We start from the raw sequence: 57,671 nt of genomic DNA on the forward strand, positions 1-57,671 counted from the left end.
GGCGTCAACGGTACGCCTGCCATCGTCCTTCAGGACGGCAATCTGATCCCGGGCTATCAGGGGCCGAAAGAGATGAAAGCCTTCCTCGATGAGCACCAAAAACAAACCAGCGGTAAATAATTCGCGTGAAACAGCCGATACAACTACGCCGCCGTGAGGTGGATGAAAGCACGGAACTGCCTGGCGATTTATCTCCCCTGCTGCGGCGGCTGTACGCCAGCCGTGGCGTGCGTGGCGCGCAGGATCTGGAGCGCAGCGTGAAGGGAATGCTGACGTGGCAGCAGTTAAGTGGCATCGATAACGCGGTTGTCATGCTTTATGACGCGATCCGTGAAGGGCTGCGCATTATGGTGGTCGGCGACTTCGACGCTGATGGCGCAACCAGCACGGCGTTAACCGTGCTCGCACTGCGAGCGATGGGCTGCGACAGCGTGAGCTATCTGGTGCCCAACCGGTTTGAAGACGGCTATGGTTTAAGCCCGGAAGTGGTCGATCAGGCGCACGCACGCGGTGCGCAGATGATCATGACCGTCGATAACGGCATTTCCTCCATCACCGGGGTTGAACGGGCGCACGCGCTGGGGATCCCCGTTCTGGTCACCGATCACCACCTGCCGGGCGACACTCTCCCGGCGGCGGAAGCCATCGTTAACCCGAATCTGCGCGACTGCGCGTTTCCGTCGAAATCGCTGGCGGGCGTTGGCGTGGCGTTTTATCTGATGCTGGCTCTGCGCGCGCACATGCGTGAACAGGGCTGGTTTGAAGCGCGCGGTCTCGCGCCGTTTAATCTGGCGGAACTGCTGGATCTGGTGGCGCTTGGCACGGTGGCAGACGTCGTGCCGCTGGATGCCAATAACCGTATTATGACCTGGCAGGGACTTAACCGCATCCGCGCGGGAAAATGTCGGCCCGGCATTAAAGCGCTGCTGGAAATCTCCCGCCGCGAAGCGCACCGGCTGGCGGCAAGCGATCTCGGTTTCGCGTTAGGGCCGCGCCTGAACGCGGCGGGGCGGCTTGACGATATGTCGGTCGGCGTGGCATTGCTGCTGTGCGACAACATCGGTGAGGCCCGCGTGTTGGCGAGCGAGCTGGACGCCCTCAACCAGACGCGCAAAGAAATTGAGCAGGGGATGCAGGTCGAAGCGCTGGCGCTGTGTGAAAAACTGGAGCGCAGCCGCGAAGCCCTGCCCGGCGGGCTGGCGATGTATCATCCCGAATGGCACCAGGGGGTGGTCGGCATTCTGGCCTCGCGCATTAAAGAGCGTTTCCACCGCCCGGTGATCGCGTTTGCCCCTGCCGGTGACGGCACCCTTAAAGGCTCCGGGCGCTCGATTCAGGGGCTGCACATGCGCGATGCGCTGGAGCGTCTGGATACCCTTTACCCGGATCTGATCATCAAGTTTGGCGGTCATGCGATGGCGGCGGGGCTGTCGCTGGAGGAATCGCGCTTCGACGAATTCCAGCAGCGCTTTGGCGAGCTGATCACCGAATGGCTGGACCCCGCGCTGTTGCAGGGCGAAGTGCTCTCCGACGGGCCGCTTGCGCCCGCTGAGATGACGCTTGAGGTTGCCGAGATGCTGCGCGACGCCGGGCCCTGGGGGCAGATGTTCCCGGAACCACTGTTTGACGGGCGTTTTCGCCTGCTTCAGCAGCGCATCGTCGGCGAGCGCCATCTGAAAGTAATGGTCGAGCCGATCGGCGGCGGTCCGCTGCTCGACGGTATCGCATTTAATGTCGATACCGCCTGCTGGCCGGATAACGGCGTGCGCGAAGTGGAGCTGGCCTACAAACTGGACATTAACGAGTTTCGCGGCAACCGCAGCCTGCAAATTATCATTGACAATATCTGGCCGATTTAGCACGGCAGATGCTGTAAATAGGGGGCGAAATCCGCTAAGATTCCGCTCTTATACGCAAAATTTGACTCCTTATAAAAGAAATCAGGCCATGTTTGAGATTAACCCGGTAAAAAACCGCATTCAGGACCTCACGGATCGCTCCGGCGTTCTTAGGGGGTATCTTTGACTATGATGCGAAGAAAGAGCGTCTCGAAGAAGTAAACGCCGAGCTGGAACAGCCGGACGTCTGGAACGAACCCGAACGCGCGCAGGCGCTGGGCAAAGAGCGTTCCTCGCTGGAAGCTATCGTTGATACGCTCGATCAAATGTCTCAGGGTCTGGAAGACGTTTCCGGGCTGCTGGATCTGGCCGTTGAAGCCGAAGATGAAGAAACCTTCAACGAAGCCATCGCGGAACTCGACGTGCTGGAAGAGAAGCTGGCCCAGCTTGAATTCCGCCGCATGTTCTCCGGCGAATATGACAGCGCCGACTGCTATCTTGATATCCAGGCCGGTTCCGGCGGTACTGAAGCGCAGGACTGGGCAAGTATGCTTGAGCGTATGTACCTGCGCTGGGCAGAAGCACGCGGCTTTAAAACCGAGATTATCGAAGAGTCAGAAGGTGAAGTGGCGGGTATTAAATCCGTAACCATCAAAATTTCTGGCGATTACGCCTACGGCTGGCTGCGTACCGAAACCGGCGTTCACCGCCTGGTGCGTAAAAGCCCGTTTGATTCCGGCGGCCGTCGCCATACCTCCTTCAGCTCTGCGTTCGTCTACCCGGAAGTGGAAGACGATATTGATATCGAAATCAATCCTGCCGATCTGCGTATCGACGTCTACCGTGCGTCCGGTGCCGGTGGTCAGCACGTTAACCGTACCGAATCCGCAGTGCGTATCACCCACATTCCGACCAATACCGTAACGCAGTGTCAGAATGACCGCTCCCAGCATAAAAACAAAGACCAGGCCATGAAGCAGATGAAAGCGAAGCTTTATGAACTGGAAATGCAGAAGAAAAATGCTGAGAAGCAGGCGATGGAAGACAACAAGTCCGATATCGGCTGGGGTAGCCAGATCCGTTCTTATGTCCTTGACGATTCCCGCATCAAAGATCTGCGTACCGGCGTTGAAACCCGTAACACGCAGGCGGTGCTGGATGGCAGCCTGGATCAATTTATCGAAGCAAGTTTGAAAGCAGGGTTATGAGGAACCAAAATGTCTGAACAAAATGTACAGACCGCTGATGATTCAGCCGATCTTAATAATGAACTGAAAGCGCGCCGTGAAAAACTGGCAAACCTGCGTGAGCAGGGCATTGCGTTCCCGAATGATTTTCGTCGAGACCATATTTCTGACGATCTGCACGCTGAATTTGGTGCAAAAGAGAACGAAGAACTTGAAGCCCTGAACATCGAAGTCTCCGTGGCCGGACGCATGATGACCCGTCGTATTATGGGTAAAGCCTCTTTCGTGACCTTGCAGGACGTCGGCGGTCGTATTCAGCTGTACGTTTCCCGCGACGATCTGCCGGAAGGCATCTATAACGAACAGTTCAAAAAATGGGATTTGGGCGACATTCTCGGCGCGAAAGGTAAGCTGTTTAAAACCAAAACCGGCGAGCTGTCTGTTCACTGCACCGAGCTGCGTCTGCTGACCAAAGCCCTGCGCCCGCTGCCGGATAAATTCCACGGCTTGCAGGATCAGGAAGCGCGCTACCGCCAGCGCTATCTGGACCTCATCTCTAACGATGAATCCCGCAACACCTTTAAAATCCGCTCCCAGATCCTCGCGGGTATGCGCCAGTTCATGGTCGGACGCGGCTTTATGGAAGTCGAAACCCCGATGATGCAGGTGATCCCTGGCGGCGCTTCCGCGCGTCCGTTTATCACCCATCATAACGCGTTGGATCTGGACATGTACCTGCGTATCGCGCCGGAACTGTACCTGAAACGTCTGGTGGTTGGCGGCTTCGAGCGCGTGTTCGAAATCAACCGTAACTTCCGTAATGAAGGCATCTCCGTGCGTCATAACCCAGAGTTCACCATGATGGAACTCTATATGGCGTATGCAGATTACAAAGATCTGATCGAACTGACCGAATCCCTGTTCCGCACCCTGGCGCAGAATATTCTGGGCAAAACCGAAGTGCCTTACGGCGATGAAACCTTCGATTTCGGCAAGCCGTTTGAAAAACTGACCATGCGCGAAGCGATCAAGAAATACCGCCCGGAAACCGAAATGGCGGATCTGGATAATTTCGACTCGGCAAAAGCGATTGCTGAAGCGATCGGTATCAAGGTTGAGAAGAGCTGGGGTCTGGGCCGTATCGTGACCGAAATCTTCGAAGAAGTGGCCGAAGCGCATCTGATTCAGCCGACCTTCATCACCGAATACCCGGCAGAAGTGTCTCCGCTGGCGCGCCGTAATGACGTGAACCCGGAAATCACCGACCGTTTCGAATTCTTCATCGGCGGCCGTGAAATCGGCAATGGCTTTAGCGAGCTTAACGATGCAGAAGATCAGGCGCAGCGCTTCCTGGATCAGGTTAACGCCAAAGAAGCGGGTGACGACGAAGCGATGTTCTACGACGAAGACTACGTGACCGCGCTGGAGCACGGTCTGCCGCCGACCGCAGGTCTGGGTATTGGGATCGACCGTATGGTTATGCTGTTCACGAACAGCCACACCATCCGCGACGTGATCCTGTTCCCGGCAATGCGTCCGACGAAGTAAGCGTAACGCGTTGAAGATAAGCCCTGGCTTTTAGCGCCGGGGCTTTTTTATGGCTGTTGGATAAACGCCGTTAACGCGGCGCGCGCGTCGGCAGAAGAAGCCTGCTGTACCATCCACGGGCTGAACGCCCACGGGGTGGCGGCTATGGCGTGAAACATATCATCCAGCGCCACCCACTGATAGCCCATCACCTCATCAGGATTGGCGTGGATATCGCTGATAACCCGCGCGGCATACACCGGGCAGACTTCGTTTTCCATAATGCCGGACGGATCGGTTTCACAGTAGCGAAACGCCGGATAGACGGGGACCAGATCGGCAATTTCCACGCCCAGCTCGAAGCGGCAACGGCGGGAAACCGCCTCTTCCAGTGTCTCTCCGCTTTGCGGATGTCCACACGCCGAGTTGGTCCACACGCCCGGCCAGGCTTTTTTGCCCAGCGCGCGGCGCGTCACCAGAAACTGCCCCTGCGCGTTGAACAACCATGAGGAAAAAGCCAGGTGCAGCGGCGTTGTGGCTGTGTGCGCGGCATATTTCTCCAGCGTGCCGGATGGCTGTCCCTGCGCATCCAATAAAATGACATGTTCCCTGATCATAAATGCTCCTGACGATAAAAAGTGACCCGCAGGCCACCGTGTCTTCAGGCAACAAGGGTAGCCCAAAAATGGGGGAAAGGCATTACCAATACAGGCTCTGGAGCATACAGGCGAACCGCCTGGCGTTTATTATCAAAGGTCAATCTGGTTGATACTCGCGTATAAAGATGTCTCCCGTAAGGGTAAGGGCGCCCAGGCTGCCGCAGATGACGCATCCGCCCGCGAGGGTTATCCGATTCCGGTGGTTTAAGTACGCTAATCATTGGCATCTTTTGCCAGGCTGCTATCATAAGTCACCCGATCTACTGTACCGAGGTTACGTTTTGCGCGCAGGAAGCCTGATCACCCATCGTTTTCGTCCTATGTGCTGCCTGGCGGCGGCGCTGTTTCTGGCAGGCTGTTCGGGCAGTTCGGACTCCGACGGCAACGTTTATACCGTCAAGCGCGGCGATACGCTGTCGCGCATTTCCCGTCTCACCGGCACCAGCGTGAAAGATCTGGCGCGGATGAATAATATTTCCCCGCCCTATACCATTGAAGTGGGGCAGCGGCTGAAGGTGGGAGGCAAATCCACCGCCGGGAAAAAATCAGCGTCCGGCAGTGGCACGAAGACAGCCTCACGGCCTGCATCGCTGCCGCCCGTCAGTTGGCCCCCGGTTGGCGACCGCTGCTGGCGATGGCCGACCAGCGGCAAGGTGATCCTCACCTATTCAACGGCGGATGGCGGCAACAAGGGGATTGATATCACGGCACCGCGCGGACAGCCCATTTACGCGGCGGGATCGGGGAAAGTGGTTTACGTCGGCAACCAGCTACGCGGCTACGGTAATCTGATCATGATTAAGCATGGGGAAAATTACATCACCGCCTACGCGCACAACGAAAAGTTAATGGTCAACAACGGGCAGAGCGTGCAAATCGGGCAGCAAATTGCGACGATGGGCAGCAGCGACACAGACTCCGTGCGGCTTCATTTCCAGATCCGCTACAAGGCCACGGCTATCGATCCGCTGCGCTATCTGCCGCCGCAGGGCAGCAAACCGAAATGTTAACGGCGAATTAATCGCCAGTCAGACCTGAGGTCTCTTGTCAGACAGAGCGTAAGGTTTATAATGCCTTACGCACCTCAAAGCGGGCGTAGTTCAATGGCAGAACGAGAGCTTCCCAAGCTCTATACGAGGGTTCGATTCCCTTCGCCCGCTCCAGATCTCTCCCTTTGTGGCAAAACTTCGATAAAACTCGCTTTTCTTTCAACAACTTACTGAACATGGGTTGTCGTGATCGTTCTACCATTGAACGGCGAACTATCATCACAAGGTACACTTTTAGTTGTCACGGATAGTTACTCGGAAGTAAGAGTATAACTATTCGGCGGCGGCAGTTTCAACCTCACACCGCGACAGTACAACGTGAAGGAAAAGCCTGATCCGGGCATTGTCTCTTACACCAGACTCATCATACGCATTTCAAGCCCGATGTGCGGCTCTTAGAGCCACGTAAACAGGTTTATGGTGATAACTCCCATCCTTGGCTCACGGTTTCTGAGAAGTTAACGGCGAAGACCAGATCGAAATACAGCACGATAACGTAATACGCTATGCAGATCAGTGTGATACTCCCCCACCTGATCCAGAATTTCTTATTCATCATCTCACCTTTTTAAAGATCAGCAGGATGAGAGGCATGCAGATCGCAAAGCCAAACAGGGCGACAGTAAAAACGCCATCAGTGGCTTGCATGATCGAGTCTATAGAAGCCTGGTACTCTTTTAATGGGATTGGGCCAGAAAACCGCATACTTTCACTCTCGCTGAATGCGGAAAAAGAGAAGGTAGATAGCACCAGCGCGATAAAGTAGCATAGCGATACAATGACAATCCCACCCCATCGGAAAACGGTTTTAGTTCTATTCGTCATCGCCATAAGATCCCCCTGATATGCCACCTACAGTGCCGCCGGAATACGGAGACAATGAATCGCCAGTGGCTGCACCTTCCGCAGCAACATGTTGAACTACCCCGCCGGGAGTTTCCTGGAATGGTTGTAAGTTACCTGAATTAGGGTATTGCTCTTTGAATACACCTGTCATCTCAACGACAAGCATTGAGGATATGTCTCCACCCTTCGCGATGAGAAATCTTTGCAGCGATACCGGAACGGTGAAATCTTCCTCGGCTTCAATAGGTAGTTGGGTCGTCGTAGATGTGTAACCGTGCTCAAATACCGTAGAGCCAGCAAACTTAATCGCCGCAACTGAATGTGTGGTGCAGTTGCTGCCAGTAACGTCATACTCATCAATGGTATGGCCTCTCCTCCTTGTGGTTTCTGGCATTTTTGATGTTTGGATGGCTGGCTTACTGCTGTTCCATAGGTCTTCGAAGAACGTTCTTGTCTTCACCGGGTCTGCATCGTCTATGCGGAAAACACGAGCACCCATCTCATAGAGTTCAGAACGATAGTAAACCCTTGCGTCTTCATCTTGCAGGAAGTTAAGAACACCATCTCCCGTAAAGCCTCCACGATTGGTTCTGCCATAGCGACCATACGTGTAGAGATAGACATTGTTATTCTCGTGCACCGAAACGAAAGCGTGACCTGCGTTTTTGATTTCAGTCCAGATGTAAACACCGTTCAATAACGGGTTATCTTCTGGCTTGCAGGTGTCAGCAAAATTATCAGTTTCAGGATTTGCAATCGAGCCTGGGAGCACAGGCATCTTGACGAGGTGAGATAGATCGGTGTGCGTTACTGTTGGTTCTCCACCCAGTTCGTAATAATCATCCCAATTCGAAGGAACGAACTTCGATTTGCAGGGGCAGGAGCTATAGCTGTCCAGAGTTCCGGCAATCCTTTTACCATGTATGTCATCGTCATTAAGCCCGCCGCAAATACGGTAATGGCCTGGATGTTTGCCGCAGGTAACTTTATGACCTTCGCACGCCATGTCTTTATCGAAAAACTGGTGATCGGTACAACCTTCGAGGATTCTTCCGCCGCAAACAGTCTTATCACCTCTGAACAGAAAGTAACCTTTGACCCCCATTAGTGTTTACTCCCTGGCATGGTCAGGAATCCTTCCGGGAGTATGTCACCTTCACGAAAAGCCAGTTTGCTAATTGATTGAGGGGTAGAAATTATCTCATCACCATTATCGAGCATACTGCCAACGAGTGCAGCAGATGCGCCCTGCACAACACGCGCTTTTTCACCAACCCGAGCAACTCGATACCCTCCGGTAGTTGCACCACTTGAAGCATCTCGAATAACTCCACCGCGACGAGTCAAACTCCTAACGACTACATATCGGAAAATGTGGGCTAATGTACGGCTTAAGCGCTGCTCGTTAATTTCTTCAAGTTCTTTCCGTGTTTCGTTGTCGCAATCGGACAAAAGTTCCTTGTCGTATGGCGGCTGTAAATAAGATTCACGGATTTCGGGCGTTATTTCGTTGGTATATTGCTGCATAAGTCCCTCTACTTATTATTAAAATAATCACAGCGGTCATTTTAATAACAATGACCATATGCGCAACAAGTAGTAGACTTAAGCGAAACTTCGTTTCGTAACAGAAGGTTATCCGGCAAAGTGGTGAGCGTTAATCTTCAATAAATCTTAGGCAGGGGATGTTATGGCAGGTGTATTGGCAAGCACGGCGGCGGCAGTAGGGATTCTTGATAAAGCGGTGAGTATCACTCAGAAGCTGGCGAATAACAGCGATGAACTGGACAAAGCAACGCTCAAACTTGAGTTGGCTAATCTGATGGTTGAACTTGCTAACGCCAAAATCGAAGCGATAACTACCCAGACTTTGCTTTTCGACGCTGAACAAAAAAAAAAGCAGCTTGAAGAACAGTTGGTAGATAAATCAACGTTCGTATTTAAGCCGCCGTTGTACTGGAAAGAAGGTGATGAAACTCCTTTCTGTCCGAGATGCTACGAAGGGGACAATAAGAAGCACCACCTGCGCTCTGTCGTTCATAACGGTGTACCAGGATACGGGATTAAGCCGACCAATAATTGGTCATGTATGCACTGCAAGTTTTCCCAAAAAAAGAGTAGTTAAAAACCCACCCCGTTTAGCTGCTTAGGATTATTCCGGGGGGTGATTACGGTCACGTAGAAGAGATGATCGGTGGGAATGGAGTGTTTACCAAGGCAAGGAGGTGATGCTCTGCGCCATTGCTTGCGCTATTAAGCACGAATTTTGAGGCACTCCCGGTTTTTACCCTGACAATCCCCAAATATCCGAGGGGTGAATAGTGGTAAACGTACCTGCACACGGCATGCAGGCTCTGCCAGCGCTTCGCTCACGCTCCTGACGGTACACGAGCACCCTGATAAGGTGTGATCCTTCTGACAATCTGATGAACTCGCTACGCTTGTTGCTTGTACCACTAATGGGGCTTTATGGCTTCTATTGTTAAAAATCAGATAGTTAATCTGGATAGCCTACAGAACAACTTGTAACATACCCCTAAATCATAAATGGGTATCAGGTGGTTTATGGCTCTACATGGAAAGTTTGTAATCAACGATGCTTACTACTCCCCGCTATCGTTTCCAGGAGTTGGCACGTTCTTAGCGTTTTCTGGTAATGATGCTTACCGTAACCGTGGGGCATGTGGAATGATCCCCAAAGAGGGGCCAGTGCCAGCGGGTAAATACTGGATTGTTGACCGCCCAGAAGGTGGACTTAGATCGCAAGTTAATGCAGGGATGCGGGACATCTATAATTATGTCGCTAACGGCGCTACATTCAGGCATAACGAATGTTTTGCACTATGGCGGGATGATTGGGGAATCGACGATTACACATGGATTGAGGGTATTAAGCGTGGCAACTTCCGATTGCATCCAGGCTTTTTATCTGAAGGTTGTATCACTCTTCCGCATGATTCTGATTTTGCCATGTTAAGTAATGCCCTACTTCGGACGCAGCAGATAGATGTTCCTTGCATGAGAAAACTCAAGGCATACGGTACGATTGAGGTGATCGCCAATGGCAAGACATGCCCTTAGTTTGTTCATCAAGATAGCACTGTTCGTTGTGGTTATGCTGATCGTCGCAAAAGTGGTTCCGTATGATGGGTTGGTTAATTCTATTACGGGGCTTTTTGATTTCCAGAGTGCTAACAAGTTTACCCACTTTATTTTGGGGGAGCCTGATTTAGAGGCCTGGGAATCGTTAGGCGACTATTTCAGTATTCTGATCAACACACTGATCAGCGTACCTGGCATGAGCGCCATTATCACAGCGTACAGTGTCGTGACACACAAAGTTAGTCCAGCAGGTGTTCCCAGAGAGTGGGCCAGTTCTACATTGCGGCGGTTCGCTAAAATCTTCGGGTTTACCTTCCTGTTTTGGGCGCTGTTCCGCTTGCTGCCTTACCAGTCCGTATTCCCCGATCAAACGTATTCGAATTTCACTATGGCGGCGATTGTGGGCTTCCAGTTGCTCTTAACGATTGTTTGCTACTGGTTCATTACGAAGAAAATCACAACCAAAAGGAGTTTGATAGCTCCAGCCCGTATCTCTACAAAGCTGTAGCCACTGGTCAGACGTTGAAAAGTGCGGAGATCCGCTGGTATCGCATCAACCACGCAGGGCAGGAGGAATGCTACTTCGTTATGACCATTGAGGGCGTGAAAGTTACAGGCATTAACCCAGGGATGCCAAACGCTAAAATGGCGGGGAACTCGCAGATCAACCACATGGAATCTGTTTCCCTGATGTACGACAAAATCACCTGGCGTTATGTTGATGGCAATGTTCAGTATACGGACGATTGGAACGTGAGAGCGTAACCGCATAACACCAGAGGGGCCGCAACGGCCCCTTTACTTTTCACAACCCGCCCCCGTGGGTGATCTGTCTCTCTTCGTTCCAGTTTACAAGGCCCGTTAGGGTGAACATACAGTTCATCATGATTCTTCATTCCGGCATTTGAAGCCGGAGACTCAAGACCGGATAGCATCCTCTTGCTGATAATATTCCCGGCTGTATTGGTGCACGGTTAGGTAACTGATCAGACCACTGGCTATTTTGCTGGGATCTGCCAAAAATATCGTAAGGCCGACCCACACAGTGACACAGCCTCTTGATCATAACTACAGCCTGTTTAACACTCCGCAGAGCCGTTATTCACCAGGCCACGACACAACAGCACGTCAGAATGGTAAAGATTACCTTATTGAGATCCCTTGGTTTGCAAGGGAAGATGAGTTTAAACCTGTAGACGTACAAGGCCGCAAAGCGCAGGGGACGGACTACGAGCAAACCGTTACCGACCTGTACACCGAATACACCGGAAACATAAGATTGCCTGTCTTCGTACCCGTGAATCTAACCTGGCCCTCGCTTCGAGGTTGTGACCGTGAAACGGGTTATCTGATGCTGTGTCGTTGTAATTTCTCCGCGCATACTCATACAGACTTCCTGGGCGTTTCTGTTCGATTTCCTTCGCCCGCTCCAGATTTTCTCATCCTTTCATTTCCGAATTAAGCCGTTTACCTTCGCGTTCCCGATCGATGCTGTGCCGCTATTACCAGTCAGACAAGCGCTTTACCTTATCCCCCTACGGTTGCCAGGTTTGTTCTTCGCCGGTCATTTTTTTATTCAGATAATAAGCGGCGCTGATTAGCGCCAGATGGGACAGTGCCTGGGGGAAATTGCCCAGCGCACTGCCCCAGGCGTCGAACTCTTCTGCGTACAGGCCGAGGTGATTGGCATATTTCAGCATTTTATCGAACTCTTCCCGCGCCTCTTCCAGCCGGTCCGCCCTGGCAAGGCATTCGATATACCAGAATGAACAGGCCACAAAATAACCTTCTTCGCCGTGCAGGGAATCTGCTGGCGTCTCGCTGGCAATGTAGCGCCGGACCATTCCGTCACGGACCAGTTTTTGCTTAATCGCTTCAAGCGTGGAGAGCCAGTCAGGATCTTTGGCGCTGACGAAACGTAGCAGCGGCATCAGCAGCATTGAGCCATCAAGATCGGTGCCGTGACGGGTGGAGGTAAAATGGCCGAGATCCTCATTCCAGAAATGGGTCCAGATATCTTCGCGAATGGCCTGGCGCACGCTCTCCCAGCGCTGGTACGGCATTGAAAGCGAGCGCTTGGAGCCGAGACGCAGGGCGCGATCCAGCGCAACCCAACACATCAGCCGGGAATAAAGAAAATGCTCGGCTTCACCGCGCATCTCCCAAATCCCCGCGTCAGCGGTATCCCAGATATCACAAACATGATCGACCAGCTTAATCACATGCTCCCAGCCACGATGAGGAATGCCGTCACCGTATTTGGTTGCCAGATAGAGCGTATCCAGAAGTTCGCCGTAGATATCGAGCTGGTGCTGCTTGTAGGCATCGTTACCAATTCTGACGGGCGTCGAGTTGCAGTAGCCTTTCAGATGCGTAAGTTCTTTCTCTGCGAGGTCGGTACTACAGTCCATCCGGTACATGACCTGCAACTTATCAGGTTCGAAGCGGCTGTTTTCCATGCAGCCACGCACCCAGCGACCGAAAGCAGCAACCTCTTCAATGTAGCCCAGCCGGATCAGGGCATAACAGCTAAAGGAGGAATCCCTGATCCACGCGGCGCGGTAATCCCAGTTGCGCTCGCCGCCGGGCAGTTCCGGCAGGCCAAAGGTCGCAGCGGCGGCAATCGATCCGTAAGATCGTGAACTCAGCACTTTGAGCACCAGCGAAGAGCGGATCAGAATGTCGCGCCAGCGTCCGTGATATTTGTTTTTACCGACCCACTGCTGCCAGAACGTTAAGGTATCGCGCTGTAAACGGATAATATCCGCCATTTTCCATTCCTGGACCTCCTCACCGCCGAGGACAAAAAACGCTTCTTCCCCGTCGCGCAGAGTGAAAGTGGCATGTAAAAAGCCATCGCTTTGTTGCAGAGGAACCGAGGCGTGCAGGGAGATTTTTTCATCTTCCGCGCTGGTCCAGACGGCGGATTGATGCTCGATTTCGGCGTCCGGGGCGTCGCGGGCATAATCAAAATTCACCCGGCAGCGCAGGGTCAGGCTGGCTTCTCCCTGCGCCATTCGCAGGCGGCGAACGATGCAGGGCAGGGCGGTATGATCTTCTCTGACCGGCATAAAATCCGTCAACTCCACCACCGCGCCCTCATTCAGCCAGCGGGTTTGCAGCAGGTTGCTGTCCGGCAGGTAAGACTGCACCGCGCGCCACTGTTCGCCTTCCGGGGCGAGGGTAAAAATGCCCGCGCGCTCATCGTCGAGCAGGGAGACAAAAAGGGAAGGACTATCCAGATTCGGCCAGCAAAAGAAATCAATCGCGCCGTCAGAGGAGACAAGCGCACAGGTCTGCAAGTCGCCAATAATGCCGTGTTCATCAATCGGCCGTGGCGCGGAGGGGGGCGTTTTTTTCATCATATGATGATGAGCTTAGTACAGCGGGTAAGAATTAAACAAGGCGGTGGGAAACTTCCCGCTGGCGGGTGGCAACGCGGGAAGAGAAAATGCCTGCGCCAGAGGCTTAGCTGTGGCGCACTACCGTGCGGTCCGGGCCGCAAAGCATGACCGGTTTACCGGCACCGATGCTATGACTGAAATGCTGCTGCATATCAATGCTGATACCCGCGCCGCACCACATTAAATGATGCTCGTGTCGGTTACTTACCGTAGCTGGCGCGTTGCTGACGCTGGGCGATACTTCGACGCAAAATCCCTGTCCGCTCAGGCGGATAGCTTCCAGCCAGATCTCGTTGTCGTCTTTCACGCTGATCGCTTCGAGAAAAAGCGGAATATTGCCGCTGCGACCGGACATGCGCGTCAGCGTGTCTGCCCGCTGAACCACACATTGATGAAAACGTTGCAGGCGACGGCAGGCACCCTGGCGGGTATCCTTCTGTAGCCAGAGATTAGCCGGGCGCAGCAGGGAGTTAATCATATCGTCGCTGCTGTAATCGCGAACGATACCTCTGACATAGCGGATTAGCGCCCGGTCGGAGCCAAATTCCAGCAGCCAGAGCAGTTCACCCTTAAGCGCCGTCCAGCCAAAAGAACGCACCGGGCTGCCGGACTGGTGACTGTCACGGATTTCGCTCAGCGTAGCGCCACGCGCGGTCTGTGATTTTACGTTGCGAATATCCTCAAGCTGGGTTTCATTCCAGCCTTCGGTGAAATCGCCAGCGCTAATTAGCCCGTAACGATGCCAGCGATAAAGATTCGCAGGATGGATTCCGGTGATTGTGCATATATGATCGGTGGAGAGATGTTTCATAGAAGCCCCCTTAAAAGGGATGCCACTGGAGGATCCCAATGACTGTGAGCCATTATGGACGGGTCGCTTTAAAATTAATACAGTGAATTATGCTGATTACAAAACTTCACGCGGCTTTTTACTATTAAAATGAGTTAAATCAGGTGAATATGACAATATAATGAAAAGCGGAAAACGTTATTATTATAAATAATATTGTTATTGCGCTGCTTTGCCAGTCATTTCATTAAGGTTATTTTTCTCCCCCCGGCCTCATTCCGCTGCCGGGGGAAAAATTCCCTCACGCTTTTAACTAAAAAACATCACCGAAACGCAAAGTAAACCTACCGTCAGCGTAATCAGATTCGACAGCGAGCGCCAGGGTTTAAGCGCGGGAATGAGATAAGTCGAAAGTGTCGGCATAATAAACAGGATGATCGCAATCAACGGGCCGCTGATCGCGTAAATCATTGAAATGGCGTTAGGATTGATGCAGCAGATGATAAACGTCGTGACGGATATCAGGAAAATAGACAGCGCGCGATGCCATGAGCGGCTTTTTTTGACCCCCACTGAATCCAGAGCCGATTTTACTATCTCCGTCGCCCCTTCAATCACCCCAAAATAGGTGCCGAGAAAAGATTTTGACATCGCCACTACCGCCACAATGACGCCGGAAATAGCCAGCCAGGCGGGCGCATGAGTCATCATCGACAATGCCGAAAGGATAGTGACGCCTTGCTCCTTCGCGGACTCGATATATACCGATGGAATGGACAGCAGGCAGCTAAAGACAAAGAACATCACGCTCAGGCAAATCACCAGATACGCCACTTTCATAATTTTTTTGCATTTACCCATGGCCTGCTCGCCATATTTTTCGCGTCTGTCTACGGCAAACGTGGAAATAATTGGCGTATGGCTAAAAGCAAAAACCATCACGGGGATTGAAAGCCAGACCTGATGCAGCGTATGGCCATCAAACGCCATCTGGCTGGTCAGGTAAGCGGGCTGCCAGCTGGCGGTCAGGTACAGCGAAAGAAACAGAAAATAGGCAATCAGCGGAAAGACCAGCAGACCCATCACCCGGATAGTCGCATGGCGGCCCATCAGAAAAATCAGGTTCAGTACGATGACCACGCCCAGGCTGACCAGCATCCGAATGTTAGCGGTGATCTCGCGGTATTTAGCAATCTGTTCGCTCACCGAATTGGTGATCGCCACCGCATAGATCAGCACGACCACGAAAAAAGCGACGAAATAGAGGCTGGTGATCAGATTGCCGACTTTTTTGCCGTAATAGTGAGTCACCGCGCCGGTAATGCCTTCTCCGGCGGGCGTCGGCGCGGAGAGAATAAACTGGCACAGGGCTTTGTGCGGCCAGTAAGTCAGAGGATAAGCCACCAGCGCCGTTAACAGCAGCACGATTGCGCCTGCCGACCCCAGTTGGATGGGAAGAAAAAGCGTTCCGGCACCCACGGCCGTCCCGTACAGAGCAAAACTCCAGAGAGTCTCTTCTTTCGACCAAATTTTCGACATCAGTTAAATTTTAATACCAGATAATCAATAAAAAGGAGCGCAATTTACCATAAATTTGCCCCGGTCGGGCGTATTGACAGGGGCCGGTTAAGGCGATTCTGACGATGATTTGCATTTATGTAACAATCTATTGTGATAAATCTCACTTATTTTAAACAATTAAGAAAAGTGAAAATAACAATGCACTACTATAGCGAGGGTTATTTTCGCAGAGGTAGTCATGAAAGAGGTTGTCATCGTCGGCGCCGTGCGCACGCCTATCGGCTGTTTCCAGGGCGCGCTGTCGCGTCTTACCGCTGTAGATCTGGGCAGCACGGTAGTTAAAGCGCTGGTCGAACGCACCGGCCTTCAGCCGCATATGGTGGATGAAGTGATTTTCGGCCAGGTGCTGACCGCCGGGGCGGGGCAAAATCCGGCCCGCCAGTCGGCGCTGAACGGTGGCCTGCCGAATACGATCTCCGCCATTACCATTAATGACGTCTGCGGCTCCGGGCTGAAGGCGCTGCATCTGGCAACCCAGGCCATTCAGTGTGGCGAGGCCGACGTAGTGATTGCCGGAGGCCAGGAAAACATGAGCCGCGCGCCGCACGTTTTAACCGACAGTCGGACCGGGGCGCAATTAGGCAACAGCCAGCTTATCGACAGCCTGGTGCATGACGGCCTGTGGGACGCGTTTAACGATTATCACATGGGCGTGACGGCGGAAAATCTGGCGCGTGAATACGGCATCAGCCGCGAACTTCAGGATGACTGGGCGTTAAGCTCACAGCATAAAGCGCGTCTGGCTATTGATTCCGGGCGCTTTAAAGACGAAATCGTCCCGGTGGCTACCGTGCGCGCGGATGGCGTCAGCCAGATTGTCGATACCGATGAACAGCCGCGCACCGATGCCAGCGCGGAAAATCTCGCCCAACTGGTCCCGGCGTTTGACCGCGCCGGTTCCGTCACCGCAGGCAACGCCTCGTCGATTAACGACGGCGCGGCGGCCGTAATGATGATGAGTGAAGCGAAAGCGCAGGCGCTGAATCTGCCTGTTCTGGCGCGTATCCGGGCTTTTGCCAGTGTCGGGGTCGATCCGGCCCTGATGGGGATTGCCCCGGTGTACGCCACCCGCCGCTGTCTGGAAAGAGCGGGCTGGGCGCTGGAAGACGTCGATTTGCTGGAGGTAAACGAAGCCTTTGCCGCGCAGGCGATTTCCGTCGGTAAGATGCTGGAGTGGGACGCCAGCCGGGTCAACGTCAACGGTGGCGCTATCGCCCTGGGCCATCCCATCGGCGCGTCGGGATGCCGCATTCTGGTGTCGCTGGTGCATGAGATGATCAAGCGCCAGTCCCGCCGGGGCGTGGCAACGCTGTGTATTGGCGGCGGGCAAGGCGTGGCGCTGGCGATTGAGCGGGACTCGCCGCCATAAAAAAAGCCCTCAGCAAAGAGGGCAAAGGCCAGTTACAGAAATAGTTATTCAGGAGGATGTCGTCTTCATTCAGGGGATGGTGTGTCCTGCTTTGAAAACATGAACGCAATTTATCAAAACAATGTTTCATATTGTGTGACGCTTCGCCCATTTCCCGCCAAAACCCTGCCATCCCCTTTTATCCAATGCCTGTTGATACCACCATCTTTAATTTCATGCCGTTTTTTATCCGTTGTGCGATCTTTTTCAAAGATGCATTTAACGTTTTGTAATTTATCATTTTTATCAGGAACTTCCGTGCGCATTTCTGCCCCATTCGTGATCCCCTCTGCATTTTCACCATTTTAATGCAAAAAAATTGAAACATCGTTTTATTCATAATTGAAAACCTGTTTCAGGCGGGATAAGATGACCCTATCGACAGAGCGGAACTGGATTTCGCTTTCGTAACGTTATCGCAGACGCATTTTTCTTTGGAGGTTGATGTGGACGTCAGACAAAGTATCCACAGCGCGCATGCCAAAAGCCTTGATACCCAGGGGCTGCGCGGTGAATTTTTGATTGAAAAAGTATTTGTAGCCGATGAATACACAATGGTTTACAGCCACATCGACCGTATCATCGTGGGCGGAATTATGCCGGTCACTAAAACGGTCTCCGTGGGCGGTGAAGTAGGCAAACAGCTTGGCGTCAGCTATTTTCTGGAGCGCCGCGAGTTGGGGGTGATCAATATTGGCGGCCCCGGCACGATTACCGTTGACGGCACCTGCCATGAAATCGGCCATCGCGACGCGCTGTACGTCGGCAAAGGCGCGAAAGAAGTGGTTTTCGCCAGCATTGATGCCAGCAAACCGGCGAAGTTCTACTACAACTGCGCCCCGGCGCACACGGCGTATCCGACCAAAAAAGTGACGCCAGCGGACGTTTCCCCGGTCACGCTGGGAGATAACCTCACCAGCAACCGCCGCACCATCAATAAATACTTCATCCCGGACGTGCTGGAAACGTGCCAGCTCAGCATGGGCCTGACCGAACTGGCGCCGGGCAATCTGTGGAACACCATGCCGTGCCATACCCATGAGCGCCGGATGGAAGTGTATTTCTATTTCAATATGGACGAAGACACCTGCGTATTCCACATGATGGGACAGCCGCAGGAGACGCGCCATATTGTGATGCAAAACGAGCAGGCGGTGATTTCACCGAGCTGGTCTATTCACTCAGGCGTCGGGACCAAAGCCTACACCTTCATCTGGGGGATGGTGGGCGAGAACCAGGTCTTTGATGACATGGACCACGTAGCCGTTAAAGATCTGCGCTAGGCGCGATCGGCATCATTAAAACCCATGCCTGTCGTGACAGGCGCTGAAAGATTAAGGAACACAAAATGATTCTGGATGCATTTTCTCTTCAAGGTAAAGTTGCGGTGGTATCGGGTTGCGATACCGGTCTGGGGCAGGGGATGGCGCTGGGTCTGGCGGAAGCCGGATGTGATATCGTCGGCATCAATATCGTCGAGCCGACCGAAACCATCGAGCGCGTCACCGCGCTGGGCCGCCGTTTTCTCAGCCTCACCGCCGACCTGCGCCAGATCGACGGTATCCCGGCGCTGCTGGAACGTGCGGTCGGCGAGTTTGGGCATATTGATATTCTGGTGAATAACGCCGGGCTGATCCGCCGTGAAGACGCGATCGACTTCAGCGAAAAAGACTGGGATGACGTGATGAACCTGAACATCAAGAGCGTATTCTTTATGTCCCAGGCGGCGGCGAAACACTTTATCGCCCAGGGTAACGGCGGCAAAATTATCAACATCGCCTCTATGCTTTCCTTCCAGGGCGGCATTCGCGTGCCTTCCTACACCGCCTCGAAAAGCGGCGTAATGGGCATTACCCGCCTGATGGCGAACGAATGGGCGAAGCACAATATCAATGTGAACGCTATCGCACCGGGTTACATGGCGACCAATAACACCCAGCAACTGCGTGCGGATGAACAGCGCAGCGCCGAAATCCTCGATCGTATCCCGGCTGGCCGCTGGGGTCTGCCGAGCGATCTGATGGGGCCGATCGTCTTCCTGGCATCCGGCGCATCGGATTACATTAACGGCTATACCATTGCGGTCGACGGCGGCTGGCTGGCGCGTTAATAGCTCTGCTCGTTGCTTAGAAAAACCTGCCGCCCGGCAGGTTTTTTTTCGTCCGCAGACGAATACGTCACGCTGGAGCATATCGAACGCCCTCTGAGGCCGGGGAGAAACGGTGGGATATCGGGTGCTGAGTAGCGTTGGGATATGAGTTTCTCCCGCAAAGGAGAGAGTAAATATGTGGCTGAGAGGGCGCGTTTTCCCCCTCACCCTAACCCTCTCCCTAAGGGAGAGGGAACTGTCCGAGTGCGGGGTGCCGTCCGGCGGCGGTTTTCTCCCTCTCCCGCGGGAGAGGGAACTGACCGAGTGCGGGGTGATGTCCGGCGGCGGTTTTCTCCCTCTCCCGCGGGAGAGGGCTGGGATGAGGGGGAATTGCCGGTACGGTGCCGCCTTCTCCCGCGGGAGAGGGAACTGTCCGAGTGCGGGGTGACGTCCGGCGTCAGTTTTCTCCCTCTCCCTAAGGGAGAGGGTCGGGGTGAGGGGGAATTGCCGGTACGGTGCCGCCCTCTAAAGGGAGAGGGAACTGTTCGAGTGCGGGGTGACGTCCGGCGGCGGTTTTCTCTCTCTCCCGCGGGAGAGGGAACTGTCCGAGTGCGGGGTGACACCCGGCGGCGGTTTTCTCCCTCTCCCTTAGGGAGAGGGTCGGGGAGAGGGGGAATTGCCGGTACGGTGCCGCCCTCTCCCAAAGGGAGAGGGAACTGTCCGAGTGCGGGATGACGTCCGGCGGCGGTTTTCTCCCTCTCCCTAAGGGAGAGGGTCGGGGTGAGGGGGAGCAACAACCCTGAAGCCCCTTTACAGCGAAATATTCTGCTCCGTATCCGCATCAAAAATATGGCACCGGCTCATCTCGAACCTGAAATACACCTGCCCGTTCAGCCCCAGCGCCAGTATCGGCTTTGCGTCATCGGACGGAATACGCGCCGTCAGTTCATACTCCCCCACCTGCAAATAAAGGAAAAATTCGTGGCCCATATTCTCGATGCGCACCAGCGTCCCTTTGCCGCAGGAATCGGTGAACGGCTCGGCGGATACTGCGACATATTCCGGGCGAATACCGAAAAACACCTCACTCCCCACATAGCTGGCGACCTTCTCCTGCTGCTGCGCGTTCAGCGGCAGCGTGTCATCACCTACCGTCACATGCAGGCCGTCTTCTTTCCTGACGATGTTAGCCGGTTTGATATTCATCTCCGGCGCGCCAATAAACCCGGCGACAAACATATTTTTCGGGAAGTGATACAGATTATCGGGTGTATCCACCTGCATAATGTGCCCCAGCTTCATCACGCAAATCCGGTCGCCCATGGTCATTGCTTCGGTTTGATCGTGGGTGACATACACGGTCGTCGCCGGTTTCCCGGAACGTTTGAGCTGCTTATGCAAATCAGAAATGCGGATGCGCATCGACGCACGCAGTTTGGCATCCAGATTCGACAGCGGTTCATCAAACAGAAACACGTCCGGTTTTTTCACAATCGCCCGGCCGACCGCCACGCGCTGGGCCTGACCGCCGGAAAGCTGACGCGGCAGCCGGTCGAGCAGTTCCTCCAGCTCGAGAATTTTCGCCACTTCATTCACCAGGCTGGTCATTTCCGCCTTCGGCATCTTGCCGAGCTTCAGGCCAAACGCCAGGTTTTCGCGCACCGTCATATGCGGATAGAGCGCGTAATTCTGAAACACCATCGCGATGCCGCGCGCTTTCGGCGCGAGATTATTCACGATTTTCTCGCCGATACGGATCTCACCGCCGCTGACGCTCTCCAGCCCCGCCAACATTCGCAGAGTGGTTGATTTCGCGCAGCCTGACGGCCCGACAATCACCATAAATTCTCCATCGGCGATGTGAAGATCGATACCATGTACCGCTTTGAAACCGTTGGAGTAGACCTTTTCCAGCTTATTAAAAATCACTTCAGCCATGATATTTCCCTTTTAGCCCTTAATCCCGCTGCTGGTAACGCCCTGTACGAAGTAGCGCTGCGCCAGGAAGAAAACAATAATGGACGGCAGAATGGCAATACTTGCCATCGCCAGAATTTCATTCCACGGCGCGCCTTCGGTAACGTCGATGGACATTTTCAGCGCCAGTGCGATGGGGTATTTATCCACGCTGTAGACGTAAATCAGCGGCCCGATAAAGTCATTCATCGACCACATGAACTGGAACAACGCCACGGAAATAATCGCCGGTCGCAGAATCGGCACCACCACGTACCACAGCACCTGAGCAGAGTTGCAGCCGTCAATCTGCGCCGCCTCTTCCATATCGCGCGGCACGCCGCGCAAAAACTGGATCAGCATGAACACGAAGAAACCCTGGGTGGCAAAAGCGGTCGGCAGGTACAGCGGCAGATAGCTGTTCAGCATTCCCATTTCACGGAACATCAGGTACTGCGGGATCAGCAGCACGGTGCCCGGCAGCAGCATGGTGGCGATGAGCGTGGAAAACCAAAATTTTTTCCACGGAATTTCAAAACGGGCAAAACCATACGCCACGAGGGTGGAGGAGATAATCGTCAGGATCACTTTCGGGATCACATACTTCAGCGTGTTCAGCATATAGTGACCGAATGTGTATTCGGTGCCGGTTTTCCAGCCGTTAATAAAGCCATCCCACGTCGCGTTGGCGGGCCACAGACTCAGAGTGGTGAAGATCTCGTGATTCGGTTTAAACGCCGCCGAGAACATCCATGCCAGCGGATAGAGCATCAGCAGGCCGATGAACAACAGAATGGCGTAACGCACGCCAGCGTTGATCTTCTGGCGGCGCAGCGTGCGTGCCACTTCCCGCTGCGCGTCGCTCATCGTCGACGTATTAAGTTGTATATCAGCCATTTTTGCCTCCCTTATCAGCGGAATAAAACACCCAGTATTTCGACGTTTTACAGGCGACGGAGGCAAAGACCGCCACCACCAGGAACAATATCCACGCCAGCGCTGCGCCGTAGCCCATATCGAAATATTTGAACGCGGTGTCGTAGATATAGAGTGAGAACAGATAGGTGTAATAGGTCGGGCCGCCGCCGGTGATGACGTAAGGGCCGGTAAATTCCTGGAAGGTGCCGCTGGTCTGCATAATGAAATTAAAGAAAATCACCGGCGTGATCAGCGGAATAGTGACCCGGGTAAACATCTGCCATTTGCTGGCACCGTCGATCATCGCCGCTTCATATTGTGACTGCGGAACGTTTTGCAGCGCCGCGAGGAAAATCACCATTGATGAGCCGAACTGCCAGACCGAAAGCAGCGTGACCGACAGCAGAGCCAGCGGTGGTTCGCCCAGCCAGTTGATCGGGTCCATACCAACCAGGCTGCAAAAATTATTCAGCAAACCATCGATGGCAAACAGCGCGCGCCATAATACGGCGATGGCGACCGAACTGCCGAGAATCGACGGAATATAGTAAGCGGTACGGAAAAAGCCGATCCCGCGCAGTTTAAAATTGAGCACAAACGCGATGCCTAACGCGAAGGCCAGCTTAAGAGGAATGGTTAAAAAGACATAGGCAAAGGTCACGCCCATTGATTTCCAGAACAGCATATCGTCGTTCAGCATATAACGATAATTTTCAATGCCGTTAAAGACCGGAGGACTCATCAGGTCATACTCAGTAAAGCTGAGTATAAAAGAGGAAACAAAGGGGAACGCGGTGAAGATAATGAGTCCGATGATATAGGGTGATATCCATGCCAGCCCCAGCAGCCTGTTTTCATTCATGCTTATCTTCCTGGTGATGAAATGTTAAGTTTCTTATTTAATACCGTGTATTTAATGGGTTAAATGTATAAATAAATTAACATTAAAGTGGTTTTTATAGTGATATGTTACCATACAAGTTATTTAGTGATAAAATTCAACATGTTGAATGCCTTTATTCATAATTGAAAAGCGGTTTCAGTGGATTTTATGGGTATTTTGTCAGGCGCGATCTGTTTGATGGTGAAAATGTGATCAAAGTCGGAATGTTATTTCCAAATAGTGATGCGCGTAGAGATTATGAACATTTCTTCTTGCGGTAAAAGCGGAAAGATAATTTCAGAATAATGAAAGAATTATACATAAAAACATTCAGGTATGTTAATAAGGGCGAAAAATGCGGAATGGCGTTACGGTATTAACGAATAAAAATCCGCGTCGGGAAATTGTGGCAAGAAATAAATTTTCCGTAGAGATGATATCAGGCTGACACCGCCGTGGGTGAAAAGCGTCTCCCGGCTCTTTAGTTTCCTTTAATCTAGCGCAGCAGGAGCAAGAAAAAGCAGTAGCAAGCCGATCGCAACTTTGTTTTACTGGCGTTTTGCCTACAAAAGGATGACAGGATGAAAACGCTGGGTTTGCTGGGCGGCATGAGCTGGGAATCAACCATTCCTTATTATCGGTTACTCAACGAGGGCGTGAAGCAGCGTCTGGGCGGTTTGCACTCCGCCAGCCTGCTGTTGCACAGCGTTGATTTTCACGAGATCGAAGCGTGCCAGGCCAGCGGCGAATGGGATAAAGCCGGAGAAATACTGGCGCAGGCGGCGCTGGGATTGCAGCAGGCTGGCGCAGAAGGCATTGTGCTGTGTACCAACACGATGCACAAAGTGGCAGAACAGATCGAATCACGCCTGGCGGTGCCGTTCCTGCACATTGCCGACGCGACCGGGCGAGCCATTGTGAAACAGTGCAAAAGCCGGGTGGCGCTGCTCGGCACGCGCTATACGATGGAGCAGGATTTTTATCGCGGGCGACTGGCGCAGCAGTTCGGCATTGAAACCGTCATTCCGCCAGCCGACGATCGCCAGCGCATTAACCAGATTATTTTCGACGAACTGTGCCTCGGCGTCTTCACCGACAGCGCGCGCGATGAGTATGTCCAGATCATCGAAAGCCTGGCGGAGCAGGGCGTGGAAGGCGTCATTTTCGGCTGTACCGAAATCGGCCTGCTGGTGCCGGTAGAACGCAGCCCGTTGGCGGTCTTTGATACCACCGCCATTCACGCCGCAGACGCAGTGGATTTTATGCTCTCTTAAGCATCGCCTCCAGCGGCGCGGTAATCCCCGGCAGGCTGGCCTGAAGATGATGGGTAAACGCCTCTACCAGCGCTGAAACCGGGCGATGCAGCGGGCGGATCAGACTGACGGTAAACGGCACCGCCACGCTGAACCGTCGCACCGCCACGCCGCTGCTGGCATAATCAAGTGCGGTCAGCGGATTAACCACTGAAATGCCTGCGCCCGCCCGCACCAGCGCGCAAATCGACGCCGCGCTGTGCGTCTCGACCACCATCCGCCGTTTCACCTGATGCTCGCTGAATAATGCATCCAGCAACTGCCGATAGCTGTCCGTGCGCGACAGGCTGATGTAATTCTCGCCGTGGAAATCAGCGGGCGTCAGCATTTCACGGGCGGCCAGCGGGTGATCCTGCGGCAGCACGCACACTTCATTCAGCGTCAGCAGCGGCGTGCGCTCGGTGCCCGCTGGCGTATGCAGGGTTTCGGTCAGTCCCAAATCATGACGCTGCGCGGACAGCCACTCTTCCAGCAGTGGCGACTCCTGCGGCACAATATTCAGACTGACTTCCGGGTAGCGCGCCAGAAATGGTTGCAGCAGCAGCGGCAGAAACGACTGGGAAAATACCGGCAGGCAGACCACCGACAGCTCGCCCTGACGAAACTCGCGCAGGCTCTCCGCCGCGCTGACGATGCGGTCCAGCCCGTACCAGGAGCGCTGAACTTCCTCAAACAGCCGCAGCCCCTGCACCGTCGGATGCAGCCTGCCGCGCGCGCGTTCAAACAGCTTTAACCCCAGCACTTTCTCAAAGCGGGCCAGCTCGCGGCTGACGGTCGGCTGGGAGGTGTGCAGGATCTGCGCGGCCCCGGTGACGTTGCCGGTGGTCATGACCGCGTGAAAAATTTCGATATGGCGCAAATTAACGGCGGGCATACAGGCTCCGGTCGAATGAATAATCCATATCATTTTTGCATAGACTCACGATAAAACGATATTTTTTATTCGCTCTGACCTGTGGCGTAATGCTGAAAAGCATGATTAATGGAGTTCTTTATGCCACGCTCGTTGCATACCACCGACAGCGACCTCAACGCTGAAAACCTGTTACGCCTCCCCGCCGAATTCGGCTGCCCGGTCTGGGTCTATGACGCGCAAATCATTCGCCGCCAGATCGCGCTGTTAAGCCATTTTGACGTTGTGCGCTTTGCGCAGAAAGCCTGCTCGAATATTCATATTCTGCGTCTGATGCGCGAGCAGGGCGTGAAGGTGGATTCCGTTTCGCTGGGTGAAATCGAGCGTGCGCTGGCGGCAGGATACGATCCACAGGCGCACCCGGACGACGTGGTGTTCACCGCCGATCTCATCGACAGCGCGACGCTTGCGCGGGTGCGTGAATTGCAGATCCCGGTTAACGCCGGGTCGGTGGATATGCTGGAACAACTGGGACAGGTTTCGCCGGGGCATCGCGTCTGGCTGCGGGTCAATCCTGGCTTCGGTCACGGTCACAGTCAGAAAACCAATACCGGCGGCGAAAACAGCAAGCACGGCATCTGGTATGGCGATCTGCCTGCGGCGCTGGCAACCCTTGAGCGCCACGGCCTGAAACTCATCGGCATTCATATGCACATTGGCTCCGGGGTGGACTACGGCCATCTGGCGCAGGTTTGCGGCGCGATGGTGCAACTGGTGATCGACTCCGGGCAGGATCTGCAAGCCATCTCCGCAGGCGGCGGTTTATCGATTCCGTATCACGAAGGCGATGAAACCATCGATACCGATCACTATTTTGGCCTGTGGGATGCCGCCCGTCAGCAAATCGCCCGCCATCTTGGGCATCACGTTAAGCTGGAAATCGAGCCGGGACGTTTTCTGGTGGCGGAATCCGGCGTGCTGGTGGCGCAGGTGCGCAGCGTCAAAGCGATGGGGGCCCGCCACTTTGTGCTGATTGACGCGGGCTTTAACGATTTAATGCGCCCGGCGATGTACGGCAGCTATCACCACATCAGCGCGCTGGCGGCGGACGGGCGCGATCTCAGCGCTGCGCCGACGCTGGAAACGGTGATTGCCGGGCCGCTGTGTGAATCCGGCGATGTCTTCACCCAGCAGGAAGGGGGCAAAGTGGGAACCCGCGCGCTGCCTGCCGTGGTGCCGGGAGATTATCTGGTGCTGCATGATACCGGTGCTTACGGCGCGTCGATGTCGTCCAACTACAACAGCCGCCCGCTGCTACCGGAAGTACTGTTTGATGGCGGTCGCGCACGGCTGATTCGCCGCCGCCAGACCATTGAAGAATTACTGGCGCTGGAATTACTTTGAATTGAAGTACGGCCCCGTCGTGACCGAATCGCGCAGCACCAGCTTGCCGGTAAACGGCGGGATCGGCTCCGGCGGTTCGCCGCTGACCAGTTTCATCGCCTGATCAATCGCCGTGGCTATCATCGTGTCGATGGGTAAATACACGGTCGACAGCCCCGGCTCCAGCCAGCGGGCACTGGGGGCATCGTCGAAGCCAAACAGGGACACATCCTGCGGAATACGCAGCCCCGCCTGGTGCAACGCCTTCGACGCGCCGAGGGCCATATCGTCGTTACAGGCGAACAGCGCGCTGAACCTGACGCCTTCCGCCAGCAGTTCCCGGCTTAGCTCGTAGCCGCCGGTCATGCCTGAATCACCGTATTTGATCTTCGCTTTATCAAGCGGAATACCGTGTTTTTCCAGCGCTTTACGATACCCCATCAGCCTTGCTTTGCCGGTCGGCGTATGGATCGGCGCGGTAATACAGGCGATATCGTGGTGGCCCTGGGCGATGAGAAAATCCACCGCCTGAAACGCCGCGTCCTGCTGCTCGAAGAAAACGCAGCGCTCACGCGCCTGGCTGACGTCGCGGTTTACAATCACCAGCGGCATCGGCAGCGACTGGATCAGCGACATCATCGTTTTTTCACTCATAAAGCGGGTATAGAGAACGATGGCGTCACAGTGGCGGTCCGCCAGCATTTGTATCGCCTGCTCTTCGCACTCCGGCGTGTCATGACCGTCGGTCACAATCAGTTGTTTACCGTAAGATTCTGTCTGCCGCGCCGCCTGCTGAAGCAGACGACCAAAGTAGAAGCCGTCAAAGGTAGAGACCACCAGGCCAATGCTGTTACTGGTACGGTTAGCCAGCGAGCGGGCAAGAAAATTGGGCCGGTAGCCCAGTTCTTCCATCGCCTTAAAAACCTGCTGACGGGTGCTCTCTTTCACCTGACCTGTGCCGTTCAGTACGCGGGAAACCGTCGCTTTCGACACCCCGGCGCGTAGTGAGACATCCAGCATTGTTGCCATTATTTATTCCTGATGCCACATGATAAGCCGCAGTTTAACACAGGGATTGTGTGGAAAAAGAACGGCTTCGCCAGGATTGTACATGGATCAACATAACGCTACGTCAGCCGGGCGATCCCGTCCTCAACGCTGACCCGATGGCAGGCCACGCGGTGCTCGCGCGACACCTCGCGCAGCGCGGGGATCTCCTCATGGCAGCGCGCCACGGCGTGCGGGCAGCGTGAAGAAAACCGGCAGCCAGCAGGCGGGCGCGAAGGGTCGGGAATTTCGCCCTGCACCACGGCGACCGGCTCGCTGTCCGGGTCGAGCGTCGGCACGGCGGCGAGCAGCGCCTGGGTATACGGATGCAGCGGCTGGCTGAACAGCGTATCGCGGCTGGCGGTTTCGACCAGTTGCCCCAGATACATCACCGCCACGTCATCGCACAAATGTTCCACCACGCCGAGATCGTGGGAAATAAACAAAAACGTCACCCCGCGCTCATCGCGCAGGTCGGAAAACAGATTGATGATCTGCGCCTGAATGGAAACGTCGAGCGCTGAAATCGGCTCGTCGGCGATGATAAAATCCGGGTTGAGGATCAGCGCGCGGGCAATGCCGATGCGCTGCCGCTGGCCGCCGGAAAACTCATGCGGGAAGCGATTATAGTGCTGGGCCGACAGGCCGCAGATAGCCATCACCTCGGTCACTTTCTCACGCAGTTGCGCCCGTGAACACAGGCGGTGCTCCAGCATCGCCTCACCGATAGCATCCCCCACGCGGATGCGCGGGTTGAGGGAACTGTACGGGTCCTGAAAGACCAGTTGAATTTTTGGGCGCAGCGCCCGCAGTTCCCGCGCCGACAGATCGTGCAACTCCCGGCCGCGATATTTCACGCTGCCCGCCGTTTTGTCGTACAGGCCGAGCAGGGTGCGGCCAACGGTGGTTTTGCCGCTGCCGGATTCGCCCACCAGGCCAAAAATAGTCCCCTGGCGGATCTTAAAGCTGACCCCGTCCACCGCCCGTAGCTGCCCGGTTTCCTGACCAAACAGCCCGTCGCGCAGCGGAAAGTGCTTCTTCAGGCCGTCCACTTCAATCACATATTCATGGCTCATAGACCAGACTCCGCAAGACCACTGTAAAAACAGGCCGCCTGCCGGGTCTGCCCGACCAGCGGCGGAACGCCCTGGCGGCAACGCTCGGTGGCCCGCGCGCAGCGGTCAGTAAACGCGCAGTACGGCGGCAGAGCGGCGAGATCCGGGACCTGACCGGGAATGGAATACAGCCGACGCTGGCGCTGACCGGGCACCGGACGCGAGGCAATCAGCCCCTGGGTGTACGGATGCAGCGGATGGCGCAGCACGTCGGCGGTGGCTCCCTGCTCGACCACCCGTCCGGCGTACATCACCACCACATGCTCCGCCATCTGGGCGATCACCCCCAGATCGTGGGTGATCAGCATCAGCGCCATATGATGCTCGCGCGCCCGATCGCGCAGCAGACGCAGGATCTGCGCCTGCACCGTCACATCCAGCGCGGTGGTCGGCTCGTCGGCAATCAACAGTTTGGGACGACAGCTTAAGGCCATCGCGATCATGATCCGTTGCAGCATTCCGCCGGAAAGCTGGTGCGGGTAGCTGGTCATCAGGCTTTCGGCGCGCGCCAGTCCGACGTGGGTTATCAGCCGGGTCGCGTGCTGCCACGCGGCTTTTGGCGATTCTCCCCGGTGGCGGATCAGCGGTTCACAAAGCTGTTCGCCGATGGTCAGCACCGGGTTAAGCGCGCTCATCGGCTCCTGAAAAATCATCGCCAGCTCGTTGCCGCGCAGATCGGCCATCTGCGATGGCTTCAGGGTTAGCAGGTCGCGCCCCTGAAAGCGGATTTCTCCGCCGTCAAGCCGCGCCGCCTGCGGAGGCAGCAGGCCCATCAGCGACATGGCGGTAACGCTTTTTCCGCAGCCGGACTCGCCGACCACGCCCACGGTCTGTCCGGCATGAACGGCAAAGGAAACCTCCTGCACCGCGCGCACGCGGCCCTGATCGGCGGCGAATGAGACGGAAAGATGATTGAAAGCGACCAGGGGTTCGCTCATTTCAGGCTCCTGCGTTTCATTTTCGGGTCCAGCGCGTCGCGCAGGCCGTCGCCGAGAACATTAATGGCGATGACGGTAATAAAAATGGCGATCCCCGGCGGCATCCACAGCCACGGGCGACGTTGAAAATCAATCAGGCTGTTGGCGGCATCCATCATATTGCCCCACGAGGGAGTGGGCGGTACCACACCGAGGCCGAGATAGCTGAGCGCGGATTCGGTCAGAATGGCGTTCGCCACCGCCATCGTCGCCATCACCACCAGAATCGGGATGGTATTAGGCAGCAGATGCCCCAGCAGACGGCGGCGCGAGGACAGACCCAGCACCTGCGTCGCCAGCATAAAATCGCGTTCGCGCAGGGAAAGAATTTGCCCGCGTACCAGCCGCGCCAGCTTCGGCCACTCCAGCAGGCTAAGCATGACAATCACCATGTAAATGCGCGATTCCGGCGAAAAATCCAGTTCCGACAGCATCGCCCCGGCGACAATCAGCAGCGGCAGGCTGGGAATGGTCATTACCAGATCGGCGAGGCGCATCAGCAGCTTATCGGTCAGCCCGCCGACATAGCCTGAAACCGCGCCGAGCAGATAGCCGAGCGCCACCGACAGCAGCATGGTCAGCAGGCCGATAATCAGCGAAATGCGCCCGGCCAGCAGCAGGCGGGTATAGACGTCGCGCCCCAGAAAATCGGTGCCAAGCCAGTGTTCCGCGCCCGGCGGCTTGTTGATCATCAGCACGTCGGTGGCGTCATCTTTCCACGGGGACCAGACTGGCCCCAGCACGCACCACAGCGCCATGACGATCAACAAAATCAGGCACAGCATCGCCAGCCGGTTTTGCCGCAGCGCGCGCCACGCCTGACGCCACGGGGAAGGCGTCACCTGCGCCAGTGTCGGGATTTCAGCTTTGCGCAGTCGGCGCTGGGTGGAAAACAGTGAACGCAGCATCACGACCTCACCCGAATGCGCGGATCGGCCCACGCGTAAAGCACATCGGCCAGCAAATTGCCGAGAATGGTTAACACCGCCAGAAACAGGGTAAATCCCATCAGCACCGGATAATCACGGGCCGCCAGCGAATCAATATGAATATGCCCGGCACCCGGCCAGTTGAAGACTTTTTCGGTGATGATCGCCCCGGAAAACAGGCCGGGAAGCTCAAAGCCGAGCAGGGTGATAATCGGCAGCAGGGCATTGCGCAGCGCGTGCTTAAAAATGACCGTCCGCTCGCGTAATCCTTTGGCGCGGGCGGTACGGATAAAATCCATCTTCACCACGTCCAGCATACTGGCGCGAAAATAGCGCGTCAGGCTACCGGCCTGGAGCATGACCAGCGCCAGCACCGGCAGCACCAGATGCGCGGCAACCTGCATCATCCATGCCCAGCCGCTGTCATCGCTGCCGGTATTCGTCATCCCGCCGACCGGGAGCCAGTGTAGATCCACCGCAAACCACTTGATGAGCAGCAGGCAGAGAAAGAAAGTCGGAAACGACATCGCCGCGAAGACCAGCACGCTGACCAGATGGTCGAACAGCGAATTGGACTTCAGCGCCGAAACAATGCCGACCGTCAGGCCAATGCCCCAGTAAAACACCAGCGCGATGATTGCCAGCAGAAAGGAATTCCAGATGTACTGATTCAGCAACTGGCTGACCGGGATTTGATATTGCAGCGAGAAACCCAGATCGCCCTGTAAAAGCTGGCCCAGCCAGTGCAGATAGCGGCTAAACAGCGGCTGATCGAGTCCGTAAATCGCTTTCAGTTCGGCGGCGCGGGCGGCGGTCAGGGTGATGTTGCCATCAATAAAGTCGCCAGGCGTTTTGGCAAACAGCATAAAGATGATAAACGAGGCGAGCAGCAGCATCGGCAGGGTTTGCAGCAGTCGCCGCAGGATAAAATTTCTCATGGTTCTCTCACGGCCGCCGCCGGATTGTCCCCGGTGGCGGCGATGGTTACGGCATCACTTGACGATTTTTACATCCGGCAGGCTACCGGTCAGCCCGTTATAAATGTCCGGTTTAAAGCCGGTCACGCGGGCGCTGCTGGCAGAGAGAATTTTACGGTTGCCGAGCAGGATCACCGGCGGATCGTTCGCCAGCACTTTATACAGCTGGTGGTAGATCGGCTTGCGTTTTTCCACGTCGAGCGTGGCGTTGCCTTCGTTAATCAGTTTATCGACGTCAGGATTGTTATAGCCTGACTCTTTCGCCTCGGTGCTGTAGAAATCCCACACCCCGTCGTGCGGATCGTTCAGCGTGCTGGTGCTGAAAGAGGCCAGATCGTAATTGCCCGATTTGCGCTGCGCCATCAGGGCGTTAAAGTCCACCACCTGCGGTTTAAGCAGCACGCCGATCTGCTGCCAGTTCTCTTTGGCGATGGGGATCAGCGCGTCGTTCAGCACTTTCTTGCTGACCAGCAGCGTCAGTTCCAGGCGTTTACCATCCTTCACCCGGATGCCGTCCGCGCCCGGTTTCCAGCCCGCGTCATCCAGCAGCTTTTTCGCCTGCGCCGGATCGTATTTGTAAGGATTCACGCCTTCCGGGTTATAGGCCCACGAAATCGGCGCAATCGGCTCAACGGCGACGGTGCCGTACCCCTGATACACCACGTCGATCAGCTTCTGGCGATCCAGGCCGTAAATCAGCGCCTGACGGACCTTCACATCCTTCAGGGCAGGGCGGCGGACGTTGAATTCCACCTCGCTGTAATCGCTGGATCCGTACAGATTAATATTGGCGAAGCCAAGCAGCTTCAGCTGTTCAATATCATCCGGGCGCGAGGTGAATGCGTCATAATCCGTTTCGCCGGTCTGGAAAAGCTGGAAATTGGTGGACGGATTAGTCACGCGATAAATAAAACGCGGCGTGGGCGGAGTGCCACGGTAAAAGTGCGTATTGGCGTGGAAACGGATCTCCTGGCCCGGAATGTATTTGTCGTAAACATACGGGCCGTTGCCCAGCGGTTTTCCGTGCAGGGTGCGCAGATAATCGAGATTGCCGCGCTGATAATTTTTGCCGTAGTAGGCTTTCGACAGTACCGGCCCGCCGATTTTCGCCAGCGTCGTCGCGCCCGGCTGGGTGGTGGTCACTTCAAGCGTCAGTGGGTCAATCACCTTCAGACCGCTAACGCTGTCCGCTTTTCCTGCTTTGTACTCTGCGCCACCGGCGATATTGGCAAGCGTGATGTCGGTGTCGCCGTCATATTTTGGATCGGAAAGCACGGTCAGGGTAAACGCCACGTCTTCGGCAGTGAGCGGCGAGCCGTCGCTGTAAGTCAGATTCGGGCGCAGTTTGATGGTGTACACCTTACCATCGGGGCTGACGTTCCAGCTTTCCGCCAGACCCGGCACCAGTTTGCCCTGGCTATCCCAGTCAATAAGGCGCGAGAAAATCACGTTGGTGACGTTCTCATCCCAGCCGTTAACAAAAAAGTAAGGGTTAAAAATCCCCTGTGGTTCGGAGATCCCGGCCACCACCGTATCCTTACGCAGCTTCGCCGCTGCCGGAACCTGGCTTGCGTCAGTGGCGGGCGTGATGCCTTCTTTTAACGTCTCTTCAGCGCCTGCCAGTGAAGAAAAAGCCACCGCGCCGCCCAGCAGCGCGATTTTCAGAGCAAGGGTAAAGCGCGTGGGTTTTGTTGTTAATGTTTTCAGTAACCTGGCCAAAAGGAATCCCTCGTCAATTTACAAATAATGACGAACGATAAGAGCCGCGCCACGCCCTGTCTAACAACGAAAACGTCTGGCTTATAGCCATTTCTCCTTAGAGAAAAAGCGGTAATGCATTGCCGGAAAACAAATATCGCGTTTCCTCTGCCTTATTTGGTATGCCAAATGGATTTAAATGGCTTATCTGGAATACCGCTTGCCGGGTTGCGACCGCAGTCACAGAACTTTTCTCCCCTTGTGACTATTTTTGGTATGCCAAATGGGTGTCAGCCGTCCCCGTTTCGCTCATCAGCCCTTAAAATACTGAGGTACTTCCCGATGGCATTTCAGGACAAATTGATCGACTCGCTGGGCAGTTTTGCGACAAAATTCAACAGCTATCGCTATATCATGGCGATCAAAGCCTCATTCATCACGCTGATGCCGGTGATCATCGTGGGTGCTTTTTCCGTCCTTATTTCCAACATGGTGCTGGACCCGAAAAACGGGCTTGCCAGCTTTCAGGCGCTGTCCTTTCTCGCCGCGCTCAAACCCATCACCAGCGCCATTAACTATGCCACGCTGAACTTCCTCAACATCGGGGCCGTGTTTTTGATCGGCATTGAGCTGGGCAGGATCAACGGTATCAAAACGCTGTTTCCCGGCCTGCTGGCGGTGATTTGCTTTATCTGCGTGACGCCCACCACGGTAGAAATGATGGTGGATGGACAAATGCACGAAGTGAAAGACGTGCTGCTGCGCCAGTTCTCGGACACCCGCAGCCTGTTCCTCGGCATGTTTATCGCGATTTTGTCGGTGGAAATTTACTGCTGGCTGGAGAAACGCGACGGGCTGAAAATCCGTATGCCGGACACCGTGCCGCCGAACGTCTCCGCTTCGTTCTCCGCGCTGATCCCGGCGATCATCACCACCACGGTCATTGCCACCTTTGGCTTTGTTTTCCATCAAATCACCGGCATGTATCTCTACGACGCGGTGTACCAGGTGGTACAGCAGCCGCTGGAGCGGGTGGTGCAGAGCCTGCCGGGGATCCTGCTGCTGATGTTTGTCGCCCAGCTTTTCTGGGTGATCGGCATTCACGGTAATCAGATGATCAAACCGATCCGCGAGCCGCTGCTGCTGGGGGCGATCACCGTCAATATGAGCGCCTTCGAGCAGGGCAAAGAGGTGCCCAACATCATCACCATGCCGTTCTGGGATGTATACATGAGCATTGGCGGATCGGGACTGACAATCGGCCTGCTGATCGCGGTGATGATCGCTACCAAACGCAAAGAAATGCGCGAGATCGCCAAACTTTCCATTGGTCCGGGGATCTTTAATATCAACGAGCCGGTGATCTTCGGGATGCCGATCATGCTCAATCCGATCCTCGCCATTCCTTTTATCATCACCCCGCTGGTGACCGGATCGATTGGCTACTTTGCGACCGTCACCGGCTTTGCCGGAAAAGCGGTGGTGATGGTGCCGTGGACTACGCCGCCGCTGATTAACGCCTGGCTGTCCACCGCCGGATCGATGGGCGCGGTGGTCACCCAGCTTATCTGCATTATCACGGCGGTGATCATCTATCTGCCGTTCGTTAAAATTGCCTCCCGCCGCGCGGAGCAGGCGCAACTGCTCAGTGAACAGCAGGCTGCCGCTACCAAATGAGGAGCTTATGAGTACAAAAACGTTAACGATCCCGGACGATTTTATTCTTGGCGCGGCGGCTTCCGCCTGGCAAACCGAAGGCTGGAGCGGGAAAAAAGAGGGCCAGGATTCATGGCCGGATCTGTGGTACAAAAACGATCGCCACGTCTGGCATAACGGCTACGGCCCGGCGGTCGCCACCGATTTTATCAACCGCTTTCGGGAAGATGTCGCGCTGATGAAAGAGGCGGGATTGACCCACTACCGCACCTCGATCAACTGGTCGCGCTTTTTAACCGACTACGAAAACGGCACGGTGGATGAAGACTACGCCCGCTATTACGACGCGCTGTTTGCGGAAATGGCGCGGCACGGCATCAAGCCGATGATCTGTCTGGAGCATTACGAACTGCCGGGCTACCTGCTGGAAAACTACGGCGGCTGGGCGTCGAAAAAAGTCGTTGACCTGTACGTGCTGTATGCGGAAAAAGTGTTTGAGCGCTATCACCGCCAGGTTACCCGCTGGTTCACGTTTAACGAGCCGATTGTCGTCCAGACGCGGGTTTATCTGGATGCGCTGCGCTGGCCGTATGAGCAAAACACCGGCACCTGGATGCAGTGGAATCATCATAAAACGCTGGCAACGGCGAAAGTGGTACAGCTTTTCCGCCAGAAGGGTTATCACGGTACGGTGGGCTGTATCCTTAACCCGGAAGTGACGTATCCGCGTTCGCGCGCTGCGCACGACGTGCGGGCTGCGGAAGTTTACGATCTGTTTTATAACCGCGTCTTTCTCGATCCGCTGGTCCATGGCGAATATCCCGCCGAACTGTTCACTTTGCTGGAGCAACACGGCGTGGCGTGGGAGTACACCCCGGACGAACTGGCAATAATCCGCGATAATACCGTCGATGAACTGGGGATCAATCTTTACTATCCTCACCGGGTAAAAGCGCCGTCCCGCGCCTGGCATCCGCAGACGCCGTTCCACCCGGCGTGGTATTACGAACCGTTCGACCTGCCGGGACGTAAAATGAATGCCTCGCGCGGCTGGGAGATTTATCCGCGCATCATCTACGATATGGCGATGCGCATCAAAGATGAGTACCGCAATATCCCGTGGTTTGTGGCTGAAAGCGGCATGGGCGTCGAGAACGAAGGGCAGTTTCGTAACGCCGACGGCGTGATTGAAGATGACTACCGCATCCGTTTTATCAGCGAGCATCTGTATCACACCCTGTTGGCGCGGCAGGATGGCGCAAACTGCCAGGGGTATATGCTTTGGGCGTTCACCGATAACGTCTCGCCGATGAACGCGTTCAAAAATCGCTACGGCCTGATTGAAATCGACCTGCAAAATAACCGCGCGCGGCGGGCGAAAAAATCCGCCGGGTGGTTCCGGCAGCTACGCGAGCGGCGAGCACTCACGCTAACGCTTGACGATGAAGATAAATAACCTGCGGGGGACACTCCTGACGCGGCGCGAAATTTGCTAAAATGCTCCGCGTCCGGGCTTCCCCCGGACGCCAACCTCAACGTATGCACAGGTGATAGTGTGGAGAAGGCCGTCGTCCCGCCGGAAAAAAAACCTTACCAGGAAATTGGTGAAGACTTACGCGCGCAAATCGTGCAGGGATTATACCCGCCCGGCTCGCGGCTCCCGCCTGAACGCAACATCGCCGAAAAATACGGCGTCAGCCGGACCATCGTCCGCGAGGCGCTACTGATGCTGGAACTTCAGGGCACGGTGGATATCCGCCAGGGGTCCGGCGTTTACGTAATGCGCGTCCCCTGCGAAGAAGAAAGCGACGAAGAACGCCTGCTCGCCAGCGACGTCGGACCGTTTGAGATCCTTCAGGCCCGGCAGCTTCTGGAAAGCAACATCGCCGCTTTCGCCGCACGGATGGCGACCCGTGCCGACATCGACAACCTGCGGCGGATTATTGAGCAGGAGCAGCGGGCGATTGCCAGCAACGATACCAGCCAGGACAACAGCAAAATGTTCCACCTGGTGCTGGCGGGGGCATCGCAAAATCAGATGCTGCTGGTGACGGTGGAAAACATCTGGCATCAGATGGACAGCAGCCCGCTCTGGCAGCAGTTTAACGTGCATATCGCCAGCCGCGCCTACCGCCTGAAATGGCTGGGCGACCGGCAAACCATCCTCGCCGCCTTGCGCCGCCGCGATGTAATGGGCGCGTGGCAGGCCATGTGGCAGCATCTCGAAAACGTCAAAAATAGCCTGTTGGAACTCTCCGATGAAGACGCGCCGGATTTTGACGGCTATCTGTTTGAGTCAGTACCCATTTTTCAGGGGAAGCTGATGTGACCGGGGGGAGATAAAAATTATGATGGTCAATGCTTTTGCACCATAATAAATTAATTTCTCCGGCATCTTTTTGATTATTTTTTGCAGCATGATGGTTAATTCCTCGAGTTATAAAATAAATACAGGTCATAAGGAAGGTGTTGTTGATACCATTGTCTTATTTTAAATGAGTTCTGAAAGGCTTCCCGAATTTTCTCTTTTATTGAGCCTGAAATATGATAGCGCTCATCAAGTATATTCAATGCAATATTCAGGGCAATACCTAATATAATTGTGGCAGCGGCAACAAAAATTATCGGAGCACCAAAAAATGCCAAAATCCCACCCGCAGCGAACGCAATCCCTCCTGCGCCCCGACGCGGTTGGTACGGTAAATGTCAAAGGTGCAGTTAAGCTCTTCATTCTCTGATATCGCTTTACCTAACTAATACGGAAAGGGTAAGTCTGAAGCGGTAATTATTTATGAGAATTATATAAAACTCGACACGCATAAGAATAAATACTGATAATGGCATTTATCATATGCCATTATCAGTATAGCGGACATTAATTTTCCGCGAGCGTAGTCACCGATTGCCTGCGTACCAGCGTTGGGCTAAATAAATGGGTAATTTCCGGTAGCGGGCGATTTTCCGCCAGCGCCAGCGCCAGTTCGGCGGCCTGGGTCGCCATCGTCACGATAGGGTAGCGCACGGTGGTCAGACGCGGGCGCACGTAGCGGGACACCAGCACGTCGTCGAAACCAATCAGCGAAATTTCGCGCGGAACGTCAATGCCGTTATCGTTCAGCACGCCCATTGCGCCAGCGGCCATGGAGTCGTTATAGCAGGCGATGGCGGTAAAATTCTTGCCGCGCCCCAGCAGTTCGGTCATTGCCTGCTCGCCGCCGCTTTCATCGGGTTCACCAAACGTGACCAGCCGGTCGTTAGCGGGCAGGCCGCTTTCTTTCAACGCGTCGTAATAGCCCTGCAAGCGGTCTTCTGCGTCGGAAATCGCGTGATTCGAGCATAAATAGCCGATGCGGGTATGACCCTGCTGGATCAGGTGACGGGTGGCGAGCCACGCGCCGTAACGGTCATCCAGCGCCACGCAGCGCTTTTCATAGCCAGGCACGATACGGTTAATCAGCACCATGCCGGGGATCTGTTTCATCAGACCGATCAGCTCGGCATCAGGAATAATTTTGGCGTGAACCACCAGCGCCGCGCAGCGGTGGCGCATCAGTTGCTCAATGGCCTGACGCTCTTTATGTTCGTCATGGTAGCCGTTGCCAATCAGCAGGAAATTGCCGGTGTGGTAGGCCACCTGTTCAACGGCTTTAACCATCGCGCCAAAAAAGGGATCGGAAACATCGCCGACCACCAGACCGATAGTCTCCGTTGATTGCTGTGCCAGCGCGCGGGCGTTGGCGTTAGGGTGATAAGACAGCGCTTCCATCGCCGTCAGCACCGCCTGGCGCGAAGCGTCGCTGGCTTTGGGTGAATTATTGATAACGCGGGAAACGGTGGCGACAGAAACGCCTGCGAGCCGGGCTACATCTTTTATTGTCGCCATACTTTGCCTTATAGGGGAAAACGCTTACACCTTTCATCCTTCAGTCGCTTTACGTGCTGATGCCGCTGAGTGATGTTATGTGTACATCATATTAATTTTTACGGAAAAACGTTCATCGTTCAAGGAGTGTAGCTTAGCACGTAGCAATAATGCGGCCTGTGATCGCCGTCAGTAATGTCAGGGTGACTCGTTACGTCATCGCCTGGTGAAATGAGAAAAAGCTAATTCATACCTTTAGTTACACTTTGCGCCAGGATGTTGCGATTGTCCGCTGGTGGAGGTTTAACGTGGATTGCTACTCTGATTATCCCAGAGGTATTGATTGGTGAGATTTTTTGGTACGAACTTCGTACCCGACTCTTACACCGGCCTGCGCAGATGCGCAGGTTTTTTTTCGCCTCCATTTTGCTGCTGCGCCTGTTATGCTACTTCTATGCGTTACAAACGTTCTCAAACCAGCAAAGGGAGTTGATATGCTTTTAGGTTTTTTTCGCCAGCTTTTTCAGATCTTATTTCGGATCACAGTCACCGGCGACACTCACGCACTGCATCAGCAAAAAATCCTGATTACCCCTAATCACGTCTCGTTTATTGACGGCATTCTGCTGGCGCTGTTTCTGCCCATTCGCCCGACCTTTGCGGTGTACACCTCCATCAGCCAGCAATGGTATATGCGCTGGCTGAAATCGCTGATTGATATCGTCCCGCTCGATCCCACCAAACCAATGTCCATTAAACATCTGGTGCGGCTGATTGAGCAGGGCCGCCCGGTGGTGATTTTCCCGGAAGGGCGCATCTCGGTCAGCGGCTCGCTGATGAAAATCTATGACGGCGCAGCGTTTGTTGCTGCCAAAGCCGGAGCGACCATTGTGCCGGTACGCATTGAAGGGGCGGAACTGACCTTCTTCAGCCGCCTGAAAGGGCTGGTGAAACAGCGCCTGTTTCCGCGCATCACCCTGCATATTTTACCGCCAACCTCTATTCCGATGCCGGAAGCGCCTCGCGCCCGTGACCGCCGTAAGCTGGCGGGGGAGATGCTCCATCAAATTATGATGGAAGCGCGCATGGCCGTGCGCCCGCGCGAAACGCTGTTTGAAGCGCTGCTGGCAGCGCAGGACCGCTTCGGGGCTCGCAAACCCTGCGTGGAAGACATCAACTTCACGCCGGACAGCTACCGTAAACTGCTGACCAAAACGCTGTTCGTCGGGCGAATCCTGGAAAAATACAGCGTCCAGGGTGAAAAAATCGGCCTGATGCTGCCCAACGCCGGGATCAGCGCGGCGGTGATTTTCGGGGCCATCTCACGCGGACGTATTCCGGCGATGATGAACTACACGGCGGGAGTGAAAGGACTGACCAGCGCCATTACCGCCGCCGAAATCAAAACGGTGTTCACCTCGCGCCAGTTCCTCGATAAAGGCAAATTGTGGCATCTGCCGGAGCAGCTTAAGCAGGTGCGCTGGGTGTTCCTGGAAGATTTAAAAAGCGACGTCACCACCGCCGACAAAGTATGGATTTTTGCCCATCTGTTTATGCCGCATCTGGCGCAGGTGAAGCAGCAGCCGGAAGATCCGGCGGTGATCCTCTTCACCTCCGGTTCGGAAGGGAACCCGAAAGGCGTGGTGCACAGCCATAAAAGCATTCTGGCGAACGTCGAGCAGATCAAAACCATCGCTGACTTTACCGCCAGTGACCGCTTTATGTCGGCGCTGCCGCTGTTTCACTCCTTCGGCCTGACCGTCGGCCTGTTTACGCCACTGCTGACCGGGGCGCAGGTGTTCCTTTACCCCAGCCCGCTGCATTATCGCATCGTGCCGGAGCTGGTTTACGACCGTAACTGCACCGTGCTGTTCGGCACCTCAACGTTCCTCGGCAACTACGCGCGCTTTGCCAACCCGTATGATTTCTACCGTCTGCGCTACGTGGTGGCGGGCGCGGAAAAACTTCAGGAGAGCACCCGCCAGCTCTGGCAGGACAAATTCGGCCTGCGCGTGCTGGAAGGCTACGGCGTGACCGAATGCGCGCCGGTCGTCTCCATCAACGTGCCGATGGCAGCCAAACCCGGCACCGTCGGGCGCATTCTGCCGGGCCTCGACGCGCGTTTGCTGTCGGTGCCGGGCATTGAAGAGGGCGGACGGCTACAGTTAAAAGGGCCGAACATTATGAGCGGCTACCTGCGGGTAGAAAATCCTGGCGTGCTGGAAGCGCCGACAGCGGAAAACGCCAACGGCGATATCGAAACCGGCTGGTATGACACCGGGGATATCGTGGCGTTTGACGAGCAGGGTTTTGTACGCATCCAGGGGCGCGCCAAACGCTTTGCCAAAATCGCCGGGGAAATGGTTTCGCTTGAGATGGTCGAGCAACTGGCGATGGCGGTTTCGCCAGACAAAATGCACGCGACGGCTATCAAGCAGGATGCCAGCAAAGGTGAAGCGCTGGTGCTCTTTACGACCGATAACGAACTTAGCCGCGACAAACTGCAACAGTACGCCCGCAGCAACGGTGTGCCGGAGCTGGCGGTCCCGCGCGATATCCGCTTTATCAAACAAATGCCTCTGCTCGGCAGCGGTAAGCCGGATTTCGTTACCTTAAAAGGCATGGTTGATGAGGCGGAACACGCTCATGAGTGAGTCAGTACACACTAACACTTCGCTATGGTCGAAAGGGATGAAGGCGGTGATCGGCGCGCAGTTTCTCTCTGCGTTCGCCGACAACGCGTTGCTGTTTGCCACGCTGGCGCTGATGAAGGAGCTGTTTTACCCGGACTGGAGCCAGCCGGTTCTGCAAATGGTGTTTGTAGGCGCTTACATACTTTTCGCTCCGTTTGTCGGGCAAATCGCCGACAGCTTCGCCAAAGGCCGGGTGATGATGTTTGCCAATATCCTGAAGCTGGTTGGCGCTGGCAGCATCTGCTTTGGCATTAACCCGTTCATTGGCTATACGCTGGTAGGGGTCGGGGCCGCAGCCTATTCTCCCGCCAAATACGGCATTCTCGGTGAATTAACCACCGGGGATAAGTTAGTGAAAGCTAACGGTTTGATGGAGTCCTCAACCATCGCTTCCATCCTGCTTGGCTCGGTAGCGGGTGGCGTGCTGGCCGACTGGCACGTGATGGCAGCGCTCGGCGTGTGCGCCCTGGCCTACGCCGGGGCGGTTGTCGCCAATTTGATGATCCCGAAACTGCCTGCCGCACGTCCCGGTCAATCCTGGCGCTTTACGCCGATGACCCGCAGCTTCTTCTCCGCCTGCCGGACACTGTGGACTGACAATGAAACCCGCTTCTCGCTGGTGGGCACCAGCCTGTTCTGGGGCGCGGGCGTCACGCTGCGTTTTCTGCTGGTTCTGTGGGTGCCGGTGGCGCTGGGCATTGTTGATAACGCCACGCCGACTTACCTCAACGCAATGGTGGCGGTGGGTATCGTTGTTGGCGCAGGAGCGGCGGCAAAACTCATCACGCTGGAAACCGTCGCGCGCTGTATGCCTGCGGGGATACTGATCGGCATCGGGGTGGTCTTTTTCGCTCTGCAAACTACCCAACTCCCGGCGTATGCCATCCTGCTCATTATTGGCGTATTTGGCGGCTTCTTCGTGGTACCGCTTAACGCGCTGTTACAGGAGCGCGGTAAGCGAACGGTTGGTGCGGGTAACGCGATTGCGGTGCAAAACCTCGGTGAAAACAGCGCCATGCTGCTGATGCTGGGGCTGTACTCACTGGCGGTCAAAATTGGCGTGCCGATTATCGGCGTCGGTGTCGGTTTTGGGGTGATTTTTGCGCTGGCGATTGCTGCGCTGTGGATCTGGGGCCGCGTTAAGCGAAAATAACCGCCGGAAGAGGCGTTGATGCAACCGGGTAAAAGCGTGCCCGCCGATGTCCGTCGGCGGACATGCTGACTCAGGGTGCCGGGTAGGTATACACCTGATGCACTGCTTCAATCTCCGCCAGCACCTCTTCGCTAAGCTCCAGATGCAGGCTTCCGACGTTGGTTTTCAACTGCTCCAGGCTGGTGGCACCGAGCAGGGTACTGGCGACGAATGGCTGACGGCGCACAAAGGCCAGCGCCATCTGCGCCGGATCGAGACCGTGACGCCGGGCAATATCGACATATGCGGCAACCGCTTTCTGCGCCTGCTCACCGCTGTAGCGGGTAAAGCGACTGAACAGCGTATTGCGTGCGCCCGCAGGCTGCGCGCCGTTAAGATATTTACCGGTCAACGTGCCAAATGCCAGGCAGGAATAGGCCAGCAGTTCCACGCCCTCAAACTGACTGACTTCCGCCAGACCTACCTCATAACTGCGGTTCAGCAGGCTGTACGGGTTCTGAATGGTGACAATACGCGGCAGATCGTGTTTATCCGCCAGATGCAGGTAGCGCATCACGCCAAACGCCGTCTCATTCGACACGCCGATATAGCGGATCTTACCGGCGCGCTGATATTCGGTCAGCGCTTCCAGCGTCTCCAGCAGCGACACCACCGGCGCGGAATCCGCCCAGGTGTAGCCAAGCTTGCCAAAGCAGTTGGTCGGGCGTTGCGGCCAGTGAACCTGGTATAAATCAAGGTAATCGGTTTGCAGCCGTTTCAGGCTCTTGTCCAGCGCCTCGCGAATATTTTTGCGATCCAGCGCCTGATCCGGGCGGATACCGCTGTCGCCATTGCGGCTCGGGCCGCTGACTTTGGAGGCGAGAATCAGCTTTTCGCGATTGCCGCGCTTCGCCAGCCAGTTGCCGACGTAAGTCTCCGTCAGTCCCTGGGTTTCAGGGCGCGGCGGGACGGGGTACATTTCAGCGACGTCAATCAGGTTAATTCCCTGGCTAACGGCGTAATCAAGCTGTGCATGGGCGTCGGCTTCGCTGTTCTGTTCACCAAACGTCATAGTGCCCAGCCCCAGGGTGCTAATCTCAAGCGAGCTGTGGGGGATACGGTGATAATGCATAGCCGAATTCCTTTTTATAAGTCGCGTCAGGAACCTCCCGACAAAGGAATATAAAAATGGCAGAGGGAAAGAAAAAGGGAAAGGAAAAAATCATAAAGGTCAGCAGATGGCTGACCTTCAGCGGTTAGCGCTCAATAATTTGTGATATTTCATCGCGGTTAATTTGTACTGAATTTCCCTGCTGATCGTGATAGCTGACCAGACCAGTATCATTATCCACTTCTGGCTTGCCGTCGGTCAGGATCATCCGACCATCTTTGGTTGCCATTACGTAATCGCTGCTACAGCCTGAAACCACACAGGCCAGCCCTACAGCCGAAATTAACACTCCCCATTTTTTCACCGTTGTTCCCCCTCAATGACCGATTCTGATAACAGTTTAGTAATAGCGCAGGCAGATGGGGATAAAAAAGCAGGAAAATCTTAAAATTATGTCAAAAGCGGGTGTCAGTCAGCGGAAAGCAGAAAATGACGCGCCAGCAGGGCAGCGGTGAAATTCTTCTTTAAATAGAAGCCGCGCGGCAGGGTATAAATAAGCTCACCGCGTGCGCCGATGGCTTCAGTCAACGCACGGCTGTTGGCGGCCTTCGGACGCAACTGAAGCACCTCGCCGTGGCGGGCGGTAATGCGTTCCACCTGACCGAGCACGATCAGATCCATTAACTCTTCCCAGTCCATCCGCAGTTGCCGGTCTTCTTCTTCGTTCGGACTCCACAGCAGCGGCGAGCCAACCCGGCGTTCCGCCAGTGGAATGGTGCGCTCACCTTCAACCGGCATCCACAGCACCCGCTTCAGCTTGTGGCGAACGTGGCTGGTTTCCCAACTGACGCCGCTGTTGCCGGTCAGCGGCGCGACGCAGACAAACGTTGTTTCCAGCGGACGCCCCCGGCTGTCCACCGGAATGGTTTTCAGCTCCACGCCAAGCGCGGCAAAATCCTGCTCCGGTTTGCTGCCCGCACTCGCCCCCAGCCACACTTCCAGCAGCAGGCCGGTCCAGCCCTTATCGCGCTTTAAATCGCGCGGAACAGGTAAGCCCGCCAGCGCGGCCAGTTCGCCGAGCGTGTAGCCTGCGAGCTGCTGCGCCTGGTGTAAAAGCTGCGTCTGAGTTTGCGGTGGAGAAGACAATGGCGAAAGAGAAGACATTGCAACAACCTTTGGTTAAAAAATGAGCAGTGATTTTACTCACCGTAGAAAGAGTTTATCTTTTTCTGACAGGTGTCACCAGCCGTTTGATTTGCTGGCATTTTTTTTCCCGGAAATCGCGTGGCGATCGTTTTAAAAAAAGGTTTTTCAAATCTGGTCACTGACAATGAACAGGATCTTACACCATGTTATCCACAGAAAAATGGGATAACTGTGAAAAACCCGCACTACTGTTTCCATTTACAGCCTTGACGTGCGACGAAAATCGAATTTTTACACAAAAAGTGACTAACTTATTGGCACAATCTGTGGATAAATCCCACGCTGTGCGATCTTTCATCAACTGGTGGATCTCTTATGTGATGGCTATCACGTTTTTATGTTATTTGAGGCATTATTGAGATATAACTGACTGAATTAATGCTGTTTATTTGAGGCGCCGTTTGCTGAGATAATCAGAGTTATCTGGGTTTTCCCACGTTAATTCCATGCTTCTTCACAACTCTATCCACAGAAAAAGTGAATAAAATCGACTTTTCCCCCGACCAACTGTTTATAACTTGAAGCATTTTTGTGAGTTATTCAAAGGTTGTCCGGTAATTCTCCCCGAAGAGAGTGGTTTACCGTTCCCGGCGAGTGTGAAACAATCATTCACATTGAAGATTAGTTTGAGGTAGTCCGGTGATTGATGACGATGGCTACCGCCCGAATGTGGGTATTGTAATCTGTAACCGTCTGGGCCAGGTCATGTGGGCGCGGCGGTTTGGTCAGCACTCCTGGCAATTCCCGCAAGGGGGAATTAATCCAGGAGAAACAGCCGAGCAGGCGATGTACCGGGAGCTGTTTGAAGAGGTCGGGCTAAGCCGCAAAGATGTGCGGATCCTCGCATCGACTCGCAACTGGTTGCGTTACAAGTTACCGAAACGTTTGGTGCGTTGGGACACAAAGCCGGTTTGTATCGGCCAAAAGCAGAAGTGGTTTCTGTTGCAGTTAATCGGCAACGATGCAGATATCAACATGCAAACCAGCAGCACGCCAGAGTTCGACGGCTGGCGCTGGGTAAGCTACTGGTATCCTGTACGTCAGGTCGTCTCGTTTAAACGTGACGTCTATCGGCGGGTGATGAAAGAGTTTGCAGGGATGGTGATGTCGCTTCAGGAAAGTCCCCCTAAGCCGCAAACCGCCCCTGCATGGCGACGTAAAAGAGGTTAAGCCACGCAAATTATGCTCACCCGATTGCGAGAAATCGTCGAGAAAGTGGCCAGCGCGCCGCGCCTGAATGAAGCGCTGGATATTCTGGTCACCGACATCTGCCTTGCGATGGACACTGAAGTCTGCTCGGTCTACCTGGCCGATCATGACCGGCGTTGTTACTATCTGATGGCGACGCGCGGTTTGAAAAAACCGCGTGGTCGCACCGTCGCGCTTGCGTTTGATGAAGGCGTGGTCGGGCTGGTGGGCCGCCTGGCGGAACCCATCAACCTGGCCGACGCGCAAAAACATCCCAGCTTTAAATACATTCCCTCCGTAAAAGAAGAGCGCTTCCGCGCGTTTCTCGGCGTGCCGATTATCCAGCGACGTCAGTTACTGGGCGTGCTGGTCGTCCAGCAGCGTGAACTGCGCCAGTACGACGAAAGCGAAGAGTCCTTCCTGGTTACGCTTGCCACGCAAATGGCGGCCATCCTTTCGCAGTCGCAGCTGGCGGCGCTGTTTGGTCAGTATCGTCAGACGCGCATTCGTGCGCTGCCTGCTTCGCCCGGCGTCGCCGTGGCTGAAGGGTGGATGGACACCTCGCTGCCGCTGATGGAGCAGGTTTATGAAGCCTCAACCCTGGATACTGCCTCCGAGCGCGAGCGGCTGACCGGGGCGCTGGAAGAAGCCGCCAGTGAATTCCGGCGCTACAGCAAACGTTTTGCGGTCGGGGCGCAGAAAGAGACGGCAGCGATTTTCGATCTCTATTCACATCTGCTTTCCGATGCGCGCCTGCGCCGTGAGCTGTTCGACGAAGTTGATCGTGGATCGGTAGCCGAATGGGCGGTGAAAAAGGTTGTCGAAAAATTTGCTGAGCAGTTCGCCGCCCTCACCGACGGTTATCTGAAAGAGCGGGCGGGAGATCTGCGCACGCTGGGACAGCGTTTGCTGTTCCACCTCGACGACACCACGCAGGGACCCAATGCCTGGCCGGAACGCTTTGTGCTGGTGGCCGACGAACTGTCGGCGGCGACGCTGGCGGAACTGCCGCAGGATCGCCTTGTGGGCGTGGTAGTACGCGACGGCGCTTCCAATTCTCACGCCGCGATCATCGTGCGTGCGCTGGGGATCCCCACCGTGATGGGCGCGGATATCCAGCCTTCAGTGCTGCACCGCCGCACGCTGATCATTGACGGCTATCGCGGTGAACTGCTGGTTGACCCCGAGCCGGTGCTGCTGAAAGAGTATCAGCGCCTCATCAATGAAGAGAACGAACTCAGCCGCATTGCGGAAGATGACGTCGAACGTCCCGCCGAACTGAAAAGCGGGGAACGGGTGAAGGTCATGCTCAACGCCGGACTTAGCCCGGAGCATGAGCAGAAGCTGGGTAGTCGCATTGACGGCATCGGCCTGTACCGCACTGAAATTCCGTTCATGCTGCAAAGCGGCTTTCCTTCGGAAGAAGAGCAGGTTGCGCAGTATCAGGGCATGTTGCAAATGTTCAACGACAAGCCCGTCACCTTACGCACGCTGGATATCGGCGCGGACAAACAGCTGCCGTATATGCCGATCAGCGAAGAGAACCCGTGCCTGGGCTGGCGCGGCATCAGAATCACCCTCGATCAGCCGGAGATCTTTCTGGTACAGGTGCGCGCCATGCTGCGTGCCAACGCCGCGACCGGCAATCTCAGCATTCTGCTGCCGATGATCACCAGCATTGATGAAGTGGACGAGGCGCGGCGGCTGATTGAACGCGCCGGGCGGGAAGTGGAAGAGATGATCGGCTACGCGATCCCGAAACCGCGTATCGGCATCATGCTGGAAGTCCCGTCGATGCTCTTTATGCTACCGCAGCTGGCGAACCGGGTGGATTTTATCTCCGTCGGCACCAACGATCTGACGCAGTACATCCTCGCGGTCGATCGCAACAATACGCGGGTGGCGAGTATTTACGACAGCCTGCATCCGGCGATGCTGCGCGCGCTGGCGATGATCGCCCGCGACGCGGAGCAGTACGGCATTGACCTGCGCTTGTGCGGAGAAATGGCGGGCGACACCATGTGCGTGGCGATTTTAATCGGCCTCGGCTACCGTCACCTGTCGATGAACGGACGCTCGGTGGCGCGGGTCAAATACCTGCTGCGCCATATCGAATTTGAAGAGGCGCAAACCCTTGCCCGCCGCAGCCTTGAGGCACAGCTGGCAACGGAAGTGCGCCACCAGGTCGCGGCATTTATGGAGCGGCGCGGCATGGGCGGGCTGATACGCGGTGGGCGCTAGGCCGTCCTTCAGGCGGCCACCAGGGTGAGTACTGGATGACCGCATGAAGGATAGCGTACGTATACATATCTTTTACAACTTCAGCGCCATCTCCTTTCTACGCTTATGCTATGATTCGCTCCTTTGGAGCGCCCGACAATCGCGGGCGCGTGTCATTACCGCTGTCCACTTTCGGCGGAATAACAATCACTTGTGGTGACAGATGAATAGTGGCTATCTGCGTTTCCCGGATTTTGATCCGGTGATTTTTTCCATTGGACCGGTTTCCCTGCACTGGTACGGCCTGATGTACCTGGTGGGATTTGTCTTTGCGATGTGGCTGGCAACGCGCCGCGCCAATCGCCCCGGCAGCGGCTGGACAAAAAACGAAGTCGAAAACCTGCTCTATGCGGGCTTCCTCGGCGTGTTCCTCGGTGGTCGCATCGGCTACGTGCTGTTCTATAACCTGCCGCTGTTCCTTGATAATCCGCTGTACCTGTTCCGCGTCTGGGACGGCGGCATGTCGTTCCACGGTGGCCTGATTGGCGTGATCGTGGTGATGCTGATTTTCGCCCGCCGCACGAAGCGCAGCTTCTTCCAGGTAGCTGACTTCATCGCGCCGCTGATCCCCTTTGGTCTGGGTGCCGGACGTCTGGGCAATTTCATTAACGGTGAACTGTGGGGGCGGGTCGATCCCTCCTCGCCGTTTGCGATGCTGTTCCCCGGCTCGCGGGCAGAAGATCTCAGCCTGCTGCCTGCGCACCCTGAATGGCAGTCTATTTTCGACACCTGGGGCGTGCTGCCGCGTCATCCTTCCCAGCTTTACGAAATGGTGCTGGAAGGGATCGTGCTGTTTATCATTCTGAACCTGTTTATCCGTAAGCCGCGCCCAACCGCGTCGGTGTCCGGCCTGTTCCTGATCGGCTACGGTGCATTCCGCATCATCGTTGAGTTCTTCCGCCAGCCAGACGCGCAGTTTACCGGCGCGTGGGTGCAATACATCAGCATGGGGCAAATCCTCTCCGTGCCAATGATTATCGCGGGTATCGCTATGATGATTTGGGCGTATCGTCGTCCACAGCAACAACTCTCCTGAGGCAGCATGAAACAGTATCTTGATTTAATGCAGAAAGTGCTCGACGAGGGCACCCCGAAAAACGACCGTACCGGCACCGGCACGCTCTCTATTTTTGGTCACCAGATGCGCTTTAATCTGCGTGAAGGCTTCCCGCTGGTCACCACCAAGCGTTGCCACCTGCGCTCGATTATTCATGAGCTGCTGTGGTTTTTGCAGGGTGATACCAACGTCGCTTATCTGCGTGAAAACAAGGTCTCCATCTGGGATGAGTGGGCCGATGAACAGGGTAATCTGGGGCCAGTCTACGGCAAACAATGGCGCGCCTGGCCTGCGCCGGATGGCCGTCATATCGACCAGATCACCACCGTCATGAACCAGCTCAAAAATGACCCGGATTCCCGCCGGATTATCGTTTCTGCCTGGAACGTCGGTGAACTGGATAAAATGGCGCTGGCACCGTGCCATGCGTTTTTCCAGTTTTATGTGGCGGACGGCAAACTCTCCTGCCAGCTTTATCAGCGCTCCTGCGACGTGTTCCTCGGTCTGCCGTTTAACATCGCCAGCTACGCGCTGCTGGTGCATATGATGGCGCAGCAGTGCGACCTTGAAGTGGGTGATTTTGTCTGGACCGGTGGCGATACCCATCTGTACAGCAACCATATGGAGCAGACGCACCTGCAACTCAGCCGCGAACCACGCGCGCTGCCGAAACTTATCATCAAACGCAAACCGGCTTCGATCTTTGACTATCAGTTCGACGATTTCGAAATCGAAGGCTACGATCCGCACCCTGGTATCAAAGCCCCGGTCGCTATTTAAGTCTCCTGCGGCGCGTGGCGCAACCCTCAAAACGGCATCTTCGGGTGCCGTTTTTGCATTTCTGAATCTGCCTTCCCGATTTTTTGCAACGCGCTGCAATAGCGTAAAAATCTCTCGTAGCGCCTCGTAAAACGCAACATCGCCGCTCGCCACACTTTTTCTTTCGCCGCACACTTCCCGCCATGAAACGAGAACAGGGCTATACGCTCATTGAAACCATCATCGTCATTGCGATGATCGCCATCCTCAGCGCAGCGGGGCTGTACGGCTGGCGAAGCTGGCAACAGCAGCAGCGCCTGTGGCAAACCGCGATTCAGGTCCGGGATTTCCTGGTTCTGCTGCGTGACGATGCAAACTGGCATAACCGCGACCACCCGGTCAGCGTTATGCGGGACGCAGACGGCTGGTGTTTGCTAAGCAGCGGAATGCAGAGCTGCGCGGGTGGCGATCCCTGGACGCTGCGTCCGGCATGGCCTGAAGTCCGGCTGACGGATATCACGCCCGGGCTGAAATTTTTTGGCCTGCGTAACACGGCCTGGGCCGGGCATCTACATCTGCAAAGCCCGGCGGGAAGCTGGATTGTCGTGCTTTCAAACTGGGGGCGCATCCGGCTGTGCCAGCCGGGGGAGGGGAACACATGCCTGTAGTACAGCAGGGTTTTTCGCTCGCTGAAACGCTGATAGCGATGGCCATCAGCAGCCTGTTACTTCTGGGCGCGTCACGATTTTTGCCGGGATTACAGCGTGCCGCCCTGGAGCAAAACCGTCATCAGGCGCTGGAGGATGAACTGTGGCAGAGAACCTATACCGTCGCGAAACATTTACAGCGCGCGGGTTACTGCCGGGGAACCTGCGCCGGAGAGCCGCTGATCATCGCCCGCGAGGGAAGCTGCGTGCTGGTGAAATGGGATGCCAACAGTAACGGTCAGTGGGAAGATGCTCCCGCAGTTGCCTCGGACGTCACCGGCTTTCGTCTCCAGAATGGCGTACTGGAAACACTGCGCGGAGCATCCTCCTGTGAAGACAAAAGCTGGGACAAAATGACCGATCCGCAAATGCTGCGGGTAACGCGCTTCACCGTGGAGCCCTGGCAGCGTGCCGGATTTCCGCCGGAGCTGACGATTACGCTGGTTGCCAGCCTGAAAAACCTTCCGCAAAAAACGGCAGAAGCGGTGTACAGCGTCACGGGGTACAACCTGTGAACCGGCAGCGCGGCATGTCATCGCTGGCGCTGGTACTGCTGCTTTTGCTGCTCGGCAGCCTGATGCTTCAGGGGCAGAACCAGCAGCAGCGCGCGCTTCACCGGCGCGTGGCGGTCGAAACGCAGGCGCTGCGCGAGCAGGCCAGCGCGCACTCGGCGTTACAGTGGGCGAAGGCACAACGCTGGCAGGCGAATCAGCCTTTGCAGTGCGCGGAGCAAACCGCGCAGCAGTGGCGGTCGTGTCTGCGGATCTTCCCCGACCGCTCGCTGCTCTTAATCGCCGCCAGTCGCTCTATGAGCCTGTGGCAATCCGGCGAGATTAGCGAAGGGAAAGTGCGCTTTTCACCGCGCGGCTGGAGTGATTTTTGCCCGCTGACGGAGGTTTCATTATGCCAGATCCGCTAAATAAACAGGCCGGGTTTAGCCTGCCTGAAGTTCTGCTGGCAATGGCGCTAATGATTATGGTTGTCACCGCGCTTGCGGGTTATCATCGGGCGCTGGTTAATGGTTCCGCGTTGCTTAATCAGCATCGCCAGCTCTGGCGCAGCGCCTGGCGACAGAGCCAGCTTCAGCCTCCCGCACTGGCGGAGGGGTGGAAAGTTAACCGCGTACAGACAACACAGCAAAGATGTGTCAGCATCAGCGTCACGCTCATCACGCCGGTGGGCAAGCAGGGGCAGATGACACGATTACATTGTCCGGTCAGTCAGTAGTCAGGAGCGAATATGTTAAGGGTCTACCACTCCAATCGTCTGGATGTGCTGGAAGCGTTAATGGAGTTTATCGTTGAGCGCGAGCGTCTCGACGACCCTTTCGAGCCTGAAGTTGTGCTGGTGCAAAGTACGGGTATGGCGCAGTGGCTGCAAATGTCACTCTCGCGGCGCTTCGGCATTGCGGCGAATATCGACTTCCCGCTGCCCGCCAGCTTCATCTGGGATATGTTTGTCCGCGTCCTGCCGGATATTCCCGGCGAAAGCGCCTTCAGTAAACAAAGCATGAGCTGGAAACTGATGACCCTGCTGCCGGATCTGATCGGCGGGGAAGAGTTCGTCATGCTGCGCCACTATCTCAGCGACGATACCGACAAACGCAAACTGTTCCAGCTCGCCTCGCGCGTGGCGGATCTCTACGATCAGTATCTGGTCTATCGCCCGGAGTGGCTGACCCGCTGGGAAGCAGGCGAGCAGGTTGACGGCCTCGGCGAAACCCAGCAGTGGCAGGCCCCGCTGTGGAAAGCGCTGGTGGAGCACACCGCCGCGCTGGATCAGCCGCGCTGGCACCGTGCTAATTTATATCAACGCTTCATCCGCACGCTGGAAACCGCCAGCGAGCCGCCTGCCGGGCTGCCGTCACGGGTATTTATCTGCGGTATTTCCGCGCTGCCGCCGGTCTATTTACAGGCATTACAGGCGTTGGGTAAGCATGTTGATGTTTTTGTCCTGTTTACCAACCCGTGCCGCTACTACTGGGGCGATATCAAAGACCCGGCGTTTCTGGCTCGGCTGGTAGCCCGTCAGCGCAAGCACCACCGCGAACAGCGGGAATTGCCCCTGTTCCGTGATACGCAGCAGGCGGCCGGGCTATTTAATGACGACGGCGAGCAGGATGTCGGCAATCCGCTGCTGGCCTCGTGGGGGAAGCTCGGACGGGACTATATGTATCTGCTGGCCGGACTGGATCGCTATGAAGAGCTGGACGCCTTTGTGGATATTGAGCCGGATAACCTCCTGCATAATCTCCAGTATGACGTGCTGGAATTACAGAATGCGGCGGTGCCGGGTCGAACGGCAGAAGAATTCGCGCGCAGCGACATGAAACGCAGGCTTGAGCCGGACGATCGCAGCCTGGCGATCCACGTCTGCCATAGCCCGCAGCGCGAAGTGGAAGTTCTGCATGACCGGCTACTGGCGATGCTGGAGGACGATCCAAATCTGACCCCGCGTGACATCATCGTAATGGTGGCTGATATCGACAGCTACAGCCCGTTTATTCAGGCGGTTTTTGGTAGCGCCACCGGTGACCGCTACCTGCCTTACGCGATTTCAGACCGCCGCGCCCGGCAGTCGCATCCGGCGCTACAGGCGTTTATCAGCCTGCTGTCGCTCCCGGACAGCCGCTTTGTTTCTGAAGATGTGCTCGCGCTGCTCGACGTTCCGGTGCTGGCGGCGCGCTTTAACATCAACGAAGAAGGGCTGCGCTATCTGCGCCAGTGGGTCAATGAATCCGGCGTGCGCTGGGGCATGGATGACGACAACGTGCGCGAACTGGAACTGCCCGCCACCGGGCAGCACACCTGGCAATTTGGCCTCACCCGTATGCTGCTTGGCTATGCGATGGAGAGCCATGAAGGCGAATGGCGCTCGGTGCTGCCTTATGATGAATCGAGCGGGCTGATTGCCGAGCTGGTGGGACATCTGGCATCGCTGCTGATGCAACTGAATATCTGGCGGCGCGGGCTGGCCCAGGAGCGCCCGCTGGAAGAGTGGCTGCCTGTTTGCCGCGAAATGCTCAATGATTTCTTCCTGCCCGATCAGGACACCGAAGCGGCGCTGGCGCTGATTGAACAGCAGTGGCAGGCCATTATTGAACAGGGCACTGGCGCACACTACGGCGAGACGGTGCCGCTCTCGTTGCTGCGTGATGAACTGGCACAGCGGCTGGATCAGGAGCGTATCAGCCAGCGCTTCCTTGCCGGTCCGGTGAATATTTGTACTCTGATGCCGATGCGCTCGATTCCCTTCAAAGTGGTCTGCCTGCTGGGAATGAACGACGGTGTTTACCCGCGCACTCTTGCGCCACTGGGCTTCGACCTGATGAGTCAGAAACCGCAGCGCGGCGATCGCAGCCGTCGCGACGACGACCGCTACCTGTTTCTTGAAGCGCTGATGTCTGCCGGGCAGAAGCTTTATATCAGCTATATCGGGCGTTCGATCCAGGATAACAGCGAGCGCTACCCATCGGTGCTGGTGCAGGAGCTGGTGGATTATATCGGCCAGAGCCACTACCTGGCGGGCGATGAAAACCGCAACTGCGATGAGAGCGAACGGCGAGTCAAAGCGCACCTTACCCATCTGCATACGCGGATGCCGTTTGACGCCGACAATTTCAAAGCGGACGAACTGCAAAGCTATGCCCGCGAGTGGCTGGCCGCCGCCAGTCAGCAGGGAGAGGCGCACTCATCCTTTATCCAGCCGCTGCCGCCGCTAACCCAGGATACCCTGCCATTTGAGCAGCTTCAGCGCTTTTGGGCGCATCCGGTGCGCGCCTTTTTCCAGTTGCGCCTGCGGGTGAACTTCCGTGCGGAAGAGAGCGAAATTCCCGATGCGGAACCCTTTACCCTCGAAGGTCTGACCCGCTATCAGCTTAATCAGCAGTTGCTCAACACGCTGGTAGAAGAAGAAGACGCGGAAAAAATGTTTCGTCGCTATCGTGCGGCAGGGGAGTTGCCCTACGGTGCGTTTGGGGAAATCGTCTGGGATACGCAGCTTGCGGAAATGCAGACTCTGGCGGATCGCGTTCTTGAACACCGTAAGCCCGGCCAGAGTATGGAAATCGATCTGCAATGTGGTGGCGTTAATATTACCGGCTGGCTACAGCAGGTACAGCCCGACGGCCTGCTGCGCTGGCGTCCGGCTCTGCTTAGCGTCTCGCAGGGAATGCAACTTTGGCTCGAGCACCTTGTCTATTGTGCCAGCGGCGGGACTGGCGAAAGTCGGCTGCTGGTGCGTAAAGACGGTGAGTGGCGTTTTCCGCCGCTTGCCGCAGAGCAGGCGCTGGCTTACCTGACGGATCTGGTGGAAGGTTACTTCAAAGGAATGACCGAGCCGTTGCTCGTTCTGCCAGAAAGTGGGGGGGCGTGGATTAAAGCTTGTTACGACGCAACAAATGATGCCATTTTAAGAGACGCTGACACGCAGCTCAAAGCGCGCAGCAAGTTTCTTCAGGCCTGGGAAGGCAATATGGTGGTAAGTGGTGAAGGGGCCGATGTCTGGTATCAGCGTCTCTGGCGCACCCTGGAGCCAGAGTATTACGAAGCAATTATCGCGCAGGCCGAGCGTTACCTGCTGCCGATTTTCCGCTTCCATCAGTCATAATGATGAGGTCCGTGAATGCCCATAAGCAGCACCTGGTTAAAAGCATTGGTTGTGTTACTTGCCCTCTGGGCAAACGTCATTCAGGCAGATACAGGATGGCAGCCGGTACAGGAAACCATCCGTAAAAGCGAAAAAGATCCGCGTCAGTATCAGGCCATTCGCCTTGATAACGGCATCGTGGTGCTGCTGGTTTCCGATGCCCAGGCGGTGAAATCGCTTTCGGCACTGGTGCTGCCGGTGGGGTCGCTTTCCGACCCGGACTCGCATCCTGGGCTTGCGCACTACCTTGAACACATGACGCTGATGGGCTCGCAAAAATATCCGCAGCCGGACAGCCTCGCCGAATTTCTGAAAATGCACGGCGGCAGCCATAACGCCAGCACCGCGCCTTATCGTACCGCCTATTACCTGGAGGTCGAAAACAACGCGCTGGAAGGCGCGGTCGATCGCCTCGCGGATGCTATTGCCGCGCCGAATCTGGCAGAGAAATACGCCAGCCGCGAGCGTAACGCCGTAAATGCCGAACTGACCATGGCGCGTTCGCGCGATGGTATGCGTATGGCGCAGGTCAGCGCCGAAACCATTAACCCGGCGCACCCCGGCGCGCGTTTTTCCGGCGGTAATCTGGAAACGCTAAGCGACAAGCCCGGAAATCCGGTGCATAAGGCGCTGGTCGAATTCCGCGATCGCTACTATTCCGCCAATCTGATGAAGGCGGTGATCTACAGCAACAAACCGCTGCCGGAGCTGGCGCGGATTGCTGCGGAAACTTACGGACGCGTGCCGAATAAAAACATCACCCGCCCGGAAGTGACGGTGCCGGTGGTGACCGATGCGCAAAAAGGGGTGATTATTCACTACGTCCCGGCGCAGCCGCGTAAGGTTCTGCGCGTGGAATTTCGCATCGACAATAACACTGCCCAGTTCCGCAGTAAAACCGACGAACTGGTGACGTATTTGATTGGCAACCGCAGTCCGGGCACGTTATCCGACTGGCTTCAGCAGCAAGGGCTGGTGGAAGGCATTCGCGCTGATTCCGATCCCATTGTGAACGGCAACAGCGGCGTGCTGGCAATTTCCGCCACCCTTACCGATAAAGGCCTGGCGCACCGGGACGACGTTGTGGCGGCCATCTTCAGTTACCTCAACCTGCTGCGCGAAAAGGGCGTGGATAAACGCTACTTTGACGAGCTGGCTAACGTGCTGGATCTCGACTTTCGCTATCCGTCGATCACCCGCGATATGAGCTACGTTGAATGGCTGGCGGATACCATGATCCGCGTGCCGGTTGAACACACGCTGGATGCGGTGAACATTGCTGACCAGTATGATGCCGAAGCGGTAAAAGCGCGGCTGGCTATGATGACGCCGCAGAACGCCCGCGTCTGGTATATCAGCCCGAACGAGCCGCATAACAAAACGGCCTACTTCGTCAACGCGCCTTATCAGGTTGATAAAATCAACGACAAAACGTTCGCCGACTGGCAGCAAAAATCCAGCGCCATCAAGCTGGATCTGCCGGAGCTGAACCCCTATATCCCGGACGATTTCACCCTTATCAAGCCGGAAAAACAGTATACGCACCCGGAACTGATCGTCGATGAACCGATGCTGCGCGTGGTCTACATGCCCAGCCGCTATTTTTCCAGCGAGCCGCGTGCGGACGTCTCGGTTGTGTTGCGTAACCCGCAAGCGATGGACAGCGCGCGCAACCAGGTGATCTTTGCACTTAATGATTACCTGGCGGGCCTCGCGCTGGATCAGCTAAGCAACCAGGCATCGGTAGGCGGCATCAGTTTCTCAACCAACGCGAACAATGGCCTGATGGTCAATGCCAACGGTTATACCCAGCGCTTGCCGCAGCTTTTTGACGCGCTGCTGGA

Annotated in this window: 51 protein-coding genes, 1 tRNA gene and 2 pseudogenes (2 of these 54 only partly in view); 31 read left to right on the forward strand and 23 right to left on the reverse strand. The window is 55.6% G+C overall.

Annotated features, from left to right (window positions below):
* The 4 genes from dsbC to lysS form a co-directional block, all read left to right on the forward strand.
* On the forward strand, positions 1-120 hold the 3' portion of the coding sequence (dsbC, locus tag RT197_RS06520) for a bifunctional protein-disulfide isomerase/oxidoreductase DsbC (protein WP_312948507.1). 594 nt of this gene lie to the left of the window's left edge; 120 of the gene's 714 nt are visible here — the last part of the coding sequence; its start codon lies beyond the left edge, outside the window; its stop codon occupies positions 118-120.
* Between the two features lie 5 nt (positions 121-125).
* Positions 126-1,859: a single-stranded-DNA-specific exonuclease RecJ gene (recJ, locus tag RT197_RS06525; protein WP_312948509.1), complete on the forward strand. Its 1,734-nt coding sequence runs from the start codon at positions 126-128 to the stop codon at positions 1,857-1,859.
* Between the two features lie 88 nt (positions 1,860-1,947).
* A protein-coding gene (gene prfB / locus RT197_RS06530; RefSeq protein ID WP_312948511.1) for a peptide chain release factor 2 occupies positions 1,948-3,046 on the forward strand; the annotation gives its coding sequence in 2 pieces (ribosomal slippage) (positions 1,948-2,022 and positions 2,024-3,046; 1,098 coding nt in all).
* A 9-nt stretch (positions 3,047-3,055) separates the two neighbouring features.
* Positions 3,056-4,573, forward strand: a complete 1,518-nt coding sequence (gene lysS / locus RT197_RS06535; protein ID WP_312948513.1) for a lysine--tRNA ligase — start codon at positions 3,056-3,058, stop codon at positions 4,571-4,573.
* A 47-nt stretch (positions 4,574-4,620) separates the two neighbouring features.
* On the opposite strand, the gene idi is transcribed toward lysS, so the two are convergent.
* Positions 4,621-5,169 (reverse strand): isopentenyl-diphosphate Delta-isomerase, encoded by a 549-nt coding sequence (gene idi / locus RT197_RS06540; protein WP_312948515.1) that lies wholly within the window; start codon positions 5,167-5,169, stop codon positions 4,621-4,623.
* 362 nt (positions 5,170-5,531) lie between these two features.
* Here idi and actS point away from each other — a divergent pair, with 362 nt between their 5' ends.
* Positions 5,532-6,221 (forward strand): amidase activator ActS, encoded by a 690-nt coding sequence (gene actS, locus RT197_RS06545; RefSeq protein WP_312948612.1) that lies wholly within the window; start codon positions 5,532-5,534, stop codon positions 6,219-6,221.
* A 79-nt stretch (positions 6,222-6,300) separates the two neighbouring features.
* Positions 6,301-6,374 (forward strand) — tRNA-Gly (locus RT197_RS06550).
* Between the two features lie 441 nt (positions 6,375-6,815).
* On the opposite strand, the gene RT197_RS06555 is transcribed toward RT197_RS06550, so the two are convergent.
* From RT197_RS06555 to RT197_RS06565, 3 genes are read right to left on the reverse strand one after another with little or no spacing between them, the layout of a single operon-like run.
* Entirely contained in the window at positions 6,816-7,091 is a 276-nt protein-coding gene (locus RT197_RS06555; protein WP_312948517.1) for a hypothetical protein, read from the reverse strand.
* Positions 7,075-8,211, reverse strand: a complete 1,137-nt coding sequence (locus RT197_RS06560; protein ID WP_312948519.1) for a PAAR domain-containing protein — start codon at positions 8,209-8,211, stop codon at positions 7,075-7,077. The genes RT197_RS06555 and RT197_RS06560 overlap by 17 nt, the downstream gene beginning before the upstream one ends.
* On the reverse strand, positions 8,211-8,633 hold the full coding sequence (locus tag RT197_RS06565) for a PAAR domain-containing protein (protein ID WP_312948520.1): 423 nt from the start codon (positions 8,631-8,633) through the stop codon (positions 8,211-8,213). Before RT197_RS06565 ends, RT197_RS06560 begins: the two co-directional genes overlap by 1 nt.
* Positions 8,634-8,796: 163 nt before the next feature.
* On the opposite strand from RT197_RS06565, the gene RT197_RS06570 reads away from it, so the two are divergent.
* The 4 genes and pseudogenes from RT197_RS06570 to tssD all read left to right on the forward strand — a co-directional run.
* On the forward strand, positions 8,797-9,231 hold the full coding sequence (locus RT197_RS06570) for a hypothetical protein (RefSeq protein WP_312948522.1): 435 nt from the start codon (positions 8,797-8,799) through the stop codon (positions 9,229-9,231).
* 440 nt (positions 9,232-9,671) lie between these two features.
* The gene (locus tag RT197_RS06575) at positions 9,672-10,187 is read left to right on the forward strand and encodes a DUF2778 domain-containing protein (RefSeq protein ID WP_312948524.1); all 516 of its coding nucleotides are present in this window, start codon (positions 9,672-9,674) and stop codon (positions 10,185-10,187) included.
* Positions 10,168-10,716 carry a hypothetical protein gene (locus RT197_RS06580; RefSeq protein ID WP_312948526.1) on the forward strand — a complete coding sequence of 183 codons (549 nt, stop codon included), beginning with the start codon at positions 10,168-10,170 and terminating at the stop codon, positions 10,714-10,716. The genes RT197_RS06575 and RT197_RS06580 overlap by 20 nt, the downstream gene beginning before the upstream one ends.
* Positions 10,671-10,973 (forward strand): annotated as a pseudogene (gene tssD / locus RT197_RS06585) (type VI secretion system tube protein TssD); the annotation flags it as partial. The gene RT197_RS06580 and the pseudogene tssD, both read left to right, overlap by 46 nt.
* Positions 10,974-11,743: 770 nt before the next feature.
* On the opposite strand, the gene RT197_RS06590 reads toward tssD, so the two are convergent.
* From RT197_RS06590 to RT197_RS06600, 3 genes are all read right to left on the reverse strand, one after another.
* On the reverse strand, positions 11,744-13,573 hold the full coding sequence (locus RT197_RS06590) for a glycoside hydrolase family 15 protein (RefSeq protein WP_409529677.1): 1,830 nt from the start codon (positions 13,571-13,573) through the stop codon (positions 11,744-11,746).
* Between the two features lie 103 nt (positions 13,574-13,676).
* Positions 13,677-14,423, reverse strand: a complete 747-nt coding sequence (locus RT197_RS06595; RefSeq protein WP_312948527.1) for a transcriptional regulator — start codon at positions 14,421-14,423, stop codon at positions 13,677-13,679.
* A gap of 288 nt (positions 14,424-14,711) precedes the next feature.
* Positions 14,712-15,941, reverse strand: a complete 1,230-nt coding sequence (locus tag RT197_RS06600; RefSeq protein ID WP_312948528.1) for an aromatic amino acid transport family protein — start codon at positions 15,939-15,941, stop codon at positions 14,712-14,714.
* Between the two features lie 220 nt (positions 15,942-16,161).
* Between RT197_RS06600 and RT197_RS06605 the strand changes: the two genes are divergently transcribed.
* Positions 16,162-17,352: an acetyl-CoA C-acetyltransferase gene (locus RT197_RS06605; RefSeq protein WP_312948529.1), complete on the forward strand. Its 1,191-nt coding sequence runs from the start codon at positions 16,162-16,164 to the stop codon at positions 17,350-17,352.
* Positions 17,353-17,465: 113 nt separating this feature from the next.
* Here RT197_RS06605 and RT197_RS06610 read toward each other — a convergent pair whose 3' ends face one another.
* Entirely contained in the window at positions 17,466-17,657 is a 192-nt protein-coding gene (locus RT197_RS06610) for a hypothetical protein (RefSeq protein ID WP_312948530.1), read from the reverse strand.
* 180 nt (positions 17,658-17,837) lie between these two features.
* On the opposite strand from RT197_RS06610, the gene kduI reads away from it, so the two are divergent.
* Positions 17,838-18,674, forward strand: coding sequence for a 5-dehydro-4-deoxy-D-glucuronate isomerase (gene kduI, locus RT197_RS06615; RefSeq protein WP_312948532.1), 837 nt, complete (start codon positions 17,838-17,840; stop codon positions 18,672-18,674).
* Between the two features lie 65 nt (positions 18,675-18,739).
* Positions 18,740-19,501 (forward strand): 2-dehydro-3-deoxy-D-gluconate 5-dehydrogenase KduD, encoded by a 762-nt coding sequence (gene kduD / locus RT197_RS06620; RefSeq protein ID WP_312948534.1) that lies wholly within the window; start codon positions 18,740-18,742, stop codon positions 19,499-19,501.
* A 789-nt stretch (positions 19,502-20,290) separates the two neighbouring features.
* Here kduD and RT197_RS06625 read toward each other — a convergent pair.
* From RT197_RS06625 to RT197_RS06635, 3 genes are read right to left on the reverse strand one after another with little or no spacing between them, the layout of a single operon-like run.
* Positions 20,291-21,418, reverse strand: a complete 1,128-nt coding sequence (locus RT197_RS06625) for an ABC transporter ATP-binding protein (protein WP_312948536.1) — start codon at positions 21,416-21,418, stop codon at positions 20,291-20,293.
* Between the two features lie 12 nt (positions 21,419-21,430).
* Positions 21,431-22,333: a carbohydrate ABC transporter permease gene (locus RT197_RS06630; protein WP_312948538.1), complete on the reverse strand. Its 903-nt coding sequence runs from the start codon at positions 22,331-22,333 to the stop codon at positions 21,431-21,433.
* Positions 22,326-23,216 (reverse strand): sugar ABC transporter permease, encoded by an 891-nt coding sequence (locus RT197_RS06635; RefSeq protein ID WP_312948540.1) that lies wholly within the window; start codon positions 23,214-23,216, stop codon positions 22,326-22,328. The genes RT197_RS06630 and RT197_RS06635 overlap by 8 nt, the downstream gene beginning before the upstream one ends.
* 602 nt (positions 23,217-23,818) lie before the next feature.
* Between RT197_RS06635 and RT197_RS06640 the strand changes: the two genes are divergently transcribed.
* Positions 23,819-24,511, forward strand: coding sequence for an aspartate/glutamate racemase (locus RT197_RS06640; RefSeq protein ID WP_312948542.1), 693 nt, complete (start codon positions 23,819-23,821; stop codon positions 24,509-24,511).
* Here RT197_RS06640 and RT197_RS06645 read toward each other — a convergent pair.
* On the reverse strand, positions 24,498-25,424 hold the full coding sequence (locus tag RT197_RS06645; RefSeq protein ID WP_312948544.1) for a LysR family transcriptional regulator: 927 nt from the start codon (positions 25,422-25,424) through the stop codon (positions 24,498-24,500). The two genes, RT197_RS06640 and RT197_RS06645, sit on opposite strands and share 14 nt — an antisense overlap.
* 120 nt (positions 25,425-25,544) lie before the next feature.
* Between RT197_RS06645 and lysA the strand changes: the two genes are divergently transcribed.
* Positions 25,545-26,807, forward strand: coding sequence for a diaminopimelate decarboxylase (lysA, locus tag RT197_RS06650; RefSeq protein ID WP_312948546.1), 1,263 nt, complete (start codon positions 25,545-25,547; stop codon positions 26,805-26,807).
* Here lysA and RT197_RS06655 read toward each other — a convergent pair.
* From RT197_RS06655 to RT197_RS06680, 6 genes are all read right to left on the reverse strand, one after another.
* A complete protein-coding gene (locus tag RT197_RS06655) occupies positions 26,799-27,815 on the reverse strand; it encodes a LacI family DNA-binding transcriptional regulator (protein ID WP_312948548.1) in 1,017 nt (338 codons plus the stop codon). The genes lysA and RT197_RS06655 overlap by 9 nt on opposite strands.
* A gap of 98 nt (positions 27,816-27,913) precedes the next feature.
* Positions 27,914-28,909, reverse strand: a complete 996-nt coding sequence (locus RT197_RS06660) for an oligopeptide/dipeptide ABC transporter ATP-binding protein (RefSeq protein WP_312948550.1) — start codon at positions 28,907-28,909, stop codon at positions 27,914-27,916.
* Complete coding sequence (locus tag RT197_RS06665; RefSeq protein WP_312948552.1) at positions 28,906-29,886, reverse strand: ABC transporter ATP-binding protein; 981 nt, start codon at positions 29,884-29,886, stop codon at positions 28,906-28,908. Before RT197_RS06665 ends, RT197_RS06660 begins: the two co-directional genes overlap by 4 nt.
* Entirely contained in the window at positions 29,883-30,833 is a 951-nt protein-coding gene (gene opp4C, locus RT197_RS06670; protein WP_312948616.1) for an oligopeptide ABC transporter permease, read from the reverse strand. The genes RT197_RS06665 and opp4C overlap by 4 nt, the downstream gene beginning before the upstream one ends.
* Positions 30,833-31,792 carry an ABC transporter permease gene (locus RT197_RS06675; protein WP_312948554.1) on the reverse strand — a complete coding sequence of 320 codons (960 nt, stop codon included), beginning with the start codon at positions 31,790-31,792 and terminating at the stop codon, positions 30,833-30,835. Before RT197_RS06675 ends, opp4C begins: the two co-directional genes overlap by 1 nt.
* A gap of 54 nt (positions 31,793-31,846) precedes the next feature.
* Entirely contained in the window at positions 31,847-33,550 is a 1,704-nt protein-coding gene (locus tag RT197_RS06680; RefSeq protein ID WP_312948556.1) for an ABC transporter substrate-binding protein, read from the reverse strand.
* A 321-nt stretch (positions 33,551-33,871) separates the two neighbouring features.
* On the opposite strand from RT197_RS06680, the gene RT197_RS06685 reads away from it, so the two are divergent.
* From RT197_RS06685 to RT197_RS06695, 3 genes are all read left to right on the forward strand, one after another.
* Complete coding sequence (locus RT197_RS06685; protein ID WP_312948558.1) at positions 33,872-35,206, forward strand: PTS transporter subunit EIIC; 1,335 nt, start codon at positions 33,872-33,874, stop codon at positions 35,204-35,206.
* Between the two features lie 7 nt (positions 35,207-35,213).
* Positions 35,214-36,641: a glycoside hydrolase family 1 protein gene (locus tag RT197_RS06690; RefSeq protein ID WP_312948560.1), complete on the forward strand. Its 1,428-nt coding sequence runs from the start codon at positions 35,214-35,216 to the stop codon at positions 36,639-36,641.
* Positions 36,642-36,740: 99 nt separating this feature from the next.
* Positions 36,741-37,514, forward strand: coding sequence for a GntR family transcriptional regulator (locus RT197_RS06695; RefSeq protein ID WP_312948562.1), 774 nt, complete (start codon positions 36,741-36,743; stop codon positions 37,512-37,514).
* Positions 37,515-37,609: 95 nt separating this feature from the next.
* Here the strand turns inward: RT197_RS06695 and RT197_RS06700 are convergent, their stop codons facing one another.
* Both RT197_RS06700 and galR read right to left on the reverse strand, forming a co-directional pair.
* A complete protein-coding gene (locus RT197_RS06700) occupies positions 37,610-37,831 on the reverse strand; it encodes a hypothetical protein (RefSeq protein ID WP_312948564.1) in 222 nt (73 codons plus the stop codon).
* A 229-nt stretch (positions 37,832-38,060) separates the two neighbouring features.
* Positions 38,061-39,068, reverse strand: a complete 1,008-nt coding sequence (gene galR, locus RT197_RS06705) for an HTH-type transcriptional regulator GalR (RefSeq protein ID WP_312948566.1) — start codon at positions 39,066-39,068, stop codon at positions 38,061-38,063.
* 473 nt (positions 39,069-39,541) lie between these two features.
* Between galR and aas the strand changes: the two genes are divergently transcribed.
* Positions 39,542-41,701, forward strand: coding sequence for a bifunctional acyl-ACP--phospholipid O-acyltransferase/long-chain-fatty-acid--ACP ligase (gene aas, locus RT197_RS06710; protein WP_312948568.1), 2,160 nt, complete (start codon positions 39,542-39,544; stop codon positions 41,699-41,701).
* Positions 41,694-42,893: a lysophospholipid transporter LplT gene (lplT, locus tag RT197_RS06715; protein ID WP_312948570.1), complete on the forward strand. Its 1,200-nt coding sequence runs from the start codon at positions 41,694-41,696 to the stop codon at positions 42,891-42,893. Before aas ends, lplT begins: the two co-directional genes overlap by 8 nt.
* A 70-nt stretch (positions 42,894-42,963) precedes the next feature.
* On the opposite strand, the gene RT197_RS06720 is transcribed toward lplT, so the two are convergent.
* The 3 genes from RT197_RS06720 to mutH form a co-directional block, all read right to left on the reverse strand.
* Positions 42,964-44,004, reverse strand: a complete 1,041-nt coding sequence (locus RT197_RS06720) for an NADP(H)-dependent aldo-keto reductase (RefSeq protein ID WP_312948572.1) — start codon at positions 44,002-44,004, stop codon at positions 42,964-42,966.
* A 124-nt stretch (positions 44,005-44,128) separates the two neighbouring features.
* Complete coding sequence (locus tag RT197_RS06725; RefSeq protein WP_049838639.1) at positions 44,129-44,347, reverse strand: YgdI/YgdR family lipoprotein; 219 nt, start codon at positions 44,345-44,347, stop codon at positions 44,129-44,131.
* Positions 44,348-44,451: 104 nt separating this feature from the next.
* Positions 44,452-45,147, reverse strand: coding sequence for a DNA mismatch repair endonuclease MutH (mutH, locus tag RT197_RS06730; RefSeq protein WP_312948573.1), 696 nt, complete (start codon positions 45,145-45,147; stop codon positions 44,452-44,454).
* Positions 45,148-45,332: 185 nt separating this feature from the next.
* On the opposite strand from mutH, the pseudogene RT197_RS06735 reads away from it, so the two are divergent.
* The 11 genes and pseudogenes from RT197_RS06735 to ptrA all read left to right on the forward strand — a co-directional run.
* A pseudogene (locus RT197_RS06735) lies at positions 45,333-45,464 on the forward strand (hypothetical protein); the annotation flags it as partial.
* Positions 45,465-45,828: 364 nt separating this feature from the next.
* On the forward strand, positions 45,829-46,359 hold the full coding sequence (gene rppH / locus RT197_RS06740) for an RNA pyrophosphohydrolase (RefSeq protein ID WP_312948574.1): 531 nt from the start codon (positions 45,829-45,831) through the stop codon (positions 46,357-46,359).
* 12 nt (positions 46,360-46,371) lie between these two features.
* Entirely contained in the window at positions 46,372-48,618 is a 2,247-nt protein-coding gene (gene ptsP, locus RT197_RS06745) for a phosphoenolpyruvate--protein phosphotransferase (protein ID WP_312948576.1), read from the forward strand.
* A gap of 202 nt (positions 48,619-48,820) precedes the next feature.
* Positions 48,821-49,693, forward strand: a complete 873-nt coding sequence (gene lgt, locus RT197_RS06750; protein ID WP_312948578.1) for a prolipoprotein diacylglyceryl transferase — start codon at positions 48,821-48,823, stop codon at positions 49,691-49,693.
* 6 nt (positions 49,694-49,699) lie between these two features.
* A complete protein-coding gene (gene thyA / locus RT197_RS06755; protein WP_312948580.1) occupies positions 49,700-50,494 on the forward strand; it encodes a thymidylate synthase in 795 nt (264 codons plus the stop codon).
* A 182-nt stretch (positions 50,495-50,676) separates the two neighbouring features.
* Positions 50,677-51,141: a prepilin peptidase-dependent protein gene (locus RT197_RS06760; RefSeq protein WP_312948582.1), complete on the forward strand. Its 465-nt coding sequence runs from the start codon at positions 50,677-50,679 to the stop codon at positions 51,139-51,141.
* Positions 51,132-51,695 carry a prepilin peptidase-dependent protein gene (locus RT197_RS06765; protein ID WP_312948584.1) on the forward strand — a complete coding sequence of 188 codons (564 nt, stop codon included), beginning with the start codon at positions 51,132-51,134 and terminating at the stop codon, positions 51,693-51,695. The genes RT197_RS06760 and RT197_RS06765 overlap by 10 nt, the downstream gene beginning before the upstream one ends.
* A 14-nt stretch (positions 51,696-51,709) precedes the next feature.
* The gene (locus tag RT197_RS06770) at positions 51,710-52,099 is read left to right on the forward strand and encodes a DUF2509 family protein (RefSeq protein WP_409529680.1); all 390 of its coding nucleotides are present in this window, start codon (positions 51,710-51,712) and stop codon (positions 52,097-52,099) included.
* Positions 52,084-52,407, forward strand: coding sequence for a prepilin-type N-terminal cleavage/methylation domain-containing protein (locus RT197_RS06775; RefSeq protein WP_312948586.1), 324 nt, complete (start codon positions 52,084-52,086; stop codon positions 52,405-52,407). Before RT197_RS06770 ends, RT197_RS06775 begins: the two co-directional genes overlap by 16 nt.
* Positions 52,408-52,419: 12 nt before the next feature.
* Complete coding sequence (recC, locus tag RT197_RS06780) at positions 52,420-55,788, forward strand: exodeoxyribonuclease V subunit gamma (RefSeq protein WP_312948587.1); 3,369 nt, start codon at positions 52,420-52,422, stop codon at positions 55,786-55,788.
* A 15-nt stretch (positions 55,789-55,803) separates the two neighbouring features.
* Positions 55,804-57,671, forward strand: the 5' portion of a protein-coding gene (gene ptrA / locus RT197_RS06785) for a pitrilysin (RefSeq protein WP_312948588.1). 1,021 nt of this gene lie beyond the right edge of the window; the window shows 1,868 of its 2,889 coding nt (coding positions 1-1,868); its start codon is at positions 55,804-55,806; its stop codon lies off the right edge, out of view.

The organism is Superficieibacter sp., from assembly GCF_032071645.1.
Lineage (GTDB): Bacteria > Pseudomonadota > Gammaproteobacteria > Enterobacterales > Enterobacteriaceae > Superficieibacter.

What these genes read in the sequence shown, in the direction of transcription:
- lysS (WP_312948513.1), top strand. Translation starts at nt 3,056, where the DNA reads ATGTCTGAACAAAATGTACAGACCGCTGATGATTCAGCCGATCTTAAT.
- idi (WP_312948515.1), bottom strand. Translation starts at nt 5,169, where the DNA reads ATGATCAGGGAACATGTCATTTTATTGGATGCGCAGGGACAGCCATCC.
- actS (WP_312948612.1), top strand. Translation starts at nt 5,532, where the DNA reads ATGTGCTGCCTGGCGGCGGCGCTGTTTCTGGCAGGCTGTTCGGGCAGT.
- RT197_RS06555 (WP_312948517.1), bottom strand. Translation starts at nt 7,091, where the DNA reads ATGGCGATGACGAATAGAACTAAAACCGTTTTCCGATGGGGTGGGATT.
- RT197_RS06560 (WP_312948519.1), bottom strand. Translation starts at nt 8,211, where the DNA reads ATGGGGGTCAAAGGTTACTTTCTGTTCAGAGGTGATAAGACTGTTTGC.
- RT197_RS06565 (WP_312948520.1), bottom strand. Translation starts at nt 8,633, where the DNA reads ATGCAGCAATATACCAACGAAATAACGCCCGAAATCCGTGAATCTTAT.
- RT197_RS06570 (WP_312948522.1), top strand. Translation starts at nt 8,797, where the DNA reads ATGGCAGGTGTATTGGCAAGCACGGCGGCGGCAGTAGGGATTCTTGAT.
- RT197_RS06575 (WP_312948524.1), top strand. Translation starts at nt 9,672, where the DNA reads ATGGCTCTACATGGAAAGTTTGTAATCAACGATGCTTACTACTCCCCG.
- RT197_RS06580 (WP_312948526.1), top strand. Translation starts at nt 10,168, where the DNA reads ATGGCAAGACATGCCCTTAGTTTGTTCATCAAGATAGCACTGTTCGTT.
- RT197_RS06590 (WP_409529677.1), bottom strand. Translation starts at nt 13,573, where the DNA reads ATGATGAAAAAAACGCCCCCCTCCGCGCCACGGCCGATTGATGAACAC.
- RT197_RS06595 (WP_312948527.1), bottom strand. Translation starts at nt 14,423, where the DNA reads ATGAAACATCTCTCCACCGATCATATATGCACAATCACCGGAATCCAT.
- RT197_RS06600 (WP_312948528.1), bottom strand. Translation starts at nt 15,941, where the DNA reads ATGTCGAAAATTTGGTCGAAAGAAGAGACTCTCTGGAGTTTTGCTCTG.
- RT197_RS06605 (WP_312948529.1), top strand. Translation starts at nt 16,162, where the DNA reads ATGAAAGAGGTTGTCATCGTCGGCGCCGTGCGCACGCCTATCGGCTGT.
- RT197_RS06610 (WP_312948530.1), bottom strand. Translation starts at nt 17,657, where the DNA reads ATGCGCACGGAAGTTCCTGATAAAAATGATAAATTACAAAACGTTAAA.
- kduD (WP_312948534.1), top strand. Translation starts at nt 18,740, where the DNA reads ATGATTCTGGATGCATTTTCTCTTCAAGGTAAAGTTGCGGTGGTATCG.
- RT197_RS06625 (WP_312948536.1), bottom strand. Translation starts at nt 21,418, where the DNA reads ATGGCTGAAGTGATTTTTAATAAGCTGGAAAAGGTCTACTCCAACGGT.
- RT197_RS06630 (WP_312948538.1), bottom strand. Translation starts at nt 22,333, where the DNA reads ATGGCTGATATACAACTTAATACGTCGACGATGAGCGACGCGCAGCGG.
- RT197_RS06635 (WP_312948540.1), bottom strand. Translation starts at nt 23,216, where the DNA reads ATGAATGAAAACAGGCTGCTGGGGCTGGCATGGATATCACCCTATATC.
- RT197_RS06640 (WP_312948542.1), top strand. Translation starts at nt 23,819, where the DNA reads ATGAAAACGCTGGGTTTGCTGGGCGGCATGAGCTGGGAATCAACCATT.
- RT197_RS06645 (WP_312948544.1), bottom strand. Translation starts at nt 25,424, where the DNA reads ATGCCCGCCGTTAATTTGCGCCATATCGAAATTTTTCACGCGGTCATG.
- lysA (WP_312948546.1), top strand. Translation starts at nt 25,545, where the DNA reads ATGCCACGCTCGTTGCATACCACCGACAGCGACCTCAACGCTGAAAAC.
- RT197_RS06655 (WP_312948548.1), bottom strand. Translation starts at nt 27,815, where the DNA reads ATGGCAACAATGCTGGATGTCTCACTACGCGCCGGGGTGTCGAAAGCG.
- RT197_RS06660 (WP_312948550.1), bottom strand. Translation starts at nt 28,909, where the DNA reads ATGAGCCATGAATATGTGATTGAAGTGGACGGCCTGAAGAAGCACTTT.
- RT197_RS06665 (WP_312948552.1), bottom strand. Translation starts at nt 29,886, where the DNA reads ATGAGCGAACCCCTGGTCGCTTTCAATCATCTTTCCGTCTCATTCGCC.
- opp4C (WP_312948616.1), bottom strand. Translation starts at nt 30,833, where the DNA reads ATGCTGCGTTCACTGTTTTCCACCCAGCGCCGACTGCGCAAAGCTGAA.
- RT197_RS06675 (WP_312948554.1), bottom strand. Translation starts at nt 31,792, where the DNA reads ATGAGAAATTTTATCCTGCGGCGACTGCTGCAAACCCTGCCGATGCTG.
- RT197_RS06685 (WP_312948558.1), top strand. Translation starts at nt 33,872, where the DNA reads ATGGCATTTCAGGACAAATTGATCGACTCGCTGGGCAGTTTTGCGACA.
- RT197_RS06690 (WP_312948560.1), top strand. Translation starts at nt 35,214, where the DNA reads ATGAGTACAAAAACGTTAACGATCCCGGACGATTTTATTCTTGGCGCG.
- galR (WP_312948566.1), bottom strand. Translation starts at nt 39,068, where the DNA reads ATGGCGACAATAAAAGATGTAGCCCGGCTCGCAGGCGTTTCTGTCGCC.
- aas (WP_312948568.1), top strand. Translation starts at nt 39,542, where the DNA reads ATGCTTTTAGGTTTTTTTCGCCAGCTTTTTCAGATCTTATTTCGGATC.
- lplT (WP_312948570.1), top strand. Translation starts at nt 41,694, where the DNA reads ATGAGTGAGTCAGTACACACTAACACTTCGCTATGGTCGAAAGGGATG.
- RT197_RS06720 (WP_312948572.1), bottom strand. Translation starts at nt 44,004, where the DNA reads ATGCATTATCACCGTATCCCCCACAGCTCGCTTGAGATTAGCACCCTG.
- mutH (WP_312948573.1), bottom strand. Translation starts at nt 45,147, where the DNA reads ATGTCTTCTCTTTCGCCATTGTCTTCTCCACCGCAAACTCAGACGCAG.
- ptsP (WP_312948576.1), top strand. Translation starts at nt 46,372, where the DNA reads ATGCTCACCCGATTGCGAGAAATCGTCGAGAAAGTGGCCAGCGCGCCG.
- lgt (WP_312948578.1), top strand. Translation starts at nt 48,821, where the DNA reads ATGAATAGTGGCTATCTGCGTTTCCCGGATTTTGATCCGGTGATTTTT.
- thyA (WP_312948580.1), top strand. Translation starts at nt 49,700, where the DNA reads ATGAAACAGTATCTTGATTTAATGCAGAAAGTGCTCGACGAGGGCACC.
- RT197_RS06760 (WP_312948582.1), top strand. Translation starts at nt 50,677, where the DNA reads ATGAAACGAGAACAGGGCTATACGCTCATTGAAACCATCATCGTCATT.
- RT197_RS06765 (WP_312948584.1), top strand. Translation starts at nt 51,132, where the DNA reads ATGCCTGTAGTACAGCAGGGTTTTTCGCTCGCTGAAACGCTGATAGCG.
- RT197_RS06770 (WP_409529680.1), top strand. Translation starts at nt 51,710, where the DNA reads ATGTCATCGCTGGCGCTGGTACTGCTGCTTTTGCTGCTCGGCAGCCTG.
- RT197_RS06775 (WP_312948586.1), top strand. Translation starts at nt 52,084, where the DNA reads ATGCCAGATCCGCTAAATAAACAGGCCGGGTTTAGCCTGCCTGAAGTT.
- recC (WP_312948587.1), top strand. Translation starts at nt 52,420, where the DNA reads ATGTTAAGGGTCTACCACTCCAATCGTCTGGATGTGCTGGAAGCGTTA.